The following is a 43,835-nucleotide window of genomic DNA, read 5'->3' on the forward strand; positions in this document are numbered from 1 at the left end:
GTCGCCCGCGTTCATCCAGCTCTTCGACCAGACTTCGATACTTAGACCGAAGCCAGCACACAATGGTCTCGTCTCTCATCCCTGCTCTTGTGCAGAGGCTCTCCACTCCGGTCAATCACTATTGCGGTAAGTTGTTTCCTGCCACCGCCTTAGTTGCCTACTATCAATTGTGGGAAAACTTTTGGACACAGACTATCGTATCCTCGCCCTGGTTTACCGCTGGACGCAATGAGTATCTATTCTTTGGTCGCCCCGAGTATCTTGACCTCATCACAGATGAGATTGTACGCAGCCGGACTTTGCTTGAAGCGATGATGAGCAAAGCAGAAACCGCTGACCAGAAGGCGAGAGCGAACCTCCTCTTCCGTGCCTTTTCCTACTATGAAGCGTCAGCACTATCGTATGCGGGGCTCAAGAAGAACGCCTCGACGATGACTAGCTCCACACAGGCCGTTCCACCAGAGGAAGCCGAAACGCATGCCTACTACAAGAAGTTGGCAGCAAAACGACGGACGCTGGTTGAGGAGTTTCAGCACGACCCCGCGCTTGTCCATCCTCTCCCATTCAATCGCTATTCTACACTCCGTTGGTAACATGATGACTCACGCGATGAGAAATGCCCTGCAAATGGGCAAAACCTTTGGTCCAACCTGGCTTCTGTATCGGCTTGGCTATGCCTTGCGTGTTCGTAGCGGTATGCTTCGCTATCAGTTGCCGGTGACAAGCTGGGATGCACAGCCGCTCTCAGAGATGCTTCGTGATCCAGTGCTTGTTGAGCCGCAACGTTACCTGGCTTACCGTCGCGAACACAGTCCCCACTTCTTCTTTGCTCCGGCACATCGGTCCCAGTACCAGGCTGCACTGCAGCTCTGGGATAAGGAGGGGAGTAAGGAAGGGAAACGCGTCGTCCACGCTGCTGAGAAACTCTCTTACGGTGTATTCACCTATTTTTCACGCACGCCAGTAGTTATTGGTTGCCCACCGCAATGGCATCGCAATCCATATTCGCAACAGGTGCCGCGACAGGAACGTCATTGGAGTGATATCGATGACTTTGCTGATGGCGACATTAAACTCATCTGGGAGCCGAACCGCTTCAGTTTCGTATACGCCCTCGTCCGTGCCTATTGGCGCACGGGAGATGAGCGCTATGCCGAACTCTTCTGGAAACTTGTTGAGGACTGGCGACAGCACAATCCACCCCAACAGGGAGTGAACTGGAAGTGCGGCCAAGAGATCAGCTTCCGCGTTATGGAGTGGTGCTTCGGGTTGTATGGCTTTCTCGATGCGCAGGCAACGACTCCGCAGCGTGCGGTGATGCTGGCGCAGATGATTGCAGTCTCAGGGCAGCGCATTGCAGCAAACCTGTCCTATGCACTCAACCAGAACAACAACCACGGCATTAGTGAAGGGGCAGGGTTATGGACGATTGGTCTGCTCTTTCCTGAATTTGCATCGGCGCAGGGGTGGCAAGACAGCGGACGGCAGGTATTGGAAACGCAAGCCGAGAAGCTCATCGACGGCGATGGCGCGTTTTCGCAACATTCAGTGAATTATCATCGAGTGATGTTACACGACTACCTGTGGAGTTTACGCCTGGGCGAGGTGTATGGGCACCGCCTCAGCGTAAAAGTGTATAACCAAGTACGAAAAGCGACCACGTGGCTCTACCAAATACAAGACGACGTGAGTGGTCGGGTGCCCAATTATGGTGCCAACGATGGCGCCTTGGTATTACCGTTGACGAATTGCGACTATCAAGATTATCGCCCGGTGCTCCAGTCTGCACACTATATTACGCAGGGAACTCGCTGTTACCCAAGTGGCGCATGGGATGAAGAGTCGCTGTGGCTGTGTGGTCTAGAGGCACTGAATGCGCCGTTGGTCGTACCCTCTCGTACGGACCTCCAGGCAACGGATAGTGGGTATTATACGTTACGGTCACCACAGAGCTTTGCGTTTGTTCGCTGTGGTCCCTTTCGCTACCGACCTGGAGAGGCAGACCTGTTGCATCTGGACCTGTGGTGGCGCGGACAAAACATCGCGAGTGATGCCGGAACCTATAGCTACAATGCCGCGGTGCCGTGGAATAACCCGTTCGCGCACACTGCCTACCACAATACCGTGACAGTCGATGGCGCTGACCAGATGGAGCGCGTCAATAAGTTCCTCTGGTTACCCTGGGCGAATGGACGCGTGCGTTGCTATGGTCAGTCGGTGCGCAAGACGTTGACCTATTGGGAAGGAGAACATGATGGGTACGCACGCCTTCCCGATCCGGTGTCGTACCGTCGCGGCATTCTCCGCTTAGGGGAGGGCTGGTGGGCAGTGGTCGATGTGCTTCGTAGTGCAGTCCCACATCAATATCGGTTACACTGGTTATTGGCCGATTATCCCTATAAGTGGAACGAAGCAGGAAAATCGCTTAGTGTAATGACGCTCGCCGGAAGGTACTATATGCGCATGATGACCTTAGCGGAAAATGCGCGAGCGTCACTCGTCCGCGCCGATCATGAAAGTCCTCGCGGGTGGCGGGCGCCATACTATTATTATCGGGAGCCTGCTCTGTCTGTTGATCTGCGTGCGTCGGCTCCATCGCTCGTTTGTTGGACAGTGTTTGGCCCACAACCGAGCGAGATTCGCCAGGACGAAACGACCCTTGAGATTCGCACCGAGCGCTGGCACGCAACTGTGAAGCAAAGCGTGGAGGCTGACGGACGACATCCGCTGGTGACGAGCGTTCTGGTGTCTGGTGCGTGGCACGACCGATTGGAGATGAACTCATGCATGTCCTCTTAATTCATCAAGCATTTGTTGGACCGCAAGAACCTGGCGGAACACGCCACTATGAACTCGCACAACAGATGCGCGCGCATGGGTACCAGTGCTCGATTGTCGCCAGTGACATCAGTTACCTCTCTGGGCAGTCCGTAGTACAAAAAACTGGGCTGGTGAGCGAGCAGGACTGTAACGGGGTACGGGTGTTGCGTGCCTATACCTATCCGGCACTGCATCGCAGCTTTGTTTGGCGAGTTGTCTCGTTCGTGAGTTTTATGTGTACCTCAGTGTGGGCTGGGTTACGAGCTGGACCCGTGGATGTGGTGATGGGCACGTCGCCGCCGATTTTTCAGGCGGTGTCAGCCTGGCTGGTGGCCCTCCTGCGACGCAAGCCCTTTCTCCTTGAGATACGTGATCTCTGGCCGGAGTTTGCCATTGATATGGGGGTGCTGAAAAATCCGTTGCTCATTGCGCTGTCGCGCTGGCTCGAAGGATTTCTGTATGCCCGCGCAACGCATTTGTTAGTGAATTCTCCTGCATATCGAGCATACCTCATTAATAAGGGAACTCCGGCAAGCAAAGTCAGTCTCATCCCCAATGGTGTCGACCCTGACATGTTTACCCCAGAGGCCGACGGAAACGCGATTCGTCAACGTTGGCAACTCGGAGATCGTTTTGTGGTGACGTATGCCGGAGCACTTGGGATCGCCAACGACATTCCGGTGATGCTACAGGCCGCAGAACAGCTCCGCGACGACGATCATATTCGTTTCTTAATCGTGGGTGATGGTAAAGAACGGGCTGCGCTTGAAGCGCAAGCGCAACAGATGGGCCTGTCCAATGTTCTCTTTACCGGACCGCAACCGAAGTCGGAGATGCCTGCCGTTCTTGCGGCCTCTGACGCCTGTATCGCGATTCTGCAAAATATCCAACTTTTCCGTACAACGTATCCGAATAAAGTCTTCGATTATATGGCGGCGGGACGGCCAACGCTGCTCGCCATCGATGGTGTCATTCGCGATGTTATTGACGCCGCGCACGGTGGGGTATTTGTTCCTCCTGGGAATGCTGCGGCGCTGGCCGAGGCAGTCCTGTCGCTGAGCCGTAATCGGGCACAAGCACGCGCAATGGGCACCTCCGCCCGTACGTATGTGGTCGAGCACTTCAATCGGCAGCGGCAAGCGGAACATTTTGTGAATCTTATGCAGGACGTTGCGCAGATGAACGACAGAAGATCCAGCTCACGACGCCTCAGCAAAAGGATATTTGACCTAGCGCTTACGGTTCCAGCGTTGGTGCTCCTCTCCCCACTCCTTCTCGTGATTGCTCTCCTCGTGCGGTTTAAGCTTGGGAGCCCCGTGCTCTTTTGTCAGCAACGCCCTGGTCTGCATGGCAAACCTTTTACCATTTATAAGTTTCGCACTATGACGGATACGCGCGACGCGCAGGGCAATCTTTTGCCTGACAGTGAGCGGCTCCCGGCGTTTGGTCGACTTCTGCGCAGCACCAGTTTGGACGAACTGCCGGAACTGTTCAACGTGCTTACTGGAGATATGAGCGTTGTCGGACCACGACCGCTGTTGATGCAATATCTTGATCGTTACACCCCTGAGCAAAAGCGGCGACACGAGGTCATGCCTGGCATAACTGGTTGGGCGCAGGTAAACGGACGTAATGCGCTCTCGTGGCCTGAGAAGTTTGCTTTGGAGGTCTGGTACGTCGACCACGGATCGTTATGGCTCGATGTAAAGATCCTCTGTCTGACAGTAGCAAAAATATTCCAGCGTGAGGGAATCAACCAACCTGGGCATGCGACTGCGCAGGAGTTCAAGGGAAACTCCTAAAGCAGTCCACGAAAGCTTAGGACTCACGCTTTGTCACCCTTCGTTGCACTCAGGGTGACAGCACTCGTGTACCAATCTTTCATGGTCCGATTTAGCACTCAGCGTGACAGCTTTGCTGTATCAATCTTCCGTACCGTGCGGTCGGACGACGTGGCGGGAAAGGCGAGCTTTCTTGCGCCCTCATTCTGTTAGTCTTTTCTCTAGGCACATTTTTCCTACGTGTTTTTTCCACCGGAAACTACGAGTGAGAGACGTTGGTCTCTAAGTTGTCCTCGTGCCGGTCGATATGTTCAGCAGGGTCGGATTCTTCCTTTTCTCTATCTGGCCAACGCCTGAACGATACAAACATAAAGTGATGTATTCGTGCAAAACCTTCCTGGTCGCTCAACCGCCATGTCGAGAGAAGACGAGAGAAGGCATACGGGGGCGCGAAAGTCACGGTGCGTGTGGGGGGAATTGATGTCTAACGAAAATAAACAGATTGTGATCTATGGCGCGGGCGGGTTTGCCAGGGAAGTGGCATGGCTTGCTGAGTCATGCAGCAGCGACGTGCAACGGTATGAAGTCGTGGGCTTCATCGACGACAATGCCACCGCGTATGGGCGGAAGCTGAATGATGTGCCAGTGATGAGTTTGGTTACTGCCTATGAGCGGTTTCCTGACGCTTTAGTGATAGGTGGCATTGGAGCACCGCACCTCCGCCAGCGGGTGATGGAGAAGGCAGTAGCCAGGGGGTTTGCGGTCGCGACCCTCGTTCATCCACACACCGCCTATAGTCGCTGGGTGACGATCGGTACAGGGACGGTGATTTGTGTAGGTTGCACCATTACGACGAACATCACGCTGGGGCAGCATGTTCAGATTAACCTTGATTGCACGATCGGACACGACGTGGTGATGGATGACTATGTCACGTTAGCGCCTGGGGTGCATGTCTCGGGACAGGTCAGATTGGGAAAGCGCGTCTATGTGGGGACTGGCGCGGTGATCATCAACGGTACCGAAGCTGAACCATTGATCATTGAGGATGATGTCACCATTGGTGCAGGAGCGTGCGTGACGAGATCTGTTTTTCGCGGCGAGACGGTCGTCGGTGTTCCAGCAAAGCCGATGCTGAAAACGACGGCACGTGCTGCGTAACGCGCCAATCAACCATCAGCGTTTCATCTTTTGCGAGAAATCACGGGTATGGGGGCAACTATGGAAAAATCACAAGGACAACAGCAACCGTTATCTATCATTCATCCAACACTCCCCTCCTTTGCGGAGATCGAACGTGTCGTTCGCAGCAGTTGGGAGTCTGGGATCGTGACCGTCGGTCCAACGGTTCGTACGTTTGAAGAGGAAGTGTGTCAGTACACAGGGGTGCGGTATGCGATTGCCTTCTCGTCGTGCACTGCGGGCCTCATGCTCGCCCCGCGAGCAATGAATTTGCCGCCTGGGAGCGAGGTTATCGTGCCGTCGTTCACGTTTACCGCTACTGCCCAAGCTTTGGTTTGGAATGGACTCATTCCGGTTTTTACCGACTGTTTGCCTGGTACCTGTACGTTAGACCCCGAAGATGTTGAACGAAACATCACGCCAAAGACGGTCGCGATTTGCCCAGTGTACATCTACGGCTTGCCGCCGGATATCGAACCTCTGACGGACATCAGTGCGCGCAAAGGCGTGCCACTCTATTTCGATAGTGCGCAGGGACTGGGCGCAACTTACCGAGGAGTAACGGCAGGTGGGTTCGGTACGTGCGAGGTGTTCTCCTTGAGTCCGACTAAGGTCGTGACGGCGATGGAAGGTGGGATTGTGACGACGAATGATAACTTGCTCGCAGATCGACTTCGATCGATGCGGGATTACGGCAAGGACCCCGCCAACGGGGAAGATATGTTGTACTTTGGCCTGTCGGCGCGGATGGGAGAAGTGAATGCTGCTGTTGGGTTGTTGTCTTTGCGGAATATAGAACAGCTCGTGAGGGTGCGACGGCAATGGATTGACGCATACCGTGAGCGCCTTGGCAGAATTCCTGGGTGCCGGGCGCAGGAGATGCCGGCAGATCGAACCACTAGCGGTAATTACTTCGTCTTGTTTGTTTCTGACAAAGCGCGTCGGGCACGAGATGAATTGTACTATGCCCTCAAGGAAGCGGGAATACAGACGAAACGGTATTTCTATCCGCCAGTGCATATGCAGACCGCCTTCCAACGGGTACCGATCCGCGTTAGCTCCCGCATTGCCAATACCACCAAAGCTGCGTACGAAGGGCTCGCATTACCGCTGTACTCGCACATGACTGAGGAACAATTCGAGCGCGTGTGTGGTCAAGTGGAGTCGCTCTTGGGTGTCGACGTCACTGAGCTGCGACAAGCTGCATAAGCCGGGGGCCGAGCGGCATACGTGGCTGTCGAGTCGTTCAATGGGGGTTCGTACCACTTCTGCGAATGAGTGCCGGTGCCGCTTTTGGGCGGTACCCGTACGAGATGGTTTTCTTGCTCTATAATTTGCTATGGCTTTTCTCAATCGGATCCATCGCTACTGCTTACTCATCGGTGTGCAGGTCATCCTTGTCGTTGTTGCGCAGTACGGGGCCTTTCTTGCGCGGTTCGACGGGGAAATACCGCCACACTATCTGCATCTGTACCAACAGGGGCTTGTCTGGCTGCTCGTCACGCGTGGCGTGATCTTTCTTCCCTTTCATCTGTATGGGAGCTTTTGGCGTTACACAGGCCTGTGGGATCTGCGAAACATTATTGCCGCGGTCGCGACAAGTACGGTCGTATTTGCAGTTGTGACTCGCGTCGGGATGGGCGTATCCTATCCACTGTCGATCCTTGTCGTCGACAGTGTGTTTCTGATCTGCCTCCTCGGTGGTCTACGGCTCGCGCTCCGGATGTTTGCCGGACGGAGACGGGTAGGGGAGCACAAGCGTGTCCTGATTTATGGAGCAGGAGATGCGGGGGAACGGATCGTGTCGGACATGCAGAAACGGCGGGTACGAGCGTATGCCCCGATTGGGTTTATTGATGATAATCCCGAGAAGACCGGCATGCGCATTCATGGGGTGCCAGTGCTGGGTACGGGTGCTGATCTCGCACGCATTCTTGCACGGCAAAAGCCTGATGACGTCTTAGTGGCCATGCCGAGTGAAACGCCAGCTCGACTTGGCGCAGTGGTCAAAGCCCTTGAACCGTTCAAGATCCCGATCAAGACCCTTCCCACGTTAACTGATATCATCGATGGGAAAGTCACTGTCAGTCAGATTCGTGACCTTGCGGTTGAAGATCTGCTGGCGCGCCCACCGGTCCAAATGAATCTGCTGCCGGTGCGTGACTTTATCAGAGGAAAACGCGTTCTCGTGACTGGCGCGGGTGGCTCGATTGGCTCTGAGCTGTGTCGACAGATCGCCCAGTGTGAGCCGGGGATGTTGTTCATGTTGGATAAGGCGGAAAGTGCGTTGTATGAGATCGATATGGAGTTGCGGCGCAGTGTTCCCGACTGTCCTCGCACAACACTCCTGGTCGATATTACTCATGCCGGTCGCGTTCATGACGTATTCATGCGTCATGCTCCCCAGATCGTCTTCCACGCCGCTGCCTACAAGCATGTGCCGATGATGGAGATGCATCCGAGCGAGGCGGTGCTCAATAACGTTGTTGGCACACGGCGGTTGTGTGAAATTGCCGCGCAACGGGGCGTCGAAACGTTCGTGCAGATCTCAACCGATAAAGCGGTCAATCCGACCAACGTTATGGGAGCGACGAAGCGCGTTGGTGAGTTGATCGTTCAGGCGACCGCCCGACAATCTGAGGGCCCGCAACAGACAACCTTTTGCGCCGTACGGTTTGGCAACGTACTTGGCAGTAATGGGAGTGTCGTGCCACTGTTTCTTCAACAGATCAGCCAGGGAGGGCCGGTAACTGTCACTCACCGTGATATCACTCGGTATTTTATGACCATCCCGGAGGCCTCGCAGCTTGTGTTGCTCGCCGCGACGTTAGCGAAAGGCGGGGAAATTTTCGTCCTGGATATGGGCGAACAGATTCGGGTATTGGACATGGCGCGTCATCTCATACGACTTGCTGGCTACGTCCCGGAAGAAGAAATTCCGATCGCGTTCACCGGTATGCGTCCTGGCGAGAAACTCTATGAAGAGTTGGTTGGTATGGATGAAACCATCGAGCCCAGTGGAGAGGTGAAAATCAACCGGGTGCGTCCACGCTGGCACCCTGACCACGCACGATTGACGGCTGACCTCGAAGAACTCGAATGGCTAGCGGAGCAGGGCCGCGCGAAAGCCATCCTTGCTCTCTTGCGCGAGGTCGTCCCAACATTTCAACTTCCGGAAGTGGGGGCACCACGCCCTTCCAAAGGGGTGCGTGGCAGCAAGCGAACTGACTCTACAGACGCTAGTGAGTTTTCTGCAGCCGCGTAATGATACGTGTTACGGTGAGGACCTGGACTCTCGCGTCTGCTGGCATAGCGCCCGGCCTTTGCTCACATCGGAAAAGCCTCCCCTTCAGGGCATTCGCACGCTCCCGCCTTTGCTTTTCTCGAACAGGCATGGTGAGATAAGGAAAATTCTCATGAAGGATGGTGCATGTCTCGTCGTAATATTTTTGCGCTGCTATTGTCTCTGCTAGCTTTGATCTTTGCTTTGCAAAATACCGACACGATTGATCTTCACTTTTTGTGGTGGGATTTCCCGATGAAAGTCGGCTTTGCTGTTGGGGTGCCTTTCATTGCTGGAGTTTTCGTTGGGTGGCTCTCATCGTGGCGGCAACAGAAAAAATTGCAGAAACTCCAACACCAGCCCGAGCCCGGGTCTCCCGCTGCGTTATTAGCGAGTACGCAAGCGACGACTGGCAAGAAGAAGGCTAGCTGGTGGTGGTAGCGAGCTGCCGTGGAACGATGAATGAGGACAGGGCAGGTATCGTGTAAGGGGCTGACTTCCCACCCACTCGGACCTCGGTCCTCGATACTCATTTCTTGTCCGGAAGGTGGGAGGAAGGGGTGAACTCGCAGTTGCGCATCCTGTTTGTGACAGCAGAGGTCTCTCCATTTGCGCGTACCGGTGGGTTAGGGGATGTGTGCGGCGCCTTACCCCAAGCGTTAGCTGCGCTCGGCCATGATGTCCGTATTGTCATGCCGTTGTATAAGGCGATTCGCGATCAAGCCGTGCCAATGACGGAGGTCCCTGGAAATCTCGACATGCCGCTCGTGTTCGGTACGCGCCAAACCCGCGTCTGGCAAGGACAGCTCGACACTCCGACAGCAAACGATGATCCACAGTCGTGGGGACCACGAGTGCCTGTGTACTTCATCGAGCACGATGAGTACTACAACCGTTCCGGGCTCTATGGTGGTGAGGCTGGGGACTATGCGGATAACGCCTTTCGTTTTCTTTTTTTGAGCCATGCGGCGATCGCCCTTCCAGGATTGCTCTCCTGGTTTCCCCATATTTTTCATTGTCATGATTGGCATGCCGCGTTGGTCCCAGCCTACTTGCGATTTCTGCCTGAATGCGACCCCCGGTTAGCCGCGAGTGGCACTATTTTTACTATCCATAATCTCGCCTATCAGGGACGGTTCCCTTCGTGGGTTTTTGATATCACCGGTCTTCCTCACTCGTTGTTCCACACTGCAGGTCTGGAATTCTACGGTGGGGTCAATTTCATGAAGGCCGGGATCTATTATGCCGACTACATCACGGCAGTAAGCCCGACCTATGCCCAGGAAATCGCGACCGCCGAGGGTGGATTTGGACTTGATGGCGTGCTGCGTGAGCGGCGCGATGTTGTACGTGGGATTTTGAATGGTACTGATACGAAAGCGTGGAGTCCTCAGCGTGACCCGCATATCGTGAAGCAATATTCTGCCAACGATATACAGGGGAAGGCTCGCTGCAAGGCAGAACTGTTACGCTTGTTTGCTTTTCCTGACGACCCAACCGTCCCTGTGTTGGCGTTTATTTCTCGGCTCGTCGATCAGAAAGGGGTCGATCTCCTGATTGGCGGGCTCGGTCAGTTATTGGCGTTACGTCTGCGTCTCGTCGTCCTTGGCTCGGGAGAGGTGCAATACCAGCGTATGCTGTCCGAATGGGCAGAACGCTATCCCGAGCAGATTGCGGTGCGGTATGGTTTTGACGATGCCCTTGCCCATCGGATCCAAGCCGGGAGCGACATGCTCCTGATGCCGTCTCTCTATGAGCCCTGCGGGCTGACACAACTTTATAGCTTGCGCTATGGCACCATTCCGATCGTGCGTGCTGTTGGCGGGTTGAAGGACACGGTGATTCCGTTTGACCCTGAATCCAATAGTGGGACCGGGTTTACCTTTACTGACCCGACCTCCGACGCTTTAGTTGCGAGCGTGCGTACCGCAGTGCAGACGTTTGCGGATAGGAAACGCTGGCACGCCCTGATGTATCGCGCCATGCAACAGGAATTTTCCTGGGATCGCTCAGCCGCACAGTATGTCACGCTCTATCGTGATGCCGCAGTCCGGCGCGCAGACGCTGGACCACCACAGATTGCTTTCGGTACCTCAGGGTGGCGGGCAATAGTGGCTGAAGAGTTTACGCATGACCGCGTAGCGGCTGTGGCCCGTGCCGTTGCTGATCACGTGCGCGAAGAGCAGGGACAACCGGCACGGTTGCTGATCGCGCACGATACGCGATTCCTTGGACGAGAGTTTGCGGAGACCGCCGCCCAATCATGCGTGGCAGCAGGAGTACAGGTCGAGGTTGCTACGACACCGCTGCCGACGCCGGTTGTCGCGTTTGAGGTTATTCGTCGCCGTCTTTCGGGAGCGGTGAACATCACGGCAAGTCATAATCTCTATCGTTGGAACGGGCTCAAGTTTTCTCCAGCATGGGGCGGTCCAGCTTTACCCGAGACCACACGAGACATTGCGCGTCGAGCTAACGGATTGTTAGCTAACGGTTATGTCGAACGGGGAAGTGCTACCCTTGCACGCGAGCATGGTCGATGGCAGGACGTAGAGGTCGGCGACGCGTATCGACACGCGGTGGCACAGTTGATCGATGTCGACTGTTTACGGCATTCGCAAATTACCGTTGCGGTTGATCTGTTGTGGGGAACGGCAGCGGGATTTTTGGACCGCTTGCTTGAGCAATCGGGAGTGTTGGGGCCGGTGTTTCACGCTGGTTGTGACCCGTACTTTGGTAATGGACGACCTGAGCCTATTCCGGAAACAATGAGCGAAATGATCGCGCGGTTGCAAGAGGGAGGCCTCACTCTTGGTGTGGGGTGCGATTGCGATGCTGACCGTTTTGGTATTTGCGACCGTGACGGGACGTTCTTTGCGCCGAACCTCATCCTGCCTCTGGTTGCCGATTATTTGATCACTCATCGCAAGTTAACCGGAAAAATCGGTCGCAGTGTCGCGACCAGCCATCTCATGGATGCGGTGGCGCAGTACCACGGCTTGGAGGTGGTTGAAACGCCGGTCGGTTTCAAATACCTGGGTGAAATGATCGTTCGTGGCGAGTTGCTACTTGGTGGTGAAGAGAGTGGTGGGCTGTCGATCCGCGGCCACATTCCGGAGAAAGATGGGATCCTTGCCTGCCTGCTGGTTGCGGAAATGGTGGCGCGTACAGGGAAAAGTCTGAAAGTGTTGCTACAGGAACTCTTCGTCCGTGTGGGAGAGCTTCATCCCCTTCGTGAAGATATAAAGCTTTCAGCGGCGCAACAGAGTCGCTTACGCACTGTCCTTGCCTCGCCACCGACCAGTATTGCTGGTATTCGTGTTGAACGGGTCAGCACGCTTGATGGTCTAAAACTGTACTTGCATGGGGGAAGTTGGGTGCTGATACGTGCTTCGGGTACTGAACCTGTGGTACGATTGTACGCGGAAGCTGGACGGCAGGAGATGTCACAATTGCTCCTGTCGGAGGCTCAGCAGCTATTCCTCACCTCATAGGAGAGAATCATGGCAAGACTCCGTATTCTTGGGATGATTATGGCGGGAGGTAAAGGGGACCGCTTATTTCCACTAACCAAGGCACGGAGCAAACCAGCAGTCCCTTTTGCCGGGAAACATCGCATCATCGATTTTGTCCTGTCGAACTTTATTAATTCTGGTACATATGCCGTCTACCTCTTGGTGCAGTACAAGTCGCAATCCCTGATCGAGCATCTTCGCTCAACCTGGGGGTGGCGCATCGCTGGCGGACTCCGCGACACATTTATTGCGGTCGTGCCGCCGCAAATGCGTGAAGGACAGAACTGGTATCAAGGCACTGCGGATGCGGTCTATCAAAACTTGAATGTCATTCGTGATTTTCGTCCAGATCTGATCGCGGTGTTTGGGGCTGACCATATTTACCGCATGGATGTTGGGCAGATGGTGAAGTTTCACATGGAAAACCGGGCCGATGTGACGATTGCTGCGTTACCGGTGCCGCTGCCAGAAGCAAGTAGTTTCGGCATCATTGAAGTCGACCGGATGCAACGGCTCATTGGCTTTGAAGAGAAACCGAAGAATCCCAAACCCATGCCGACGGACTCCAATCGTGCGTATGTTTCAATGGGAAACTATCTGTTTGAAACCAAATTGCTCATGGATGTCTTGCAGGAAGATGCACAGCGTACAACCGAGCACGACTTTGGCCGCACGATCATTCCTGAACTCTTCACGAAACGTAAAGTCTTTGCCTATGACTTTTTGCGCAATGACGTACCCGGAGTGAAAGCGTACGAAGAACAAGGGTACTGGCGCGATGTCGGAACGTTGCCTGCATATTGGCAGGCGCATATGGACCTGCTTGGCGCTCAGCCTGCGTTTGATCTCTCCAATCGCGACTGGCCGATTCTCGGTACGGTGTACGATGGACCGCCGACACGAATTCTGGATGGCGAACTGCAGGAGAGCCTGATCGGTGAAGGCTGTCACATCGAAGGCGGGTATGTGGTTCGGTCGGTACTAGGACATGGGGTTCGCATAGGGAAAGGGGCGGAGATCGAGAACTCGGTGATCATGGACTATGCAGAGATTGGCGCAGGCGTGAAACTCAAAGGGGTCATTGTCGACCGTTATAATGTCATTCCTTCCGGCAGCGAAATTGGCACTGGTTCTGGCGCAGGTGAGGACCGGTATTTTCGTGAACCGTCCGGTCTCTTCGTGCTTGAGCGAGCCGAAACCCGCTCGACTATATAAGAGGAATGAAAAGTTGAGATTGAAAAATGTAAAATAAAAAAAGACACCTTTCCCGATTATTCCTTCCGATGTTGAGTGAGCCGTTTTGTATTGTTAATTTTTAATTTTACATTTTTCCTTCTCTCTTCATGCGTTACGTCTGTATCCACGGCCATTTCTATCAACCGCCACGAGAAAATCCGTGGCTCGATACCATCGAAGTGCAAGATTCGGCTGCGCCATACCACGACTGGAATGCGCGCATTACTGCCGAGTGCTATTGGCCGAATGCAGCTGCGCATCGTTTGGGAATCGACAATCGCATTGTCGCTATCACCAACAATTATGCGTCAATGAGTTTTAACTTCGGTCCGACACTCACAGCGTGGTTGGAGCGGAATGAGCCGGATTTGCTCACTCACATCGTTGAGGCCGACCGCGAGAGCTGTGGACAGCATGACGGATATGGCAACGCGATCGCCCAAGCGTACGGGCATGCGATCCTGCCGTTAGCGAATCCACGCGATAAGCTGACGCACGTCGCCTGGGGCGTGCGCGATTTTGTCTATCGTTTCGGCAGAAGACCGCACGGCATGTGGCTGCCGGAAACTGCGGTCGATACGTCTACCCTTGAGGCGCTGGCAGCTCAAAATATCACCTATACCATTCTTGCTCCGCATCAGGCCAAGCGAGTGCGACGTTTGGGACAAGCGGCGTGGGAAGGTGTAACCGAAGAAACGTTCAACACGCGCCGTCCTTACCTTTGTCAGCTGCCGAGTGGCAAACAGATTGTGCTATTTTTCTATGACGCGCGGATTGCGCGTGGTGTAGCCTTTGAGCACTTGCTGGATAGCGGCGAACGTTTCGTCGAGCGTCTTGTTGCCGCGTTTCAGCCGGACGCCGACGAACCACAACTCGTCCATCTTGCGACTGATGGAGAAACCTATGGCCATCACCATCGCTTTGGCGAGATGGCCTTCACGTATGCCATGCACGAGCTTGAACGTCGTGGGCTTGCACAGGTAACGAACTACGGCGAATACCTTTCATTGCATCCACCGCAGTGGGAGGTAGAGATTGTTGAGAGTACCTCTTGGAGCTGCGCGCACGGGGTTGAGCGCTGGCGTGCTGACTGTGGTTGTCGAACGGGAAGCTTACCTGGATGGACCCAGCAATGGCGTGCCCCGCTCCGGGCCGCACTCGATTGGTTACGAGCGGAAATCGATGAACTCTTCGAGCGCCAAGCCGGAGCCTTTCTCCGTGACCCCTGGGTTGCACGAGACGCCTATATCGACGTCATACTCGCCCGTTCTCCCCAAAGTATCGATGAATTCTGTATGCGGCAGAGCGGGCGGGTGCTGGCACCGACAGAGCAACAGTCGGTGTTGCAGCTTCTCGAACTGCAACGGCATCGACTCTTGATGTTCACAAGCTGTGGCTGGTTTTTCGACGAGTTGTCGGGGCTTGAGGGGACGCAGATTCTGCGGTACGCGGCACGGGCGATTGAGATCGCTAAAGAACTCGGAGTTTCCTTTGAAGCCGAGTTTGTCGACCGTCTCCGCCGCGCACCGAGCAATCTTTCAACGGTCGGTGATGGTGGGCATCTTTACTTGACCACGGTGAGGCCTTCGCGTGTCGATCCAGCGCAAGTGGTCGCCAATGTCGCGATGGGCCAGATCCTCGAACCTAAGCTGCCGCATGCGGCGCCTCCAGCATTCATCGCCCAGCGGCAAGATTATGAAGAGGAGAGCTACGGAGCAACGGCGCTTGGTGTCGGTCGTATTCATGTGACATCACGCTTTACGCAAGCGGCGCGCACCTTCGTTTTTGCGGCACTGAAACTGAGCGTGCATGACGTACATTGTGTTGTCCGTGAAGACATGAGCGATAATGAGTACGGGCCGATGAAAGCAACATTGATTGAGACCTTTGCCCGGCATTCGTTATCCGAGGTTGTTCGTAGTCTCGATCGTCTGTTTGGAGAAGCATACTACACTGCCAAGGACCTCTTTCTCGATGATCGGCGTCGCGTCTTGGCGCAGATTGGCGAAGGCATGTTGGAGCGGCTTGAAGAGACCTATCGGCAACTGTATCGCGAGAACCGCCGTCTCATGGAATATCTCCATGAACTGAATGTGCCGCTCCCGCAAGGGTTCGCCTTGGCGGCTGAGTTCCTCGTCAATCGCACTTTTGGTCAAGTGATTGCCAAGGTGATTGCACGAGAACCGCAAGACGATGAGGTTGAAGAGGTTTTACGCGAAGCCCGTAAATGGCAGGTCCCGCTGGCAACCAAAGAGGCAGAACTCCTTGTGAGTCGAGCGGTTGAAGAGCATATTGCTGCGCTGCTGAACGACCCACTAAGCAACGGTGTGACGACGGCCTCTCGTCTGTTGCAGATTGCCGAGCATGTCAATCTCAGGATCAATCTGTGGCGTGCACAGACTCTTTTTGTGCAGGTGTGTCGCCGACATTTGCATGAACTATTGATGCGAAGAGGAGTAAATGAGGCAGTCGCGCGACAATTAGCCGCCTTGCGTCGCCTTGGAGAGCAACTTCGTTTTGCGGTGGTTGAGGATATTCCGCTCGACGCGTGGGCATCGGGGTAAATCTTTCTCGCCCATGTGGCTCCCTCCGAGTTTTTCCGCTAAATCAGACCCGAGAACATTCGTACACTTTACGCTACAGACTTCTCTGAGAGGCCCTTCGTTTCACTCAGGGTGACAGCGCGAGTGTATGAATTTTTTGTGATCCGATTTAGTACAGAAAAATCTCACACAGGAGGTAGCGATGACCTGGATCAAGACAGTTCCCCCGTCGGAGAGCGAGCGAGTCAAAGAAGTCCTGCAAAAGCTGAACAATCTTTACCCCAAAGAGTACGATAACGCCCACCGCCATGAGCGACAGCTTCCTGACCTCGTCAAAAATGACAGCATCATGCGGTCGCACTCACTGATTCCTGATGCCATGTATCATGCCTTCGCGGCGTTTGGCTCAGCAATGGACCCAAGCTTGCCGTTGACGCGCCGTCAGCATGAAATGATTGCTACGGTCGTCTCAACACTCAATCGTTGTTTTTATTGAATCGAATCGCACGCAGAGTTTCTGCGGACAGTGAGTTTAGATACCGAGTTGGTGGCTGCGCTCAAACAAGACTGGCGGACGGCTACGCTTGACGAGCGCGATACCGCAATGTTGACCTTTGTTGAAAAGCTGACCAAAAACCCGTCGACCATGTGGCGTGATGATATGGATACGCTCCGCAGGGTTGGATTCGATGACACCGGGATTCTGCAGATCACACTGATCACGTCGTTTTTTAACTACATCAATCGAGTGGCGGACGCGTTGGGAGTAGGGCGGGAGTAAGTGTTTTCCCGCTACGTCCTTTATGTTACCTTCCCAAGTCCGCGCTCAATGCGACGAGCGAGATCCCAACGTATGCAAGGAGAGTAGGTCATGTCTGAGCACGTGGAAAAGGTGCCAACATACGACATCCCATCATCGATCAAAGGAACGACGACGATAACGCCCGAGCTGTATGTGCAGCTCTATCAGCGCTCGATTCAAGACCCAGAAAATTTCTGGGCTGAGCAGTCAGAGAAATTTGTTACCTGGTTCAAGAAATGGGACAAGATTCTTGAGTGGGATTTCCACAAAGCCGATGTGAAATGGTTTATCGGTGGCAAACTCAACGTGTCCTACAATTGCCTGGACCGCCATGTCGAAGCTGGTGCTGGTGGGCAGACGGCGATTATCTGGCAAGGCAATGACGCTGGTGAATCCCGTAAACTCACGTACGCAGAGCTGCTGGCGCAGGTGTGTCAGTTTGCCAATGCGTTGAAGGCGCTGGGAGTAAAGAAAGGTGACCGCGTCTGCATTTATATGCAGATGGTGCCGGAGCTGGCTGTTGCCATGTTGGCATGCACGCGTATTGGCGCGGTCCATTCTGTTGTGTTTGGTGCCTTCTCCGCGGAGTCGTTGCGCGATCGCATTCAGGACTCGACCTGTAAAGTGCTGATTACGCAAGACACGGCTTTACGTGGCGCGAAGAACGACATTCCGATGAAGGCCAATGCCGATGAGGCGCTTGAACATTGTCCATCGATCGAGAAGGTGGTGGTAGTTCGTCGCACTGGTCATAAGGTGGCGATGAAGTCTGGCCGCGATGTGTGGTGGGACGAACTGGTGCCATCGCAAGCAACAACGTGTGCACCTGCACACATGGATGCGGAAGATCCATTGTTCATTCTTTATACGTCAGGCTCGACTGGGAAGCCGAAAGGCGTGCTGCATACCACTGGTGGTTATCTGACGCATGTGTCCATCACGCACAGATACATTTTCGATTATCGCCCTGGCGATATTTATTGGTGCACAGCGGATTGTGGTTGGGTGACGGGACATAGCTACGTGGTCTATGGGCCACTTTCAAATCGTGCGACGACCATCATGTTTGAAGGAGTACCGAACTATCCCGACTTCGGTCGCTTCTGGGAAGTGGTTGAGCAACACAGAGTGAACATCATTTACACCGCGCCGACAGCGTTGCGCGCACTGATGAAAGAAGGAGATTCCTGGCCGAATAAGTACAATCTCTCCAGCTTGCGTGTGCTCGGCACCGTGGGTGAGCCGATCAAAAGCCCAGAGTGGCATTGGTACTTCCAGGTGATTGGCAAAGAAAAAGCACCGATTGTCGATACCTGGTGGCAGACTGAGACTGGTGGGATTCTCATTACACCACTACCTGGCGCGATTAAAACGAAACCCGGCTCAGCGACGTTACCGTTCTTTGGCGTGCAGCCGTGCTTGGTTGATGACCAGGGCACTGAACTGCACGGCAATGGCATCTCCGGGAATCTGTGTATCAAGTTTCCATGGCCCGGGATTATGCGCACGGTGTACGGTGATCACGAGCGGTTCCGTCAAACTTATTTCGCACTGTATCCCGGCAAGTATTTTACCGGTGATGGTTGTCGCCGCGATGAAGATGGCTATTACTGGATCACTGGTCGTGTCGATGATGTGATCAACGTTTCTGGTCACCGTATTGGTACGGCAGAGGTTGAAGGTGCGATTGGTAGACATCCTTCTGTCGCTGAAGCTGCCGTGGTTGGCATGCCGCATGACCTCAAAGGGCAGGGGATCTATGCCTTCGTAACTCTGAAGACGGGGCAACAAGTAACGACAAGTCTGAATAAGGAGATCAACGACACAGTCCGGCGTGAGATTGGTCCGCACGCGACCCCAGATAAAATCCAATTTACTGATGGTTTACCAAAAACCCGCAGTGGCAAGATCATGCGTCGTATCTTACGCAAAATCGGTGAAGGCGCGATTGATCAACTTGGTGATACGTCGACACTGGCTGACCCGTCGGTGGTGGATCAACTAGTAGCTGGAAGACAATAGCCTGCTAATGGACAATTAAAAATTAAGAATTAAAAATGAAAAATTAGGAAGAACAATCTCTTTCTTCTCCCCTAATCCCAATTTTTAATTCTACATTTTTCATTTTTAATTATTTTCCTATGTTGCGATTTTACAACACTCTCTCTGGCAAAGACGAAGAATTCACCCCGTTCATACCCGGCAAAGTGCGCATGTATGTGTGCGGCGTGACCGTCTATGATCGTTCGCATATCGGTCATGCGCGGGCGATGGTGACGTTTGATGTTGTCTATCGTTATTTGAAGTTTCTTGGATACGACGTGACGTTTATCCGTAACTTTACTGATGTCGATGACAAGATCATCAACCGCGCCACTGAACGAGGGATTACCTCGCAGGAACTATCTGAGCAGTACATTCAGGAGTTCAACGAAGATACACAAGCGCTTGGTTGTCAGCCGCCAACATACGAGCCTCGAGCGACGCAGCATATTCCTGAGATGATCACCATCATTCAGGAACTCGAAGCCAAGGGGCTTGCGTATGCGGCAGACGGCGACGTGTACTTTGCCGTTGATAAGTTTCCGACGTATGGCAAACTCTCGCATCGTCGCCTCGACGATATGATGGCTGGTGCGCGCATCGAGGTGGATGAACGCAAACATCATCCGATGGATTTTGCCCTGTGGAAATCCAGCAAGCCGGGAGAACCAACGTGGGACAGTCCCTGGGGACCAGGCCGCCCAGGTTGGCACATCGAGTGCTCGGCAATGAGCAGCAAATATCTTGGGCAACCGTTCGATATTCATGGTGGTGGCTCAGATCTGATCTTTCCCCATCATGAGAACGAAATCGCGCAATCGGAAGGTGCGAAAGGCACTGAGTTCGCTCGCTACTGGCTGCACAATGGTATGGTAAGCGTCGAGCATGAGAAGATGTCGAAGTCCCTTGGCAACTTTCTGACGATCAAAGATGCGCTGACGAAAACCACTCCAGAAGTGTTACGCTACGTGTTACTCTCAACCCACTATCGCATGCCCCTCGATTTCTCGATGCAAAAGGTCGAAGAAGCTGAGAAAGGGCTCACGCGGATCTACGAAACGCTTGCTCGTGTTGATGCAGTAGTGGGCCTTTCTTATCAAACCAATCAACCCCGAACTGCGAACTCCGAACTCGATAAACGTTTTCGTGAAGCAATGGACGATGACTGCAATACCGCGCGCGCACTAGGCGTTGTCTTTGAATCCATTCGTGAGCTGAATCGCTCGCTTGATGCTGGACAAACGGCTGACCTTGCTGCTACACGAGCTGGACTTACGGCGATTGCTTCCGTGCTTGGCATCATGAACGAAGTGCCCACGCAATTTCTTGAAGCCCAGAAGCAACGTGGACTGACGCAATCTGAACTTACTCCCGAGAAGATCGAAGTACTGATTGCCGAACGCGCTGCCGCCCGTAAAGCCAAAAACTTCAAACGCGGCGACGAGATTCGTGACCAGCTTGCTGCACAAGGAGTGATTCTTAAGGACTCGCCAACTGGAACCACCTGGACAATGGAAAGCGGGCGGAAGGTCTAAGTCGTAGAGAGTGTGGTTGCGTTCCATAGAGGAAGGGAAGATGGTTACGATGAACCCAATAACAGAATCCGCTGAAGAAGGATTTGCGCAAGACAAGAAGGACTATTGGGCAATGCGAGAAGACCTACTGGCCAAATATACCGGAAAGTGGGTTGCCGTGCATAAAGGGCAGGTTGTCGCGGTCGGGGATGATCCGCTGTCGATTATGGAGAATGCGCTTGCGAAAGACGGTTACGCATACACCAACAAAGTTGGAGAAGAAGATCGGATTGTCATCCGGCAGCGGCGTCGGTCATTCAGCTATGACGACACCTATGCTCCTACGGCGTTGCCTCGGATCACTGCGACGTTGTTCCACCTTGTTCCACCGTCGCTGCTTTTGAACACTCCAGCACCAAATGTTCCTACGTACAAGGTTGTTGGCACGAGTGGATCGATAGCGATGGTACTAACTAAGTGATCGTTGAAGCCTGTGGAGAGGCGAGCTCAGTTTGTTCCGCCGTCGGTGCTTTTGGAGAGACCACTCGTCGTTACTGCATAAAGCGTGTTCGGTTGTTGAGGATCGATCGTGAGGCGCCAGAGGCTTGTGTTTAGTACGACCCAGTTGTTTCCCCCATCCGTGGTTTTGAATGTCTTTCCCTCCTCGGTGCCTGCATAGAGCGTTCCCCCGAGACTGTAGGATGGGCGACCAGCGTAGTGATCTTGGCTGGCTCGGGCCCGTGCGTCGTCCAGCGGTTGACTCCGGCGTGAGTAGATGATGCTGCAAAGAGGATAAGCAGAACGATGCTGAGGATGCATGCCAATGTCACCCGAGCCATGTAACTATGTGTGCAAAATCATACCTTCGTGGGTAGGGTTTCCTTTAACGAATCGGTTGAGAGATTGCTCCGTTGTTTTGTTCGTTCATTTCTAAGAGTTCGTTATGAGGATCAACATTGGCGTATAACGCTTGTCCTTGCATGGAGGCTCCTGGAGGGAGAGAAAAGTTTATTTTGATCGTCATCTTCTTTCCTGCTTTCAGTGCGGGAATATTGAATGGTCCAGCCCAGGAACTGACTCCAAAGACCGATATCCGAAATGAAAAAGATGAAACTATTGCATCTCGAACTCCTTGGTTCTTCACCACCAAAGATCCTTTTATTGTACAACGTCGCAGCTCCTCTGAGCCTTTGCACTTTTCTTTTAGGGGATTCCAGAAACCAACGAGGTCAGGACCTGGAGCTGCAACAACGGTTGTAACAACAACTGCCGTGTTGTTGTCGGTTCGTGGATCAGGTTCGAGGCCGCTAACAGTTGCGATGTTGCGAACCTCTCCCGTTATTCCTGAAATTTTTGGTTTCACTACCAGAGCCAAGGTTGCAGTTTTCCCAATACCTAGAGTTCCGAGATCGCATGCGATGGCATGTTGTCCTCTACAAGTGCCTTGGTTGTGGATAGCTGAAACAAGTGTCATGTCCCGTGGTAGGGTATTTCGAATGGTGACTTCAGTGGCAGTAGACGGCCCGTTATTGGTGACGACGAAGGTATAGGTAAGGGGATCTCCCGTCTGAACTGGGTCGGGAATATCGCTTTGCGTGATTGAAAGATCGGCAGACTCACTGCCCATGTCAAGGGCAAAAGCGCTTCCGTTCCCGACGGTTGCGTAGAGAGTGTTCGGGATTAATGGATTGATGGTTAATGCAGTCACCCATTTGTTGACCAGCCCCGAGTTGAGCGTAGCCCAACTCGCACCTGCGTCTGTACTTCGGTACACGCCTTCCCCATTAAGGCCAATGTAGAGAATTTTCGAATTCAGTGGATCGATGGCGAAAGCGGAAATGACGGAATAGTTCCCTTCGGGATTCAATCGCACAGCGGCATCCAATGAGGTCCATGTCATACCGCCATCCACACTTCGAGCAAACTGCTCCCCAAAAGCGTATATCGTGGTTGGAGTCTGTGGGTCGAAGACGAGGGTTCCACCAATAACTGCCGATGTTAGAAAGTTCCAGCTTGCACCACCATCTGTGCTTGTGAAGACGCCTTTTGCAGTTGTGGCGTAGATAAGGGATGGAGTACGAGGATGGATAGCTAACCTCAACACGAAGGTTCCGCTGAGATCAGAGAGAAAGGATACAGTGGTCCAATGATTCCCACCGTCGATACTTTTCTGCAACTGTGGCGGGGTTCGACTGGAAGGGATCGCGATAAGATAGAGGGTGGTCGGGATCATGGGGTCAACGGTGAATGCAGAGAACCACGTATCAGAAAAAATAGTAGTCCAAGTTTTTCCTCCATCCACACTCTTGACGATGGAAGGAGGGAATGGCGAGCTTCGTGAGTCAACCACTGCATACAAAGATGGGGGTACGGTTGGCGCAATGACGAGACGTGTCACGAGCGCGCTCTCGAGAGCTACGACAGACTCTACCCACGTTTCGCCATTGTTTGTGCTGGTGAAAAGCGTAGAACCCGAAGTAGCATACAGTGTGGACGAGTTGCCCTCGACAGCGAATTGGAGAATCGGTTTAGTACGTAAGCCACTATTGAGTCGTGTTGATACGGTTCCATCGCTTGAAACCTTTACTACCCCATTATCAGTACCGAGATACACGAACGTCGATGGACCTATATCTGGTGTGACAATATTAACCATATCAGCATTCGTCCCGAAACGGCTCCACGACTGACCTTCGTCGGTACTTCGAAACGCGCCACGTGAAGTACCGAGCAGCAGCGTTTGTGGTAGAGTTGGAGCAATTGCTAGAGAGATAATGTATCCGTCATCGGTAGGGCTCTGACTGACTAGTATCCAGCTTGTTCCGCCATCAGCACTTTTGAGAATGCCCCCTGCATTATAGGCATAAACGAGTCCTGATGCCGCAAAGACAAAACGGACCTCGTTGTTGGCTACTGTGGCAATATCAAGGTTGATTTGTTGCCAACTCTGGTCACCATCGTTGCTCTTAAATGCGCTGGGGGTGCTGCACGGCGGGCGCTGCTCTCCACAAGGGAAAAAATGGAATGTCCCAACATAGAGAATCCGCGGGTTAGTTGGATCAAGCGCGAGTGTACGAATGTCAGTATCAAGAAGTGATGGGCTGTTTACCCGAGTCCAGTTTGCTGCCCCGTCAGCACTCTTAAACAATCCTTGAGTGGTACCGGCATATAGCGTTGTTGGGGTAAGTGGATCTATGGCAAGAGCTGTAATGGCTCCAACGAATTGATCAGGGAAGCCGTTATTCATCGGAGCCCAACTTGCTCCGCCATTTGTACTTTTAAACACGGACTGAAAAGTCGCAGCGTAGAGTATTGCTGGCGCGTGGGGATCAATGACTATGGTGTGAATAGCATTATCCTCAAGCCCCGCATTGGCGGGTCGCCAATGCGCTCCACTGTTATTGCTCTTGAAAACTCCACTTCCAGAAATGCCAATATAGATGGTGGTTGGCGTTTGCGGATCAATAACGAAGGCCGTTACCGATCCTCCCTCTGGGCCAATGGCAGTCCACCGATTCACCCCAGCATGGATAGTCGAGGCCGTAACGAGAACAAACACGAGGGCACCTATGGTATTGGTCAACGCAACACGTAACACGTAAAACAGTAAGTCGTGACTCATCGTTTCCTCTGTGAAAGTCGCTGCTGGTGTTCTGTCTTCTGATACTAACGAAATTCACTCACCTTTGGTTGACACCTCTCGGGGTGAAATTGCAATTTTTTTTTGTTTCCGTTAAGTCGAAAGCACTTCACGAGTTATGTGTACCCATAGGTGAAACGCCCTCTTCCGAATCGCCGTGTTATTGTTCTCACCCATCCCCTCCTGCCCTGGCCACGACGGTTGTTACGGTGGCTGCTGCAGGTCGTTCTGGGCTTCTATCTGGCGTGTGTGTTGGGATTGTTCTATCTCAAGTGGTTTCCGCCACTGACCACCACCGTACAAATGCAACGCCGCATTGAGGCCTTCTCGCTGGCAGAACCATACACCAAGCGGTACCGTTTCGTGCCATTGGACGAGTTGTCCCCGCATATTGTGCATGCTGCCGTTGCCAGTGAAGATGCGCGCTTTTTTGATCATGGTGGCATCGATTGGCGAGAACTCGGCGTCATCTTCGACAAAGCTCAACGTTCAGGTCATGTCAGCCGCGGCGGCTCGACCATCACGCAACAGCTAGTGAAGAATCTTTTTCTCACTACTCACCGTTCATTCGTACGAAAAGCCTTGGAGTTTGCCCTGACTCCCCTGGCCGAGTTGATACTGACGAAAGACCGCATCTTGGAACTCTATCTGAATGTGATCGAATGGGGGCCTGGAGTGTATGGTGCTGAAGCCGTTGCACAATTCTACTATAATACCTCGGCGAAACACCTGACCCGTGACCAAGCGGCGCGGCTTGTTGCCTGTCTCCCCGCGCCGTTAGAGCGTCGACCGCAAGAGATGGACGAACGTGCCGCCGATGTCAATGAGCGCATGCGCGATATGGGATGGTAGCTACGCATGTGTCCGTATGTGAGGTGCTGATCACTTTCAGTTTTCTTGACGCTCAAACAATGTGAGAGTAGTCTAAGCCTTCCTCCTCTTCTCTCTCTTCTTCTGGTGCTTGATCTTCTTCCGCCGGTGTCCGTGAACTATTTTGTCTTCACGATAGGAAAGAACGAGGTTCATATGCGTTGTCGAACGATTGTCAAATGGGGGCTGTTGGCAGTAGCTCTATTGATCTTTGGAGACCGGGCTCTCGTCCAAGCAGAAGCAGAAACACCGGTTGCGCAGATCATGATCTCTCCAGCGTTCGTGCGCTGGCAACCACTGGTGACATACGCCAGCTTGGATTTGCGAGTCGCCGTACCTGATGGGCGGGTACTGAGTCGTAAATTCACGCCAGGACAGCCGATTGGGTTTGATGTGGTTGACGAACGTGGGCAACGGTTTCCTGATGGCCAATACACGTATGAACTGATTGTTGCTCCTCCCGTTGATCCGAGTGTCAGCAAAGCGTTGCAACAAGCACGTGCTGCAGGAACAGACGCCGCTGTGGTTGCGCAGATGCAACAGCAAGGGGTGCTGCCGCGGCAAGCGCAAACCCAATCCGGCTATTTCACGGTGTTGAATGGGACGTTGGTCGTACCGGGTGTGGAAGAATAGGGCGCCAGAGTGAAACAGAGGAGAAACGAAATGAAAACTACGCCATGGAGTAGGACGGCAGTCGTCAGCGTTTTAGCGGTGGGGCTGGCCATAGTAGGGATCTGGTTGTCACCTCACAACCTGTGGGCGGATCAGGTTGTGGCTGATGACCAAATCGTGCAAGGCTCTACATGTGTCGGGTTCGACTGTGTGAATAACGAAAGTTTTGGCTTTGATACGATTCGCTTGAAGGAAAACAATCTCCGTATCAAATTTGACGACACGTCCACTGCCGCAGGTGATCCTTCGGTCGATTGGCAACTCACAGCCAATGATTCTGCGAGTGGTGGGGCGAACAAATTTTCCATTGAGGACATTGCCAACGCAAAGGTGCCGTTTACAATTCTCGGCGGAGCCCCGACCAATTAACTTTTTGTCGATGCCATTGGGCGTGTAGGGGTTGGTACGGCCACGCCTGTACTCAATCTACACGTAGCGACCGGAAATACTCCAGCGCTGCGGTTTGAACAGAACGCCACTGGCGGTTTTACCGCGCAGACGTGGGATGTCGCAGGCAATGAGGCGAACTTCTTTATCCGCGATGCCCCAATGGCAGCCGCCTCCCCTTCCGTATTCGCCCTGGTGCGCCAACCGACAGTATCGTTATCGCAACTGATGGACGGGTGGGGTTTGGGACGAACTCTCCACAGGGAAACCTCCATATCGCTGGCCCGGCGACCGCGGACCTCTTCAGTGGTATTGGGCCCGATTTGGTCAATGGGCCGGCCTTCAATTTTGGCTATTCCGGATCGAGCTTTGGCCAAAGTTCAGGATTTTTCAACGTACGGCCAGATGCCTTGGCGGTTGCTCCGAATCCCTCGCTGCGGTTCGCGACCGCGAACGTCCAAGCCATGATTATCGACAACGTCGGTAACGTTGGTATCGGGCTGACCGGAACGAATCCGATTCCTGCTGAACGATTGGAGGTGAACGGCAACATCCGCGCTTCGGGTTCTTTTATTGCTGGTGCAACGACCCTGGCGGTTCCTGACTACGTGTTTGCCCCGGATTACAAACTGATGCCACTGCCACAGCTCGCGGCCTACGTGGCCAAGGAGCAACACCTCCCCGAGATACCGCCGGCACGTGAAATAAAAGCCAATGGGGTTAACCTGAGCGAAATGCAGATGCTGCTGTTGAAAAAGGTTGAGGAGCTGACGCTGTATACATTGGAAAAAGAACGGATCAATACCAGACAAGAACAAACGATCCGTAAACAACAGCAGACGATACAGGCCCTAACTGCTCGATTGGCAGCCTTGGAAAAACACGCTGGCTCCTTCGGCCCGCAGAAACGTGGAGCCCGCCGTTAAGTGCCAGAACGAACAGCGGACTCGTAAGGAGAAGGCAACATGAAAATACGACTAACGCGATGGTATGCAGATAGGGGCGTCTTGGGAATTTTCGTGTGTCTCGTTGTTGGATCGATGCTACCTGAGAGAGCACTATCTGATAGCGTGATCCCCGATGACCTTATTGTCCAGGGTGCTCAATGTGTCGGAACTCCCTGCGTTAATGATGAGGAGTTCGACGGTGCGACGATCAAACTGAAATCGGAAACCCCGATCATCAAGTTTGAGGATACCAGTGTGTCCGCCGGTTTTCCGACGACCGATTGGCAGCTCACGGCCAATGACACTGTTAATGGCGGAGCGAACAGGTTTTCCATTGAGGACGTTACCAGTGCAAGGGTGCCGTTCACGATTCTCGGAGGAGCGGCGAGTCACGCGCTCTTTGTTAATGCGACAGGGCAAGTCGGTTTTGGTACGTCAACTCCAGGCCTATTGCTTCACCTCAGTACGAGTAATACCCCAGCGGTCCGTCTTGAGCAGAATGATTCCGGTGGATTCACTGCGCAAACCTGGGATATTGGCGCAGACCACCAGCAATTCTTTATTCAAGACGCAACCAATAGTAACAGTCGCCCATTCCGCATTGGGGTAACTGCGCCAACCAACAGTATCGATATTGCGGCTGACGGACGGGTAGGGTTCGGTGTCGTTTCTGGTCAAGGTTCCATACATATCGGCGGTGCGGCAACAGACGATATCTTTAATGGTATTGGTCCGAACCTTGCGGCCGGCCCGGCTTTTAACTTTGGTTATTCTGGTGGGAGCTTTGGGCGTGGCTCGGGGTTCTTCAATGTCAGACCAGATGCCGCAGAGATTTCTCCGAATCCGTCATTACGATTTGCTACTGCGAACGTGCAACGAATGATTATTGACCGTGAGCAACGAGTTGGTATAGGGCTCGTCGGCACCAATCCGATCCCGACCCAACGACTAGACGTGAATGGGAACATCCGTGCCTCGGGTTCGTTTATTGCTGGCTCGACGACACTAACGGTGCCCGACTACGTGTTCGCGTCGGACTACAAGCTACGACCACTGAAAGACGTTGCCACGTTCGTGGCGCAGAATCGTCATCTGCCGGAAATTCCTCCAGCACACGAGATACAAGCTCGGGGGGTAGACCTCAGTGAGATGCAAATGCTGTTGCTCAAGAAGATCGAGGAGCTGACCCTGTATACACTGCAGCAAGCCGAAACTGACATACAACAAGGCAAAACGACCGACACTCACCAGCAGACCCTCGACGCGATCGCAACCCGCTTGACAGCCTTAGAGCGGCAGCAGAAAAGGGTTCACGTAGGGCAACGAAAAAATCGCTGAGGAGAAGCACGAGGCGCGTTGCCAAGGAGGACCCATGAAACTTGGACTGATCTTTCCCGGCGGCGGGATGAAAATCCGCGACATGGTAACGATTGCGAAAGAGGCTGAAGGTGCGGGGTTTGATTCCCTCTACGTCACTGAAGCATGGCGTAGTGGATTTGTCCCGCTCACTGCGTTGGCAATGGCTACGCAACACGTACGACTTGGGCCGTATGTGCTCAATGCGTATGGACGCAGCCCGATGCTGACCGGCATGAGTGCGATTGATCTGGATGAACTGTCTGGCGGACGCCTGTTGTTGGGTGTTGGGAGTGGCAATCGTCATATCAACGAAGACTGGCAAGGGGTGCCGCATGTCGAGCCCTACCAGAAGATGAAAGAGTACATTGAGTGTCTCAAACAGATTGTGCGAACGCCGATGGGGACACCGATGAAATATGAAGGAAAGATTCACCGCATGCAGTGGACCCCAGCCGTGCAGCCGTTGCGTGAGAGCATTCCTATTTACCTGTCGGCGATCTTTCCTCGCATGGTGAAAGTTGCTGGGCAGGTTGCTGACGGGGTCGCCATCGGCGCGATGGGGTCGGTGGAATATCTACGCGACGTGCTACAGCCTCGCGTCCGTGAGGCGGCAGCGCACGCTGGGCGTGATCCGCGATCCCTCGGCTATGTGATGGCGATTTTTGTCTCGGTCAGTGATGACCGCGAACAGGCACGGCAAGCGGCTCGCGAAGCGATTTGTCGTCTGTTCTCGCCGTTACCACACCCATACTATGACTTCCTGTTACGAGAACAAGGGTTCTCCGCGGCTGCGGACACCGCTCAGAAATTGGCGCCACAAGGCAAGTTCAAGCAAGCCGCCGAGGCAATTCCTGATGAAGCGATCGATCGTTTGACAATTGCTGGCACTCCAGCGGAGTGTCGCAAACGTATCGCTGCGTATGAAGGAGTTGTTGAGGAAGTGATTTGTGTGAACGTGTCGTACTCGGCTACGCCTTCGACTGATCCGTTGGGGTTGTATCGCCAGATTATCGATCTGCGATGACGGAACTCACGTGCCTTGATCCTTCGACACGGCTCAGGACTCGGCACGAACGGCTACGGAAGTTCAACGTGATCATTTCGTCCGTTCACCCTGAGGTTGTCGAAGGGTGAACAATTTCCTGAGAGGAAACCGGAGTGAGGTTTTGCGCTGGAGCCTTTGGCTCAAATAGCGCAAAAAACCGCTCCTGCACTCGCTGCTGTTCGTCGGTGCTCGGTTGTTTGAGCAGTGTTACAACAACGGAGACAACGATGTTGATCAGAAACGCCGTCACTCCTGCATCGAACACCCCGATGTGCTTCCAGCTGGTGAGTACCATGGCCAGAAGGCTTACTGTTCCGGCAGCAAGCCCGACAATCGCGGCAGTGCGGGTAAACCGTGGCCAATAGAGACCAAGAATCATGGGCAGATAGAGTTGCATCAAGAACTCAAATTTGATGAGCGTCAATTGCCACAGGGTTGCGATTGGGTGGAGCGAGAGGAGGGTGACCAGAATAAGAATCGCAACTGTGAACCCGCGGCCAACGATGGCAATTTCTTCTTCATTTGCCTGTGGTCTCACAAACTGTCGATAGAGGTCATGCGTGACCATAGACGACAACGTCAGTAAAACTCCGGCTGCTGTCGACATAATGGCGGCCGCTGCTCCCAAGAACACGAGGATTGCGATCCAATAGGCACTCTCAGCTTGCCGACTAAGGAGTTGGGCTAACACCTGGTCCGCTTCAATGGTCTTGAGGTCGTGTAACCGGATGATTCCGACGAGCCCAATCAAAACGACCGCGAGCATGACGATAAAATAATTGGGAATCATCATCGCTAGTCCACGGCGTAACGCTTTCTCGCTTTTTGCGGCATACACACTCTGAATAATTTGTGGATACATCGACCCACCGAAACCGAACACCAGAGCCAAGAGCAGGTACGAACGCGTTAAGGTTGCAAATGAATCAGGGACGGCGATTTTCTCTGGCGCGACTGTCACTGCCTGTTGGATAACGGCGGCGAGTCCACCTTCCCACCGCACTAGCACAACGGCGGCGACGACGATCGCAAGCCACAGGAGTCCACCCTGCAAGACCTCAGCCCAGACGACGCCACGCCAACCGCTGAGCAGTACATAGATAAGCATCCCAGCGAAGATGTAAATCACTCCAGTGGCAAACGTATAACGACCACCAGTAAAACCAACAAACGCGTGGCCCATCGCTGTCGTCTGTATCATCAAATATGGAATGACCGTCAGAATAAGAAACACGGAGGTCCACAAACGCAGGACCCGACTATCGAAGCGGTCCGCGTAGTAATCTGACGGTGTGAGATAGTCATACTTTTTCGACAGGACATAGAGGCGAGGGGCGTAGGTCAGAAAGCCGAGTGAGATGGCGATAGTGAAGGGAATCAACGTCACTGCCATCAGGCCAACTCGATAGGATTGCCCAGGTAAACCAAAGAAGGTATTACCGCTGAATTTGGTCGCGAGCATGGCAAAGAAGAGCACCAGCGCTCCAGTGCTTTTGCCGCCGAGGAAATAATCTCGCGCATGCCAGGTCTCGCCCGACCGGTACGCGAAATAACCGATGAAGATGTTACTCAGCAGATACAGCGAGAGAATAATAAGGGCATCGAAGCCAAGGCCGGAATCTTGTGGTGCCATATGTGGGTGCGTGATGCAAAAAAGTAGTCAGTAATCAGTAGTCAGGAGAAAAAAGGCTATAGGCTGTCGGCTTCAGGCTGTAGAGGTTCTTTTCTTCCCGGTAGCTTGAGACCTTTAGCTTTGTATTAGTCGTCCTCTCCAAGTGTCGTCTCCGCCAGTCGCCACTGTCGCAACACGATATACACGGTGAATGCGGTTAGCACGAGGGCTGCTGCAAGAACGGTCAGAAACCACAACGGAATGCCAAAGACTAACGGTTCATACGTACCGATAAAGAAATAGGGCACGCAGAAGAAGATCAGCACGACAACAATCGTCCAGATCCACAGTTGAGCGGGTTCTTTGGGTGGCATGCGTACTGTCCTACTGCGAAAATTCTTCTCCAACTTTTGGTGAGCTCTTCACCGGCGTCTTTTTTACAGGCGTTGCTTTTGCCTTCTGGACGTCTTGCTTTGGTTTCTGGGGATCTTTCCCGGTGTCCTTGGTGGCGACACTCTTTCCTGGCTTTGCCGCGCGCAGTCCCCACTGGCCAGCGTCGTAGAAGAGATCGGCGGAAACTTTATTCTTATTGCCAATGGATAAGCTGCGTATGAAATCGTTACTTTCCTGTCCCAGTGTTTTTAGCCAGGAAGCTTTGGCGTCGTCTTCTTTGGGGAAAATGACACGAAAATGTACTCGCAATCCAGATGCGACTCCGAAGCGATCGACGACGGTGTAAGGCGGGTTAGCTTCATGGACATGCGATACCACCGTGCGCCATGAATCCCCATCTGCCTGATCGGCGACGATAGTGCCTGCCGGATATTTCCTCGGCAGTTTGCTGTTGCTGAAGTCAGTGAGGGACATTTTGTCCGCATTCGGTTCAGCGACGACGATGGCACTGGTCACCCGAGAAGTGCCACTCGCAGAAGGGAGAGGAATCACAAACTGCAAGGCTTCAAGCTTTTCACGAGTGGAGGTCTGCGGCTTTGTCCAGCGTCGGGGCGCGCTGTAGGCGACCTTGCTACCGAGAATCTGCAGCTGCGGTTTTTTCTCCTTTTCGGTCCTCTTTTTCTTGCTCGGTTTTTCCTCGTCTTCTGTATCGGTGTCACGCGGCTCGCTTTTCTTCTTACGCGGTGTGTCTTGCGCAAAAGCCGGTGCAGTGAGGAAACTCAGGGAGAAGAGGGTGGTCACAATCCACAAGGACAATCGGCAGCAGCGTGTATGGTGCATAGCTACGGTGCTTAGCAGATTGTGAAGATTTCTTTAAGGGGCGAGGATGATAGGAGCGTAGCTGTGCTACGCCCCCAGGGTTTACGCAGAGGCCGACCCGTTAGTTTCCTTGAGAAACTTCTGGACCTGCGATTCAACGGCTGTGCCTTTGAAGAAATTCGGATTCATGCCGGTCCACAAGCGCACCGGATTGCCGAAGACAAAGTCACGGAAATCTTCTTCGTTCAACACGCCGTCTTCAACTCCTTCGTAGGCTTCAGGGAGAACATCCGTCATGTTTGGCACATCGAAGTGACCAATGTCCGAACCGAAGACCGCGTTCAAGCGCGCGCCATAAGGATTTACTTTGTTCTTGAAGGCCCATGAGTTGACTGGATCATCGGCTTCGCAACCAAAATAGAAATGAGGGACAAAAAGATCCCGAATGTCTGACGCCTTCTTGATGCCACACGCAGCGAAGTCGTCGAGTTGCTCGGGACGCTCCATCAACAGTCCAACTCCAGGCTCTAGCTGGTCAAGAACACTCACGAAAGCTTTGGAACCGTAGCGTTGGATATAATCGACTAGCATTTCACGATTGAGATTGGCAGGATTCGTGTCTTCGAGGGCATCGGCATTGCGTTTCTTCCAGTGGCCGATGAGATCACTATAGAGGCCGCATGCCCAACCGACGCCGCCTTCAAGGAAGGTGAATTTCAGTTTGGGGAAACGACGAGTGACACCGCCAATGAACAATGCTTTGCACACGGCTTCGCCGGCTTGACCGAAGTGGCCAATGTGGTTGTAAACAAAATTCGAGATCGACGTGCGTAGGCCGATTCCTGATGAGGCCGAGTGGAAGGCTGGGGAGACACCCAGTTCGATACATTTCGCCCAGACTGGGTCGTAGTTGAATTCACTGTCGAGTCCGAGCACATCGTGCCACACCGCATAGCGACTAGCTTCTGGATTAGATTTGGCAACGGCGGCTACAGGTCGGCGCGGTAAACTGCCAAGCATGACAACCTTGAAGCCGAGTTGTTTGACGGCGAATTCTAGCTCTTCGAGCGCTTCTTGCGGGCTATACATCGGTACCACTGCGGCGGGTGCGAGACGATCCCCCAATCCAGCGAACTGGTCGGCCGTATACAGATTGAAGGCGCGACAGGCGGCACGTCGTATCTCCTCGTCACGCAGAAACGGAGCAAAGAGGGCGCCCGAAGTCGGATAAATGGCGGAAAAATCGAAGCCGAGTTCCCCCATGCGTTCATGGAGCAGCTTCGGCAACATGGCAGTTGCACGATCGCGCGTGTTCTTAGTTGGCACGCCCCACCAGCCAGGTTGCAGCATGCGACGTTCGCGCCGTTCAGCAGCAGGGGTTTGCGCCCACTTCTTATTGCCAAATTGGTTGGCGACTTTTTTATAGCGTTCGACGATTTTATCGCCACCAACTTTATGGAGATATTCCATCGCTGCTGGTTCAAATTCGATCCAGTGTCCATCAGCATCGAGCACCGGATGTTTGAGTCGTGCGTGAATCGCTTCGGCAGTATGTTGCGATGACATAATGTCCCTCCGTTTTCGCTTTATTCTCGTTGAGACTACGTTGAAGAATTTGCCTTGCTCGACGGAAGAAAGCAAGGATGAATGGTGGACCGGAAAAAGAACGGTGGAATGGGAGAATAGGCGACGAAAATATGGTGGGGCGGTAGCTGGTTCTCCCATCCGCCCATTCGCCATGTCGCCCGTTCGTTTCTGCGTTTCATCTCCCTTGACGGCTTTCAGTGGCAAGTGGTAGCGGAAAGCAAAGATTTCAGACGGGGAGGGGAGTTATGGAATTTGGTGTTGTGCTACCGCACGTTGGTCCACAGGCACGCGAAAATGTTGTCGAACGCATCCAAACGATTTCTCGCCATGCGGAGTCCTTAGGATATCACTCGTTGTGGGTTGCTGATCATGTGGTCATTCCGACAGTCATTGAATCGAAATATCCCTATCATCCCGAGGGGAAGTTCCCGATTGATCCAGCCGACGATTTTCTCGATCCGTTGACTGTTCTGGGATACGTTGCTGCCTGTACAACGCGTGTACGCCTCGGGACCGGCGTGTTGATCATTCCCTATCGTCATCCTGTGGTGACGGCAAAGATGCTGGCAACTCTAGATGTTCTTTCCCGGGGGCGAATCATCCTTGGTGCAGGTGTGGGGTGGATGGCTGAAGAATTTGCCTATCTCGATTCACCCTATCGTCAGCGTGGTGCTCGCACGGACGAATATCTCAAAGCGATGAAAGCCTTATGGACAGAGCCTGAACCGCACTTTGAGGGAAAATTTATTAATTTCTCGAAACTGAAGTGTGAGCCCAAACCGGTGCAGAAACCGCATCCGCCGATTTGGATTGGCGGGCATAGCGAGGCCGCGTTACGTCGAACTGGAACCTTGGCCGACGGCTGGTATGGTCATGTGCTCTGGCGTAATCCTGATGCGCTGCCGCGTGAAATTCAGGCGATCCGAAAGTATGCAGAACAGGCGGGACGCGACCCGAACAAGCTCACGTATGCTGCGCCGTCGTACGAAAAGACCTTTGAGGATGTTCTGCGCAATTTACCCATGTATGAGAAAGCCGGACTTGATCACGTGGTGTTAGCTTTCTTCATGTGGACTTCAGGGTTCGATGAGGTGCCCGCTTTGATGGAGCGATTTGCGCGGGAGGCAGGGTTGAAAGCGAGATAATTGGTGGTGCGTAGCGTGCGCAGTGCGCACGCTACGCAATGGACAGTCCCTCACCAAATGGCACATACGGCTCATGCAACGCTAAACTGAGCATCAACCGTATCCGCGCCTTGCGAGGAGAGAGCCAGTTTTCAATCACCACACCAGCATTGTGCAAATCATCATATGCGTGTGGATAATAGCGCTCGTCGGCAGTCGTGCCACTTACTGCGCTTGAGCAGAGAACAACCGGTACCCCACGCGCAGCGAGCTGTAACACTCGCTTTCTTGCTGTGGGTGGTATCGTGCCTGTTGCCATCCCGGCGACGACCAGCCCGTGGAGAGAAGTCTCTGAAAGTTTGTTCAAGAGACTGCCATCATCCGCGATACCCATCATAAGGATGGGCACTGACGCTGGCAGTGACTCCGGAATCCTAGCGAAGCGTTTTCGCAGTGTCGGTTTCCACGGACAACTGACCCGATCTCCGAGAATCCCTCCGTACGGAGCGCCGCGCCGGGCAGCAAACGCATCAAGCGCAGTCGTATCGCTTTTGTACACACTCCAGGCTTCAAAGATGTCATTGTTCATCGTTACCAGCACGCCGTATGCAGACGAGGTTGTTGTTGCAAGACTAATGGCGTTGTTGAGGTTGCTGATGCCATCGAAATCACTGGCCCAATTTGGACGCATTGCGCCGGTGAACACGATCGGAACAGGTGCCGCAAGCACCTCGTCAATGCCATACGCCACTTCCTCTAACGCGTCGGTTCCGTGCGTGACGACGATGCCATCGACCTGACTGTCTCCTGTTTCCCGAAGACAACGCGCCAAGCTCAGCAGGTGCTCAATCTTCCCGGTATTATAGTCGAGGTCGATGGCACGGACTGTGATATTTGGTGTGTACGAGGAGCGTGCCAGGAGATCCGCAGCCTTCAACGCTGGAACGCTGGTCCCCTGCTTTGCATCCCAGACCATGCTGATGGTGCCACCCGTCGCGACAAGCACGAGAGTTGGCTTCTTATCGTCAAGTGGCATTGGTTATGCCTCGGTTGGTTTGCCCACGAAACGAAAGAGTGCCACCATGAACCAGCCGCGAGGATCCATCCACAATGCCCGCTGCAAGAAGCCGCATGCTGCGAGTTGGGCACTGATCTCAGTCGGCGAGAATTTACGCGAGATTTCTGTGTGAATCGTTTCTTCCGCGCGAAAGGGGATATGGAGATTAAGGCCGGAAATCGTCACCTGCTGTTGCTTCTCGCTGAGTAAGTGCATTTCAATTTGGTGTAGTTCCTGATTATAAAAGGCTAGATGCGAGAAGCGAGAGAGATCAAACCGTGCCGCTAACTCACGATTCATGCGTTGGAGCAGATTCAGATTGAACGCGGCGGTCACACCGGCAGCATCATTGTAGGCAGGTTCAAGAATGTCGATCGGTTTTTGTAAGTCGCAGCCTAAGAGAAAAAAGTCTCCTGGCTTTAAGGTCTCGGTCAGTTTAGCGAAGAGCTGCTTTTGCTCTTCGCGAGTGAAGTTGCCAAGATTGCTACCCAAGAAAATGACGAGCCGCGGTTTGCCATTGGGCAAGGCTGTCAATCCGTTGAGATAATCAGTGGCCAAAGCATCGACGATCATATGAGGATATTCACCGACCAACGCTTTCGCCGTCGCTTCGAGCATGGGCGCACTAATGTCGATTGGCACGTAGCGCAGCTCGAGATTCCGGCGCTGTCCTTCATCAAAGAGCAAGCGTGTTTTCACCGAACTGCCACTGCCTAACTCAACAATCGTACAATCGCCGATTTCATCCCAAATATCGGCAGCGTGGGTCTGCAGAATACTCGCTTCGGTGCGGGTAAGGTAATATTCCGGTTGTTGGCAAATCTGCTCAAATAAAAGCGAGCCGCGGCGATCGTAAAAATACTTGGGTGGAATCGTCTTTTGCGAGCGCTGCAAACCCGTAGTGACATCCTCACAGAAATGTGAGCGAATCTCGACTGGAGTGGTGATGCGAAGGCGGTGACCTCCCGAGTGTTGCGTGTCCATTGTCATCTCGTCTTTCCTTTCCCTATGACAACCACGAGAAGAGAGGCGGCGACGCTGTGGTGTCGAGGTTATGCGTCAATCGTCGTCCTTGGCACAGCGAAAACCAGAGAATATCGCCCGCATGCCAGGATGATACCAATTGCGAAATGCTGAACGGCGGATGTGCTCTTGGGTTACCCATGACCCGCCACGTAACACGCGATGCTGCTGATCGAAGTACGGCACTGAATATCCTTCATAGGGATGGGCACGAAAACCTGGGTAAGGGTGAAACCACGTTGATGTCCACTCCCACACTCGGCCTGTCCCACTTAGCTCGTTACTTGTCGCTGCATATTCCCATTCGGCTTCGGTTGGCAAGCGTTTTCCAACCCATCGTGCGTACGCATCAGCCTCGTACCAGCTTACGCACCGTACTGGCTGTTCAAGCACTAGGGGTGATGCGTAGCCAAAGTCCAGTTCGATCCAGCGTCCAGCAGAGAGCTGTCGCCAGTAGCGTGGGTGCCGAACTCTTTCGTCCTGACACCAGCGCCAACCACCCGTAGTCCAGTAGCGTGAGCGTTCATACCCACCATCCTCTACGAAGTGGATGAATTCACCATTCGTGACTGGCCACTGATCGATAGAGGATGCGGAGAGGCGCACTTCATGGCGCGGACGCTCGTTGTCCAACGTCTCGCGTATGTCGTCGCTGCCGATAGGAACAGTTCTTTCCGGGAGATAATTCATCCGTCCTGTCGGGTGTAGTCCGGCAGTATGACCAAAAAATGGCGAATAGCGGTGATAGACCTGATTCCGCCACTCCACTTCGGTGCAGTTATTGGAGACAGATTCACACTGGGCTGCGCCCAAGAGTTGGAGAATAATGAGCATGGTTTCCAAATGCTGCTCTTCGTGTTGCAGGAGCATGGAGAAGATGTTGCCATGCTGTAACAGAGGATGTGAGGTGTGAAATGAAGCCTGTGCAAGAAACCGCGCCGTCTCGGCTCGAACAGTGCTCAGGTAAGTCAGCATTTCCTCACGGGGTGGCAACTGGCCCCGTTTTGTCTTCGGATTCTCTGTTGGAGTGAAGAAGAAGTCATAAAACGGCGAAAGTGAGGCTTGTCTTTGACATTGTTGGCGAAGCCAAAACGACTCGACGACCCCGATATGACCAAGGTGCCAACCAACCGGGCTAAACTCGGAGTGAACCTGGCGACGGAGATCTGGATCTGCCACCGCAGCAACGAGTCGCAGTGTACGATTTCGCGCCTCTTCCAGCACGGCGAGGTATTCCGTTGGGGTTCGCATAATGTTGCCACTTATGAGATGGATAACGGGATGGTCTCTGCACGTAAGTCGTGGTCGATCGCTAAGACACAACTCTCAGGTATGACGTTCCACTCTACCTGTGACGATAAGCGTTCTGAGGCGACTATCGTGGCGTTAGGAAACAAGGCTGAACGCTGTTGATAGTAGAGGGACGGTGCTGGTGTTGCGGTTGAGAAACGTGAAACAACAAGGGATTCGCCATTGGTTACCGCGAGGTTCAGTGCAACATGTAACTGCTGTGGTCGTGCCCAAAGGGCCAATTGTCGAATGGTTGCGTGCAGCGCCTCACTCATGGCTTGTGCTGTTGCCGCTCGTGCATGAAGAAAATTGAGAAACAACGCAAAGACGTGTTCTGAGTCGGTCGTGCCACCGATAGTGCTGTAATACTCGTCACGTAACGTTTCACGGATGCGACGCATGAGGGTTTGGCGGAAATTCTCGATATAACCGTTATGCATGAAGAGAAACCGCTGATAAGCAAAGGGCTGACAGTTGCTTTGATCAACTGCCTGGCCAGGGGTGGCACTCCGCACGTTGGCGAAAATGCAATCTGACGCAATGTGTTTGCTGAGACCAGGAAGATTGCGGTCGCTCCAGATCGGGGTGATATTGGTGTAGACACATGGGGTTGGGTCGAGCGCACGATTGTACCAACCGACACCGAAGCCATCGGCGTTGACGACGCCAGATGTCATCTCGCGCGGCTGATAGCTCTGCACTACGAGTGAATGTTCAGTCTCACTCACTACGCGTGCCAGCGGAATTGCTTGGCCCAGGTAGGCAACGAATCTGCACATCATATCACCACGGCGATGACTCGGGCTTCCTCAGCAGCAAGCGCCGCAGTCGTTGAGCCTCATCATGAATTTCTTCGTAGCTACCACCAAACAGGTCAATCTGCGCCAACACGGTGCCGAACTCACTGACTTGTTTGACGCGATCGCCTGGCGACACATACCGCGTCAGTTGCGGTAGTGCACGTGCCTGGGCAAAATCGAAAAGATGCTCGGCTTGGTCTTCCGCAAAGGTAATGAAATTAAATTGCCCGCCGACAGCACCGGTGGACGTCGAAGACGGAACGAGTCGACGACCAGTAGCCAACGCCAGTCCTGCCTCATACACGCAGGAGTTCAGACAACGACGGTACAGATTGTAAAAGCACGTTGCTGCGCGCCCGTTAATCTCGGTTAACGTGGCTGTGTCCTCATGACACCAGAACTCGATATTGAAAAATCCATTATTCAAGCCGACATTGCCGATTGCTTCCTTCGCGCGTTCTTCCAGCAACATTTGTATGCGCGGTGAATGACGCGACGGCAATGAAAAGTTGTCTATGACCCGCGTGCCGGGGTAGGTGTTCGTGTCGGTGATCGCCCAGATATACGGCTGATTATCCTCTACCCAGCCTTCGACCGTTACTTGAGGTCCGTCGATGAACTCCTCGACTAACATGATGTCACGTGCGGCTAGTGGATATCTCTGCTGATCGATATAACGACGAAAAAAGGGGAAGTAGAGTGGTGACCAAGAGCCATATTCGCGTCGCGCCACAGTGAGGGCATGGTGCAGATCCTGTGGTGACTCAAGCTTGAAACCCAGAATACCGAGATTGAGCCACGGCGGTTTGATGTAACAGGGGTAGCCTGGCACCGAGGGATTCTCAGCATGGAGGTCGAGTGCTGCACAACGGACCGGAGCTGACTCACTCAGGCGCGAATAATACTTATGCAAACAGAGAAACACTGATTCGACGCTGGGACCACGAAAACCAAACTCTTCGCATAAAGCGGCAGCGACGATATCGGCGACATCCCGTGAATAAAAAACTGCATCGATGTGATGCTTCCGGATATACTCGCGACACAGATCTGTATAGGCGAGGAGATCGAGTTCGGGTGACGGCGTACGCGGGTTCAGTGGGGCATCGAGCAGATGAAAGCGGTAGCCTTCGATGGCAGCCAACGCAGTGCGGTCGCGCTGAGATGGACAGGTGATTAACACATCCATAGCGGTTCCCTTACTTCCCTTTTGCCTTTCCGCCTCCTACACGGTATACCCACGGATAGCAATTACGTCTGATTACCGAGCGAAAGGAGAAGGGTATGCTCCTGTATCTCGACACCAAACGAGCGCCGAACCCCCGCAAGATGCGAATCTATCTTGCTGAGAAAAAGCTTCAGCTACCGATCAAGGAGTTGGATTTGCGAGCTGGCGAACAACGGACGCCGGAATTTCGCCAAAAGAACCTATTTGCTGGGGTGCCAATTCTGGAATTGGATGATGGCACTGTCATTGCCGAATCGCTTGCCATCATTGAGTACCTTGAAGAGTTGTATCCCGAACCGCCACTGTTGGGCGCAACGCCGGTGCAGCGGGCATTGGTGCGAATGTGGGAACGACGCTGCGAAATCGGGGTCTACCTCGCTGCCTCGCGCATGGTGTTAGCGAAAGGTGACGTCTCGGCCCATGCGCGGCAAACGTTACTTGCGCGGTTGGCGTTGCTCAACGAAGGGTTGCAGGGCAAGGAGTGGCTTGCCGGTCCATTCTCGCTTGCGGATATTACGTTGTTCATCGGTCTGGAAACCGCGCATCATGGGGAGTTTGCCCTTGATCCCGCCTGGGCCAATTTGCAGCGTTGGTATGCGGCGATGAAAGTGCGGCCGACTGCGTCGGCATGAAAGGTTGGCGCATGAGGTACCCATAGATATTGATTCCCGTGCGCATGGCGTACGCTACGAACCTATTCATGCTCTCTTCGCTTCAACTGCCGCTCGTGTTACGCCAGCCCGACACACGTCAATTCGCGCTGTTCTTTGACATCACCTATTTCTTGCAAGGCTTTGCTGACCTGTCTTCTGGGCTCGCGCATCAGCCAGTGCAGTATTATCTCAAAGAGCATTTTCAGCTCTCGGCTGCTGAATCGGGGGTATTCTGGGCGACGGTTGGACTCGGCTGGACATTGAAGCCTCTCTATGGGTTCATGTCGGATAGTGTGCCGTTTGCTGGCTATCGTCGCAAAAGCTATCTCATCTTGATGGCCCTGATCGGCGCGGTCGGTTGGGGAGTGTTAACGTTCTCCTCTGTTTCGTATGTTCTCCTGCTGGCTGTACTCACTCTCTGTGCTGCGACCCTTGCCTTTACCGATGTGATGACCGATGCCTTGATGGTAGAAACCGGCCAGCCTCGACGGCTCACCGGTAGTTTTCAAGCGATCCAGTGGGCTACGCTGAGTGTGGCCTTGATTCTCGCACAATTCCTCGGTGGCTATTTGGCAACCTATACATCAATGCGTAGTGTATTTTTTCTGGCCGCCGTTTTTCCTCTCATCCTGATGACCGTTACCTTCTGGTTAGTTCGTGAACCTCCAGCCGATACTGCGCAGGCAACGTTTACTCATACGCTTTCTGCCCTCCGCCATGTCATGACGATGCCGATGTTGTGGACGAGTGTTGCCTTCCTCTTTCTGTGGAACTTTAGCCCCTCCTTTGGCACGCCACTCCTATATTACCAAACCGACGTTCTCAGATTCTCAAAAGTTTTCATCGGTACTCTCGGGGCATGTGCCCAAGTCGGGAGCGTCATTGGGGCGCTGCTGTTTCTCCTGTATGGTCGCTCATTGCCGCTGAACAGACTGTTGTTCCTCGCTGTTGCGCTGGGCGTGTTGTCGACCTTGAGCTTCTTAGGATTAGTGGGGCCGCGCTCAGCAGTTGGTCTGTTTTTTTTCTCCGGCATGATTAACCAGGTGACTCATCTGGCAGTGCTCGACCTCGCCGCGCGCATGTGCCCAGTGCAAGCCGCAGGCACGGTCTTTGCGCTGTTGATGGCGACGTTAAATCTTGGCAGCAGCAGTGGAGGAATCGTGGGTGGGTGGTTGTATGAGGTTGCTGGTTTTCCGCTGTTGATTTTCATGAGCGCACTGGGGACGGCGTTGTGTTGGTTGATCGTGCCGTTTGTCCGTGAACCGAGCCAGAACCCTTGACGACCTCCCTCGGGACAGAGTAAGCCCTCCGAACAGACATTGATTCTACTAACGGAGGGAGCTGCTGATGAAACTCTATCGTTCGATTCTGTTCGTTCCCGGCAATCGCGCTGAGTGGATCGACAAGGCACCAAAATACAAACCCGATGCACTTATCATTGACCTTGAAGATGCGGTCCCGATTGCCGAAAAAGCAGAGGCCCGTCCGATCGTCCGCGCAGGTATTGAGCGCTCGCATAAACGTGGCATGCCCACCGTTGTGCGTGTGAACGGGGTTGATACCGGCCTGACCAGTGATGATATCGAAGCGATCGTCGTCCCAGGGCTCGTTGCGGTTGCGGTTCCCAAGTTGGAGAAGAGAGAAGAGATTCTCAAGGTCGATGCCTGGCTTGAGCATTACGAACGCAAAGCTGGACTGCCGATTGGTTCAGTGGAGATTGTTGCCATTCCAGAGACCGCGAAAGGTCTGATGAATGCGTATGAGTTGATCAGCGCCTGTGAACGCATGGGCAATATTGTTGGTGGGGTTGGTGCTCGTTCTGGTGATGTAACCAAAGCGATTGGCTATCGCTGGACCCGTAATGGCTTTGAAACGTTGTATCTTGCCTCTCATGTATTACTCGCCGCGCGCGCGGCTGGCATCGAGTATCCGTTAGCCGCAGGATCACTAGAAGTGAGTGATCTTGAGCTGGTTCGGGCGCAGCTGCAACGCGTGCGTGAAATTGGCTATCGTGGCTCGTTGCTGATTCATCCGTCGGCTATCGCAATTGCCAATGAAATCTTCGCGCCCTCGAAAGAAGAGATCGAATGGAACAAAGGGGTGATGCGAGCAATGGATGAAGCAGAACGCGCCGGGAAAGCGGCGGTGACGTACGACGGTATGATGGTCGACTACGCGCATGTGCGGAATGCCCTTGATCTGTTGCAACAAGCAGAATCATTCGGTCTTGAAGTCGGTGAGTATCCGAAGGTGAAGGCGTTGTAAGACGTTGGGGCTAGAGGCTAGGGACTTGGGGTTTGTGGGGAAGGGACCAGTCCCGAGTACCGTGTCTCGCAAGTTCATTCGCGGTGAAATCGTAGGGCGCGTACCACGCGCCAGTCAGTTGGTGCGCTTCGCACGCCCTACAACTTGGGGTTTGTGGGGAAGGGACCAGCCCCTAGCCTCTAGCCCCTAGTCCCTTGTATGCCAAACATCAGGCGTGGGGTGTCGTACAGGACTAAATAAAAACCCATTGGACGGAAAGTGCTTCACCTCCTAGGATGGCAAATGGATAAAGTTTGTCAGTGCCTACGGAGGTGAAGCGATGGACGGGGAACATCTTCGCATAAGCAA

35 protein-coding genes are annotated in these 43,835 nt (G+C 53.5%); 25 read left to right on the plus strand and 10 right to left on the minus strand.

Annotation, left to right across the window (positions count from 1 at the left end; all coding sequences use genetic code 11):
* The first annotated feature begins 62 nt into the window (after positions 1-62).
* The 15 genes from FJ147_05680 to FJ147_05750 all read left to right on the plus strand — a co-directional run bounded on the left by FJ147_05680 (position 63) and on the right by FJ147_05750 (position 21,197).
* Positions 63-593 (plus strand): hypothetical protein, encoded by a 531-nt coding sequence (locus tag FJ147_05680; GenBank protein ID MBM4255371.1) that lies wholly within the window; start codon positions 63-65, stop codon positions 591-593.
* Complete coding sequence (locus tag FJ147_05685) at positions 478-2,799, plus strand: hypothetical protein (GenBank protein ID MBM4255372.1); 2,322 nt, start codon at positions 478-480, stop codon at positions 2,797-2,799. Before FJ147_05680 ends, FJ147_05685 begins: the two co-directional genes overlap by 116 nt.
* Positions 2,784-4,622: a glycosyltransferase gene (locus tag FJ147_05690; GenBank protein ID MBM4255373.1), complete on the plus strand. Its 1,839-nt coding sequence runs from the start codon at positions 2,784-2,786 to the stop codon at positions 4,620-4,622. Before FJ147_05685 ends, FJ147_05690 begins: the two co-directional genes overlap by 16 nt.
* Positions 4,623-4,985: 363 nt before the next feature.
* Positions 4,986-5,762, plus strand: coding sequence for an acetyltransferase (locus FJ147_05695; protein MBM4255374.1), 777 nt, complete (start codon positions 4,986-4,988; stop codon positions 5,760-5,762).
* Between the two features lie 60 nt (positions 5,763-5,822).
* Positions 5,823-6,992: a DegT/DnrJ/EryC1/StrS family aminotransferase gene (locus FJ147_05700; protein ID MBM4255375.1), complete on the plus strand. Its 1,170-nt coding sequence runs from the start codon at positions 5,823-5,825 to the stop codon at positions 6,990-6,992.
* Positions 6,993-7,122: 130 nt separating this feature from the next.
* Positions 7,123-9,048 (plus strand): polysaccharide biosynthesis protein, encoded by a 1,926-nt coding sequence (locus FJ147_05705; GenBank protein MBM4255376.1) that lies wholly within the window; start codon positions 7,123-7,125, stop codon positions 9,046-9,048.
* Positions 9,049-9,213: 165 nt separating this feature from the next.
* Positions 9,214-9,507, plus strand: a complete 294-nt coding sequence (locus FJ147_05710; protein MBM4255377.1) for a LapA family protein — start codon at positions 9,214-9,216, stop codon at positions 9,505-9,507.
* Between the two features lie 119 nt (positions 9,508-9,626).
* The gene (gene glgA, locus FJ147_05715; protein MBM4255378.1) at positions 9,627-12,557 is read left to right on the plus strand and encodes a glycogen synthase GlgA; all 2,931 of its coding nucleotides are present in this window, start codon (positions 9,627-9,629) and stop codon (positions 12,555-12,557) included.
* Positions 12,558-12,566: 9 nt separating this feature from the next.
* On the plus strand, positions 12,567-13,793 hold the full coding sequence (gene glgC, locus FJ147_05720) for a glucose-1-phosphate adenylyltransferase (protein MBM4255379.1): 1,227 nt from the start codon (positions 12,567-12,569) through the stop codon (positions 13,791-13,793).
* Between the two features lie 128 nt (positions 13,794-13,921).
* Complete coding sequence (locus FJ147_05725; GenBank protein ID MBM4255380.1) at positions 13,922-16,378, plus strand: DUF3536 domain-containing protein; 2,457 nt, start codon at positions 13,922-13,924, stop codon at positions 16,376-16,378.
* A gap of 181 nt (positions 16,379-16,559) precedes the next feature.
* Positions 16,560-16,853 (plus strand): hypothetical protein, encoded by a 294-nt coding sequence (locus FJ147_05730; protein MBM4255381.1) that lies wholly within the window; start codon positions 16,560-16,562, stop codon positions 16,851-16,853.
* Between the two features lie 30 nt (positions 16,854-16,883).
* Positions 16,884-17,138 carry a peroxidase gene (locus tag FJ147_05735; GenBank protein MBM4255382.1) on the plus strand — a complete coding sequence of 85 codons (255 nt, stop codon included), beginning with the start codon at positions 16,884-16,886 and terminating at the stop codon, positions 17,136-17,138.
* 90 nt (positions 17,139-17,228) lie between these two features.
* On the plus strand, positions 17,229-19,181 hold the full coding sequence (gene acs / locus FJ147_05740) for an acetate--CoA ligase (GenBank protein ID MBM4255383.1): 1,953 nt from the start codon (positions 17,229-17,231) through the stop codon (positions 19,179-19,181).
* A 119-nt stretch (positions 19,182-19,300) separates the two neighbouring features.
* Positions 19,301-20,737: a cysteine--tRNA ligase gene (locus FJ147_05745; GenBank protein ID MBM4255384.1), complete on the plus strand. Its 1,437-nt coding sequence runs from the start codon at positions 19,301-19,303 to the stop codon at positions 20,735-20,737.
* 40 nt (positions 20,738-20,777) lie between these two features.
* Complete coding sequence (locus FJ147_05750) at positions 20,778-21,197, plus strand: hypothetical protein (GenBank protein MBM4255385.1); 420 nt, start codon at positions 20,778-20,780, stop codon at positions 21,195-21,197.
* 402 nt (positions 21,198-21,599) lie between these two features.
* Here FJ147_05750 and FJ147_05755 read toward each other — a convergent pair whose 3' ends face one another.
* Positions 21,600-24,338, minus strand: a complete 2,739-nt coding sequence (locus FJ147_05755; protein MBM4255386.1) for a DUF11 domain-containing protein — start codon at positions 24,336-24,338, stop codon at positions 21,600-21,602.
* A 219-nt stretch (positions 24,339-24,557) separates the two neighbouring features.
* On the opposite strand from FJ147_05755, the gene mtgA reads away from it, so the two are divergent.
* The 6 genes from mtgA to FJ147_05785 all read left to right on the plus strand — a co-directional run bounded on the left by mtgA (position 24,558) and on the right by FJ147_05785 (position 29,615).
* Positions 24,558-25,208, plus strand: coding sequence for a monofunctional biosynthetic peptidoglycan transglycosylase (mtgA, locus tag FJ147_05760; protein ID MBM4255387.1), 651 nt, complete (start codon positions 24,558-24,560; stop codon positions 25,206-25,208).
* Positions 25,209-25,382: 174 nt separating this feature from the next.
* Positions 25,383-25,859: a hypothetical protein gene (locus tag FJ147_05765; GenBank protein MBM4255388.1), complete on the plus strand. Its 477-nt coding sequence runs from the start codon at positions 25,383-25,385 to the stop codon at positions 25,857-25,859.
* Positions 25,860-25,889: 30 nt separating this feature from the next.
* Entirely contained in the window at positions 25,890-26,267 is a 378-nt protein-coding gene (locus FJ147_05770; GenBank protein ID MBM4255389.1) for a hypothetical protein, read from the plus strand.
* Between the two features lie 254 nt (positions 26,268-26,521).
* Entirely contained in the window at positions 26,522-27,211 is a 690-nt protein-coding gene (locus FJ147_05775; GenBank protein ID MBM4255390.1) for a hypothetical protein, read from the plus strand.
* Positions 27,212-27,250: 39 nt separating this feature from the next.
* The gene (locus FJ147_05780; protein ID MBM4255391.1) at positions 27,251-28,570 is read left to right on the plus strand and encodes a hypothetical protein; all 1,320 of its coding nucleotides are present in this window, start codon (positions 27,251-27,253) and stop codon (positions 28,568-28,570) included.
* Between the two features lie 34 nt (positions 28,571-28,604).
* On the plus strand, positions 28,605-29,615 hold the full coding sequence (locus FJ147_05785) for an LLM class flavin-dependent oxidoreductase (GenBank protein MBM4255392.1): 1,011 nt from the start codon (positions 28,605-28,607) through the stop codon (positions 29,613-29,615).
* Between the two features lie 85 nt (positions 29,616-29,700).
* Here FJ147_05785 and FJ147_05790 read toward each other — a convergent pair whose 3' ends face one another.
* The 4 genes from FJ147_05790 to FJ147_05805 form a co-directional block, all read right to left on the minus strand.
* Complete coding sequence (locus FJ147_05790) at positions 29,701-31,269, minus strand: sodium:solute symporter family protein (GenBank protein ID MBM4255393.1); 1,569 nt, start codon at positions 31,267-31,269, stop codon at positions 29,701-29,703.
* A gap of 125 nt (positions 31,270-31,394) precedes the next feature.
* Positions 31,395-31,622 carry a hypothetical protein gene (locus FJ147_05795; protein ID MBM4255394.1) on the minus strand — a complete coding sequence of 76 codons (228 nt, stop codon included), beginning with the start codon at positions 31,620-31,622 and terminating at the stop codon, positions 31,395-31,397.
* Between the two features lie 10 nt (positions 31,623-31,632).
* A complete protein-coding gene (locus tag FJ147_05800) occupies positions 31,633-32,481 on the minus strand; it encodes a hypothetical protein (GenBank protein ID MBM4255395.1) in 849 nt (282 codons plus the stop codon).
* An 81-nt stretch (positions 32,482-32,562) separates the two neighbouring features.
* A complete protein-coding gene (locus FJ147_05805; protein ID MBM4255396.1) occupies positions 32,563-34,200 on the minus strand; it encodes an amidohydrolase in 1,638 nt (545 codons plus the stop codon).
* Positions 34,201-34,292: 92 nt separating this feature from the next.
* On the opposite strand from FJ147_05805, the gene FJ147_05810 reads away from it, so the two are divergent.
* Entirely contained in the window at positions 34,293-35,192 is a 900-nt protein-coding gene (locus FJ147_05810) for an LLM class F420-dependent oxidoreductase (protein MBM4255397.1), read from the plus strand.
* 31 nt (positions 35,193-35,223) lie between these two features.
* Here the strand turns inward: FJ147_05810 and FJ147_05815 are convergent, their stop codons facing one another.
* The 5 genes from FJ147_05815 to FJ147_05835 all read right to left on the minus strand — a co-directional run bounded on the left by FJ147_05815 (position 35,224) and on the right by FJ147_05835 (position 40,530).
* Positions 35,224-36,207, minus strand: a complete 984-nt coding sequence (locus FJ147_05815) for a hypothetical protein (protein ID MBM4255398.1) — start codon at positions 36,205-36,207, stop codon at positions 35,224-35,226.
* Positions 36,208-36,210: 3 nt separating this feature from the next.
* The gene (egtD, locus tag FJ147_05820; protein MBM4255399.1) at positions 36,211-37,218 is read right to left on the minus strand and encodes an L-histidine N(alpha)-methyltransferase; all 1,008 of its coding nucleotides are present in this window, start codon (positions 37,216-37,218) and stop codon (positions 36,211-36,213) included.
* Between the two features lie 69 nt (positions 37,219-37,287).
* A complete protein-coding gene (egtB, locus tag FJ147_05825; GenBank protein MBM4255400.1) occupies positions 37,288-38,502 on the minus strand; it encodes an ergothioneine biosynthesis protein EgtB in 1,215 nt (404 codons plus the stop codon).
* 11 nt (positions 38,503-38,513) lie between these two features.
* The gene (gene egtC, locus FJ147_05830) at positions 38,514-39,320 is read right to left on the minus strand and encodes an ergothioneine biosynthesis protein EgtC (GenBank protein MBM4255401.1); all 807 of its coding nucleotides are present in this window, start codon (positions 39,318-39,320) and stop codon (positions 38,514-38,516) included.
* Between the two features lie 4 nt (positions 39,321-39,324).
* Entirely contained in the window at positions 39,325-40,530 is a 1,206-nt protein-coding gene (locus FJ147_05835) for an ATP-grasp domain-containing protein (GenBank protein ID MBM4255402.1), read from the minus strand.
* A gap of 95 nt (positions 40,531-40,625) precedes the next feature.
* On the opposite strand from FJ147_05835, the gene FJ147_05840 reads away from it, so the two are divergent.
* From FJ147_05840 to FJ147_05850, 3 genes are all read left to right on the plus strand, one after another.
* Positions 40,626-41,201, plus strand: coding sequence for a glutathione S-transferase family protein (locus FJ147_05840; protein MBM4255403.1), 576 nt, complete (start codon positions 40,626-40,628; stop codon positions 41,199-41,201).
* Positions 41,202-41,245: 44 nt separating this feature from the next.
* Positions 41,246-42,502, plus strand: coding sequence for a folate/biopterin family MFS transporter (locus FJ147_05845; protein ID MBM4255404.1), 1,257 nt, complete (start codon positions 41,246-41,248; stop codon positions 42,500-42,502).
* 67 nt (positions 42,503-42,569) lie between these two features.
* Positions 42,570-43,487: a CoA ester lyase gene (locus tag FJ147_05850; protein ID MBM4255405.1), complete on the plus strand. Its 918-nt coding sequence runs from the start codon at positions 42,570-42,572 to the stop codon at positions 43,485-43,487.
* Positions 43,488-43,835 lie beyond the last annotated feature (348 nt).

The sequence above is a fragment of the Deltaproteobacteria bacterium genome (assembly GCA_016874775.1).
Taxonomy (GTDB): Bacteria; Desulfobacterota; Binatia; order Bin18; family Bin18; genus VGTJ01.

Excerpts from the sequence above, each read along its gene's own strand:
- FJ147_05755 (MBM4255386.1), bottom strand. The coding sequence starts at position 24,338 with ATGAGTCACGACTTACTGTTTTACGTGTTACGTGTTGCGTTGACCAAT.
- FJ147_05710 (MBM4255377.1), top strand. The coding sequence starts at position 9,214 with ATGTCTCGTCGTAATATTTTTGCGCTGCTATTGTCTCTGCTAGCTTTG.
- FJ147_05845 (MBM4255404.1), top strand. The coding sequence starts at position 41,246 with ATGGCGTACGCTACGAACCTATTCATGCTCTCTTCGCTTCAACTGCCG.
- FJ147_05800 (MBM4255395.1), bottom strand. The coding sequence starts at position 32,481 with ATGCACCATACACGCTGCTGCCGATTGTCCTTGTGGATTGTGACCACC.
- FJ147_05730 (MBM4255381.1), top strand. The coding sequence starts at position 16,560 with ATGACCTGGATCAAGACAGTTCCCCCGTCGGAGAGCGAGCGAGTCAAA.
- FJ147_05725 (MBM4255380.1), top strand. The coding sequence starts at position 13,922 with ATGCGTTACGTCTGTATCCACGGCCATTTCTATCAACCGCCACGAGAA.
- FJ147_05810 (MBM4255397.1), top strand. The coding sequence starts at position 34,293 with ATGGAATTTGGTGTTGTGCTACCGCACGTTGGTCCACAGGCACGCGAA.
- FJ147_05685 (MBM4255372.1), top strand. The coding sequence starts at position 478 with ATGCCTACTACAAGAAGTTGGCAGCAAAACGACGGACGCTGGTTGAGG.
- FJ147_05700 (MBM4255375.1), top strand. The coding sequence starts at position 5,823 with ATGGAAAAATCACAAGGACAACAGCAACCGTTATCTATCATTCATCCA.
- FJ147_05835 (MBM4255402.1), bottom strand. The coding sequence starts at position 40,530 with ATGGATGTGTTAATCACCTGTCCATCTCAGCGCGACCGCACTGCGTTG.
- glgC (MBM4255379.1), top strand. The coding sequence starts at position 12,567 with ATGGCAAGACTCCGTATTCTTGGGATGATTATGGCGGGAGGTAAAGGG.
- FJ147_05815 (MBM4255398.1), bottom strand. The coding sequence starts at position 36,207 with ATGCCACTTGACGATAAGAAGCCAACTCTCGTGCTTGTCGCGACGGGT.
- FJ147_05705 (MBM4255376.1), top strand. The coding sequence starts at position 7,123 with ATGGCTTTTCTCAATCGGATCCATCGCTACTGCTTACTCATCGGTGTG.
- FJ147_05840 (MBM4255403.1), top strand. The coding sequence starts at position 40,626 with ATGCTCCTGTATCTCGACACCAAACGAGCGCCGAACCCCCGCAAGATG.
- FJ147_05805 (MBM4255396.1), bottom strand. The coding sequence starts at position 34,200 with ATGGCGAATGGGCGGATGGGAGAACCAGCTACCGCCCCACCATATTTT.
- egtB (MBM4255400.1), bottom strand. The coding sequence starts at position 38,502 with ATGCGAACCCCAACGGAATACCTCGCCGTGCTGGAAGAGGCGCGAAAT.
- FJ147_05690 (MBM4255373.1), top strand. The coding sequence starts at position 2,784 with ATGCATGTCCTCTTAATTCATCAAGCATTTGTTGGACCGCAAGAACCT.
- egtC (MBM4255401.1), bottom strand. The coding sequence starts at position 39,320 with ATGTGCAGATTCGTTGCCTACCTGGGCCAAGCAATTCCGCTGGCACGC.
- acs (MBM4255383.1), top strand. The coding sequence starts at position 17,229 with ATGTCTGAGCACGTGGAAAAGGTGCCAACATACGACATCCCATCATCG.
- FJ147_05780 (MBM4255391.1), top strand. The coding sequence starts at position 27,251 with ATGAAAATACGACTAACGCGATGGTATGCAGATAGGGGCGTCTTGGGA.
- FJ147_05770 (MBM4255389.1), top strand. The coding sequence starts at position 25,890 with ATGAAAACTACGCCATGGAGTAGGACGGCAGTCGTCAGCGTTTTAGCG.
- FJ147_05745 (MBM4255384.1), top strand. The coding sequence starts at position 19,301 with ATGTTGCGATTTTACAACACTCTCTCTGGCAAAGACGAAGAATTCACC.
- FJ147_05765 (MBM4255388.1), top strand. The coding sequence starts at position 25,383 with ATGCGTTGTCGAACGATTGTCAAATGGGGGCTGTTGGCAGTAGCTCTA.
- FJ147_05795 (MBM4255394.1), bottom strand. The coding sequence starts at position 31,622 with ATGCCACCCAAAGAACCCGCTCAACTGTGGATCTGGACGATTGTTGTC.
- FJ147_05680 (MBM4255371.1), top strand. The coding sequence starts at position 63 with ATGGTCTCGTCTCTCATCCCTGCTCTTGTGCAGAGGCTCTCCACTCCG.
- FJ147_05785 (MBM4255392.1), top strand. The coding sequence starts at position 28,605 with ATGAAACTTGGACTGATCTTTCCCGGCGGCGGGATGAAAATCCGCGAC.
- FJ147_05790 (MBM4255393.1), bottom strand. The coding sequence starts at position 31,269 with ATGGCACCACAAGATTCCGGCCTTGGCTTCGATGCCCTTATTATTCTC.
- FJ147_05850 (MBM4255405.1), top strand. The coding sequence starts at position 42,570 with ATGAAACTCTATCGTTCGATTCTGTTCGTTCCCGGCAATCGCGCTGAG.
- egtD (MBM4255399.1), bottom strand. The coding sequence starts at position 37,218 with ATGACAATGGACACGCAACACTCGGGAGGTCACCGCCTTCGCATCACC.
- FJ147_05750 (MBM4255385.1), top strand. The coding sequence starts at position 20,778 with ATGGTTACGATGAACCCAATAACAGAATCCGCTGAAGAAGGATTTGCG.